Source organism: Paenibacillus sp. JL3B1040, assembly GCF_057063165.1.
On sequence record NZ_CM169317.1, the window covers coordinates 5,032,501 to 5,087,443 of the forward strand.

71 protein-coding genes and 1 other annotated feature (2 of these 72 running past the window's edge) are annotated in these 54,943 nt (G+C 52.6%); of the genes, 3 read left to right on the forward strand and 68 right to left on the reverse strand.

Annotated features, from left to right (window positions below; all coding sequences use genetic code 11):
- Window positions 1-8, forward strand: the final stretch of a protein-coding gene (pdaB, locus tag ACZF99_RS23085; RefSeq protein ID WP_483612916.1) for a polysaccharide deacetylase family sporulation protein PdaB. Its footprint begins 802 nt before the window's first position; the window shows 8 of its 810 coding nt (coding positions 803-810); its start codon lies off the left edge, out of view; its stop codon occupies window positions 6-8.
- Window positions 9-25: 17 nt separating this feature from the next.
- Here the strand turns inward: pdaB and ACZF99_RS23090 are convergent, their stop codons facing one another.
- Window positions 26-634: a KinB-signaling pathway activation protein gene (locus tag ACZF99_RS23090; protein WP_483607268.1), complete on the reverse strand. Its 609-nt coding sequence runs from the start codon at window positions 632-634 to the stop codon at window positions 26-28.
- A 138-nt stretch (window positions 635-772) separates the two neighbouring features.
- Between ACZF99_RS23090 and gerD the strand changes: the two genes are divergently transcribed.
- Complete coding sequence (gene gerD / locus ACZF99_RS23095) at window positions 773-1,576, forward strand: spore germination lipoprotein GerD (RefSeq protein WP_483607269.1); 804 nt, start codon at window positions 773-775, stop codon at window positions 1,574-1,576.
- Between the two features lie 45 nt (window positions 1,577-1,621).
- Here gerD and ACZF99_RS23100 read toward each other — a convergent pair whose 3' ends face one another.
- The 65 genes from ACZF99_RS23100 to ACZF99_RS23420 all read right to left on the reverse strand — a co-directional run bounded on the left by ACZF99_RS23100 (window position 1,622) and on the right by ACZF99_RS23420 (window position 53,246).
- On the reverse strand, window positions 1,622-2,737 hold the full coding sequence (locus ACZF99_RS23100; protein ID WP_483612918.1) for an Mrp/NBP35 family ATP-binding protein: 1,116 nt from the start codon (window positions 2,735-2,737) through the stop codon (window positions 1,622-1,624).
- Window positions 2,738-2,795: 58 nt separating this feature from the next.
- Window positions 2,796-3,566: an N-acetylmuramoyl-L-alanine amidase CwlD gene (gene cwlD, locus ACZF99_RS23105; RefSeq protein WP_483607270.1), complete on the reverse strand. Its 771-nt coding sequence runs from the start codon at window positions 3,564-3,566 to the stop codon at window positions 2,796-2,798.
- Between the two features lie 85 nt (window positions 3,567-3,651).
- Window positions 3,652-4,821: a sulfate adenylyltransferase gene (sat, locus tag ACZF99_RS23110; RefSeq protein ID WP_483607271.1), complete on the reverse strand. Its 1,170-nt coding sequence runs from the start codon at window positions 4,819-4,821 to the stop codon at window positions 3,652-3,654.
- A 42-nt stretch (window positions 4,822-4,863) separates the two neighbouring features.
- Window positions 4,864-5,556: a phosphoadenylyl-sulfate reductase gene (locus ACZF99_RS23115; protein ID WP_483607272.1), complete on the reverse strand. Its 693-nt coding sequence runs from the start codon at window positions 5,554-5,556 to the stop codon at window positions 4,864-4,866.
- Between the two features lie 297 nt (window positions 5,557-5,853).
- Complete coding sequence (gene rpsI / locus ACZF99_RS23120) at window positions 5,854-6,246, reverse strand: 30S ribosomal protein S9 (protein ID WP_068779130.1); 393 nt, start codon at window positions 6,244-6,246, stop codon at window positions 5,854-5,856.
- Between the two features lie 20 nt (window positions 6,247-6,266).
- Entirely contained in the window at window positions 6,267-6,704 is a 438-nt protein-coding gene (gene rplM / locus ACZF99_RS23125; protein WP_483607273.1) for a 50S ribosomal protein L13, read from the reverse strand.
- A gap of 245 nt (window positions 6,705-6,949) precedes the next feature.
- Window positions 6,950-7,729 (reverse strand): tRNA pseudouridine(38-40) synthase TruA, encoded by a 780-nt coding sequence (gene truA / locus ACZF99_RS23130; protein ID WP_483607274.1) that lies wholly within the window; start codon window positions 7,727-7,729, stop codon window positions 6,950-6,952.
- 116 nt (window positions 7,730-7,845) lie between these two features.
- Window positions 7,846-8,211 carry a 50S ribosomal protein L17 gene (gene rplQ / locus ACZF99_RS23135; RefSeq protein WP_059040338.1) on the reverse strand — a complete coding sequence of 122 codons (366 nt, stop codon included), beginning with the start codon at window positions 8,209-8,211 and terminating at the stop codon, window positions 7,846-7,848.
- Between the two features lie 37 nt (window positions 8,212-8,248).
- Entirely contained in the window at window positions 8,249-9,193 is a 945-nt protein-coding gene (locus ACZF99_RS23140; RefSeq protein WP_240269716.1) for a DNA-directed RNA polymerase subunit alpha, read from the reverse strand.
- Between the two features lie 132 nt (window positions 9,194-9,325).
- Entirely contained in the window at window positions 9,326-9,721 is a 396-nt protein-coding gene (gene rpsK / locus ACZF99_RS23145) for a 30S ribosomal protein S11 (RefSeq protein WP_018753969.1), read from the reverse strand.
- Between the two features lie 19 nt (window positions 9,722-9,740).
- On the reverse strand, window positions 9,741-10,109 hold the full coding sequence (gene rpsM / locus ACZF99_RS23150; protein ID WP_036712625.1) for a 30S ribosomal protein S13: 369 nt from the start codon (window positions 10,107-10,109) through the stop codon (window positions 9,741-9,743).
- Between the two features lie 21 nt (window positions 10,110-10,130).
- A complete protein-coding gene (gene rpmJ, locus ACZF99_RS23155; RefSeq protein ID WP_003333770.1) occupies window positions 10,131-10,244 on the reverse strand; it encodes a 50S ribosomal protein L36 in 114 nt (37 codons plus the stop codon).
- A 163-nt stretch (window positions 10,245-10,407) separates the two neighbouring features.
- Complete coding sequence (infA, locus tag ACZF99_RS23160; protein ID WP_059040336.1) at window positions 10,408-10,623, reverse strand: translation initiation factor IF-1; 216 nt, start codon at window positions 10,621-10,623, stop codon at window positions 10,408-10,410.
- A gap of 2 nt (window positions 10,624-10,625) precedes the next feature.
- Entirely contained in the window at window positions 10,626-10,940 is a 315-nt protein-coding gene (locus tag ACZF99_RS23165) for a hypothetical protein (RefSeq protein ID WP_483612920.1), read from the reverse strand.
- Between the two features lie 3 nt (window positions 10,941-10,943).
- Window positions 10,944-11,696 (reverse strand): type I methionyl aminopeptidase, encoded by a 753-nt coding sequence (gene map, locus ACZF99_RS23170; protein WP_483607275.1) that lies wholly within the window; start codon window positions 11,694-11,696, stop codon window positions 10,944-10,946.
- A 5-nt stretch (window positions 11,697-11,701) separates the two neighbouring features.
- Window positions 11,702-12,346: an adenylate kinase gene (locus tag ACZF99_RS23175; protein ID WP_059040333.1), complete on the reverse strand. Its 645-nt coding sequence runs from the start codon at window positions 12,344-12,346 to the stop codon at window positions 11,702-11,704.
- A gap of 97 nt (window positions 12,347-12,443) precedes the next feature.
- On the reverse strand, window positions 12,444-13,742 hold the full coding sequence (secY, locus tag ACZF99_RS23180) for a preprotein translocase subunit SecY (RefSeq protein ID WP_483607276.1): 1,299 nt from the start codon (window positions 13,740-13,742) through the stop codon (window positions 12,444-12,446).
- Window positions 13,742-14,182 (reverse strand): 50S ribosomal protein L15, encoded by a 441-nt coding sequence (rplO, locus tag ACZF99_RS23185; protein ID WP_240269712.1) that lies wholly within the window; start codon window positions 14,180-14,182, stop codon window positions 13,742-13,744. The genes secY and rplO overlap by 1 nt, the downstream gene beginning before the upstream one ends.
- 52 nt (window positions 14,183-14,234) lie before the next feature.
- On the reverse strand, window positions 14,235-14,420 hold the full coding sequence (gene rpmD / locus ACZF99_RS23190) for a 50S ribosomal protein L30 (RefSeq protein WP_009226656.1): 186 nt from the start codon (window positions 14,418-14,420) through the stop codon (window positions 14,235-14,237).
- A 12-nt stretch (window positions 14,421-14,432) separates the two neighbouring features.
- A complete protein-coding gene (rpsE, locus tag ACZF99_RS23195) occupies window positions 14,433-14,930 on the reverse strand; it encodes a 30S ribosomal protein S5 (RefSeq protein WP_009226655.1) in 498 nt (165 codons plus the stop codon).
- A gap of 28 nt (window positions 14,931-14,958) precedes the next feature.
- On the reverse strand, window positions 14,959-15,327 hold the full coding sequence (rplR, locus tag ACZF99_RS23200; protein ID WP_483607277.1) for a 50S ribosomal protein L18: 369 nt from the start codon (window positions 15,325-15,327) through the stop codon (window positions 14,959-14,961).
- Window positions 15,328-15,411: 84 nt separating this feature from the next.
- Window positions 15,412-15,954, reverse strand: coding sequence for a 50S ribosomal protein L6 (gene rplF, locus ACZF99_RS23205; protein WP_483607278.1), 543 nt, complete (start codon window positions 15,952-15,954; stop codon window positions 15,412-15,414).
- 30 nt (window positions 15,955-15,984) lie between these two features.
- Window positions 15,985-16,383: a 30S ribosomal protein S8 gene (gene rpsH / locus ACZF99_RS23210; RefSeq protein WP_036619532.1), complete on the reverse strand. Its 399-nt coding sequence runs from the start codon at window positions 16,381-16,383 to the stop codon at window positions 15,985-15,987.
- A gap of 31 nt (window positions 16,384-16,414) precedes the next feature.
- Window positions 16,415-16,600 carry a type Z 30S ribosomal protein S14 gene (locus ACZF99_RS23215; RefSeq protein ID WP_009226651.1) on the reverse strand — a complete coding sequence of 62 codons (186 nt, stop codon included), beginning with the start codon at window positions 16,598-16,600 and terminating at the stop codon, window positions 16,415-16,417.
- Between the two features lie 42 nt (window positions 16,601-16,642).
- Window positions 16,643-17,185, reverse strand: a complete 543-nt coding sequence (rplE, locus tag ACZF99_RS23220; RefSeq protein WP_059040327.1) for a 50S ribosomal protein L5 — start codon at window positions 17,183-17,185, stop codon at window positions 16,643-16,645.
- Between the two features lie 33 nt (window positions 17,186-17,218).
- Window positions 17,219-17,572 (reverse strand): 50S ribosomal protein L24, encoded by a 354-nt coding sequence (rplX, locus tag ACZF99_RS23225; protein WP_009226649.1) that lies wholly within the window; start codon window positions 17,570-17,572, stop codon window positions 17,219-17,221.
- 52 nt (window positions 17,573-17,624) lie between these two features.
- The gene (gene rplN / locus ACZF99_RS23230; RefSeq protein ID WP_009226648.1) at window positions 17,625-17,993 is read right to left on the reverse strand and encodes a 50S ribosomal protein L14; all 369 of its coding nucleotides are present in this window, start codon (window positions 17,991-17,993) and stop codon (window positions 17,625-17,627) included.
- 36 nt (window positions 17,994-18,029) lie between these two features.
- A complete protein-coding gene (rpsQ, locus tag ACZF99_RS23235) occupies window positions 18,030-18,293 on the reverse strand; it encodes a 30S ribosomal protein S17 (protein ID WP_036619522.1) in 264 nt (87 codons plus the stop codon).
- Window positions 18,294-18,345: 52 nt separating this feature from the next.
- On the reverse strand, window positions 18,346-18,546 hold the full coding sequence (gene rpmC, locus ACZF99_RS23240; RefSeq protein WP_018753986.1) for a 50S ribosomal protein L29: 201 nt from the start codon (window positions 18,544-18,546) through the stop codon (window positions 18,346-18,348).
- On the reverse strand, window positions 18,536-18,970 hold the full coding sequence (gene rplP, locus ACZF99_RS23245) for a 50S ribosomal protein L16 (protein WP_059040326.1): 435 nt from the start codon (window positions 18,968-18,970) through the stop codon (window positions 18,536-18,538). Before rplP ends, rpmC begins: the two co-directional genes overlap by 11 nt.
- A 2-nt stretch (window positions 18,971-18,972) precedes the next feature.
- Window positions 18,973-19,641, reverse strand: coding sequence for a 30S ribosomal protein S3 (gene rpsC, locus ACZF99_RS23250; protein WP_483607279.1), 669 nt, complete (start codon window positions 19,639-19,641; stop codon window positions 18,973-18,975).
- Window positions 19,642-19,654: 13 nt separating this feature from the next.
- On the reverse strand, window positions 19,655-19,987 hold the full coding sequence (rplV, locus tag ACZF99_RS23255) for a 50S ribosomal protein L22 (RefSeq protein ID WP_009226643.1): 333 nt from the start codon (window positions 19,985-19,987) through the stop codon (window positions 19,655-19,657).
- Between the two features lie 38 nt (window positions 19,988-20,025).
- Window positions 20,026-20,304 carry a 30S ribosomal protein S19 gene (gene rpsS, locus ACZF99_RS23260; RefSeq protein ID WP_059040324.1) on the reverse strand — a complete coding sequence of 93 codons (279 nt, stop codon included), beginning with the start codon at window positions 20,302-20,304 and terminating at the stop codon, window positions 20,026-20,028.
- A gap of 74 nt (window positions 20,305-20,378) precedes the next feature.
- The gene (rplB, locus tag ACZF99_RS23265; RefSeq protein WP_483607280.1) at window positions 20,379-21,209 is read right to left on the reverse strand and encodes a 50S ribosomal protein L2; all 831 of its coding nucleotides are present in this window, start codon (window positions 21,207-21,209) and stop codon (window positions 20,379-20,381) included.
- A gap of 28 nt (window positions 21,210-21,237) precedes the next feature.
- On the reverse strand, window positions 21,238-21,528 hold the full coding sequence (gene rplW, locus ACZF99_RS23270; RefSeq protein ID WP_036619513.1) for a 50S ribosomal protein L23: 291 nt from the start codon (window positions 21,526-21,528) through the stop codon (window positions 21,238-21,240).
- A complete protein-coding gene (gene rplD, locus ACZF99_RS23275) occupies window positions 21,528-22,151 on the reverse strand; it encodes a 50S ribosomal protein L4 (RefSeq protein WP_068783689.1) in 624 nt (207 codons plus the stop codon). Before rplD ends, rplW begins: the two co-directional genes overlap by 1 nt.
- A 28-nt stretch (window positions 22,152-22,179) precedes the next feature.
- A complete protein-coding gene (gene rplC / locus ACZF99_RS23280; RefSeq protein ID WP_483607281.1) occupies window positions 22,180-22,803 on the reverse strand; it encodes a 50S ribosomal protein L3 in 624 nt (207 codons plus the stop codon).
- A 45-nt stretch (window positions 22,804-22,848) separates the two neighbouring features.
- Window positions 22,849-23,157: a 30S ribosomal protein S10 gene (gene rpsJ, locus ACZF99_RS23285; RefSeq protein ID WP_009226637.1), complete on the reverse strand. Its 309-nt coding sequence runs from the start codon at window positions 23,155-23,157 to the stop codon at window positions 22,849-22,851.
- 488 nt (window positions 23,158-23,645) lie between these two features.
- Window positions 23,646-24,836, reverse strand: a complete 1,191-nt coding sequence (gene tuf, locus ACZF99_RS23290) for an elongation factor Tu (protein WP_483607282.1) — start codon at window positions 24,834-24,836, stop codon at window positions 23,646-23,648.
- A gap of 83 nt (window positions 24,837-24,919) precedes the next feature.
- On the reverse strand, window positions 24,920-26,998 hold the full coding sequence (gene fusA, locus ACZF99_RS23295) for an elongation factor G (RefSeq protein ID WP_483607283.1): 2,079 nt from the start codon (window positions 26,996-26,998) through the stop codon (window positions 24,920-24,922).
- Window positions 26,999-27,045: 47 nt separating this feature from the next.
- Window positions 27,046-27,516 carry a 30S ribosomal protein S7 gene (rpsG, locus tag ACZF99_RS23300; protein ID WP_046680956.1) on the reverse strand — a complete coding sequence of 157 codons (471 nt, stop codon included), beginning with the start codon at window positions 27,514-27,516 and terminating at the stop codon, window positions 27,046-27,048.
- 236 nt (window positions 27,517-27,752) lie between these two features.
- A complete protein-coding gene (rpsL, locus tag ACZF99_RS23305) occupies window positions 27,753-28,175 on the reverse strand; it encodes a 30S ribosomal protein S12 (protein ID WP_018753998.1) in 423 nt (140 codons plus the stop codon).
- 142 nt (window positions 28,176-28,317) lie between these two features.
- Window positions 28,318-28,569 (reverse strand): ribosomal L7Ae/L30e/S12e/Gadd45 family protein, encoded by a 252-nt coding sequence (locus ACZF99_RS23310; protein ID WP_240269703.1) that lies wholly within the window; start codon window positions 28,567-28,569, stop codon window positions 28,318-28,320.
- A gap of 155 nt (window positions 28,570-28,724) precedes the next feature.
- The gene (locus ACZF99_RS23315) at window positions 28,725-29,201 is read right to left on the reverse strand and encodes a hypothetical protein (RefSeq protein WP_483607284.1); all 477 of its coding nucleotides are present in this window, start codon (window positions 29,199-29,201) and stop codon (window positions 28,725-28,727) included.
- Window positions 29,202-29,227: 26 nt separating this feature from the next.
- Entirely contained in the window at window positions 29,228-30,091 is an 864-nt protein-coding gene (locus ACZF99_RS23320; protein WP_483607285.1) for an AraC family transcriptional regulator, read from the reverse strand.
- 397 nt (window positions 30,092-30,488) lie between these two features.
- Window positions 30,489-34,103 (reverse strand): DNA-directed RNA polymerase subunit beta', encoded by a 3,615-nt coding sequence (rpoC, locus tag ACZF99_RS23325; RefSeq protein WP_483607286.1) that lies wholly within the window; start codon window positions 34,101-34,103, stop codon window positions 30,489-30,491.
- A gap of 45 nt (window positions 34,104-34,148) precedes the next feature.
- On the reverse strand, window positions 34,149-37,694 hold the full coding sequence (rpoB, locus tag ACZF99_RS23330; protein ID WP_483607287.1) for a DNA-directed RNA polymerase subunit beta: 3,546 nt from the start codon (window positions 37,692-37,694) through the stop codon (window positions 34,149-34,151).
- 377 nt (window positions 37,695-38,071) lie between these two features.
- On the reverse strand, window positions 38,072-38,671 hold the full coding sequence (locus ACZF99_RS23335) for a class I SAM-dependent methyltransferase (RefSeq protein WP_483607288.1): 600 nt from the start codon (window positions 38,669-38,671) through the stop codon (window positions 38,072-38,074).
- Between the two features lie 145 nt (window positions 38,672-38,816).
- Window positions 38,817-39,182, reverse strand: a complete 366-nt coding sequence (gene rplL / locus ACZF99_RS23340; protein ID WP_483607289.1) for a 50S ribosomal protein L7/L12 — start codon at window positions 39,180-39,182, stop codon at window positions 38,817-38,819.
- Between the two features lie 67 nt (window positions 39,183-39,249).
- A complete protein-coding gene (rplJ, locus tag ACZF99_RS23345; RefSeq protein ID WP_483607290.1) occupies window positions 39,250-39,753 on the reverse strand; it encodes a 50S ribosomal protein L10 in 504 nt (167 codons plus the stop codon).
- Window positions 39,754-39,797: 44 nt separating this feature from the next.
- Window positions 39,798-39,950, reverse strand: a sequence feature (ribosomal protein L10 leader region).
- 81 nt (window positions 39,951-40,031) lie between these two features.
- On the reverse strand, window positions 40,032-40,724 hold the full coding sequence (gene rplA / locus ACZF99_RS23350; protein WP_483607291.1) for a 50S ribosomal protein L1: 693 nt from the start codon (window positions 40,722-40,724) through the stop codon (window positions 40,032-40,034).
- Window positions 40,725-40,779: 55 nt separating this feature from the next.
- A complete protein-coding gene (gene rplK / locus ACZF99_RS23355; protein ID WP_036646403.1) occupies window positions 40,780-41,205 on the reverse strand; it encodes a 50S ribosomal protein L11 in 426 nt (141 codons plus the stop codon).
- Between the two features lie 119 nt (window positions 41,206-41,324).
- Complete coding sequence (nusG, locus tag ACZF99_RS23360; RefSeq protein WP_059040310.1) at window positions 41,325-41,858, reverse strand: transcription termination/antitermination protein NusG; 534 nt, start codon at window positions 41,856-41,858, stop codon at window positions 41,325-41,327.
- Between the two features lie 23 nt (window positions 41,859-41,881).
- Complete coding sequence (gene secE, locus ACZF99_RS23365) at window positions 41,882-42,073, reverse strand: preprotein translocase subunit SecE (protein ID WP_009226623.1); 192 nt, start codon at window positions 42,071-42,073, stop codon at window positions 41,882-41,884.
- A 21-nt stretch (window positions 42,074-42,094) separates the two neighbouring features.
- Window positions 42,095-42,244, reverse strand: a complete 150-nt coding sequence (gene rpmG, locus ACZF99_RS23370) for a 50S ribosomal protein L33 (RefSeq protein WP_009226622.1) — start codon at window positions 42,242-42,244, stop codon at window positions 42,095-42,097.
- A 380-nt stretch (window positions 42,245-42,624) separates the two neighbouring features.
- Window positions 42,625-43,278, reverse strand: a complete 654-nt coding sequence (gene sigH, locus ACZF99_RS23375) for an RNA polymerase sporulation sigma factor SigH (protein ID WP_408635006.1) — start codon at window positions 43,276-43,278, stop codon at window positions 42,625-42,627.
- A gap of 158 nt (window positions 43,279-43,436) precedes the next feature.
- Entirely contained in the window at window positions 43,437-43,958 is a 522-nt protein-coding gene (locus ACZF99_RS23380; RefSeq protein WP_483607292.1) for an NYN domain-containing protein, read from the reverse strand.
- A 5-nt stretch (window positions 43,959-43,963) separates the two neighbouring features.
- Window positions 43,964-44,716 (reverse strand): 23S rRNA (guanosine(2251)-2'-O)-methyltransferase RlmB, encoded by a 753-nt coding sequence (gene rlmB / locus ACZF99_RS23385; RefSeq protein WP_483607293.1) that lies wholly within the window; start codon window positions 44,714-44,716, stop codon window positions 43,964-43,966.
- A gap of 30 nt (window positions 44,717-44,746) precedes the next feature.
- Complete coding sequence (locus tag ACZF99_RS23390; RefSeq protein ID WP_483612922.1) at window positions 44,747-45,124, reverse strand: Mini-ribonuclease 3; 378 nt, start codon at window positions 45,122-45,124, stop codon at window positions 44,747-44,749.
- Window positions 45,125-45,459: 335 nt separating this feature from the next.
- Entirely contained in the window at window positions 45,460-46,866 is a 1,407-nt protein-coding gene (cysS, locus tag ACZF99_RS23395; protein ID WP_483607294.1) for a cysteine--tRNA ligase, read from the reverse strand.
- Window positions 46,867-47,392: 526 nt separating this feature from the next.
- Window positions 47,393-48,052 (reverse strand): serine O-acetyltransferase, encoded by a 660-nt coding sequence (cysE, locus tag ACZF99_RS23400; protein WP_483607295.1) that lies wholly within the window; start codon window positions 48,050-48,052, stop codon window positions 47,393-47,395.
- 977 nt (window positions 48,053-49,029) lie between these two features.
- Window positions 49,030-50,490 (reverse strand): glutamate--tRNA ligase, encoded by a 1,461-nt coding sequence (gltX, locus tag ACZF99_RS23405; protein ID WP_483607296.1) that lies wholly within the window; start codon window positions 50,488-50,490, stop codon window positions 49,030-49,032.
- A 65-nt stretch (window positions 50,491-50,555) separates the two neighbouring features.
- A complete protein-coding gene (gene ispF / locus ACZF99_RS23410) occupies window positions 50,556-51,044 on the reverse strand; it encodes a 2-C-methyl-D-erythritol 2,4-cyclodiphosphate synthase (RefSeq protein ID WP_483607297.1) in 489 nt (162 codons plus the stop codon).
- 332 nt (window positions 51,045-51,376) lie between these two features.
- Window positions 51,377-52,081 (reverse strand): 2-C-methyl-D-erythritol 4-phosphate cytidylyltransferase, encoded by a 705-nt coding sequence (gene ispD / locus ACZF99_RS23415; protein ID WP_483607298.1) that lies wholly within the window; start codon window positions 52,079-52,081, stop codon window positions 51,377-51,379.
- A 76-nt stretch (window positions 52,082-52,157) separates the two neighbouring features.
- Window positions 52,158-53,246, reverse strand: a complete 1,089-nt coding sequence (locus ACZF99_RS23420) for a PIN/TRAM domain-containing protein (protein WP_483607299.1) — start codon at window positions 53,244-53,246, stop codon at window positions 52,158-52,160.
- Window positions 53,247-53,451: 205 nt separating this feature from the next.
- Between ACZF99_RS23420 and ACZF99_RS23425 the strand changes: the two genes are divergently transcribed.
- On the forward strand, window positions 53,452-53,847 hold the full coding sequence (locus ACZF99_RS23425; RefSeq protein WP_483607300.1) for a nucleoside triphosphate pyrophosphohydrolase family protein: 396 nt from the start codon (window positions 53,452-53,454) through the stop codon (window positions 53,845-53,847).
- Window positions 53,848-53,954: 107 nt separating this feature from the next.
- Here the strand turns inward: ACZF99_RS23425 and pssA are convergent, their stop codons facing one another.
- On the reverse strand, window positions 53,955-54,686 hold the full coding sequence (pssA, locus tag ACZF99_RS23430; RefSeq protein ID WP_483607301.1) for a CDP-diacylglycerol--serine O-phosphatidyltransferase: 732 nt from the start codon (window positions 54,684-54,686) through the stop codon (window positions 53,955-53,957).
- Window positions 54,687-54,736: 50 nt separating this feature from the next.
- Window positions 54,737-54,943, reverse strand: the final stretch of a protein-coding gene (disA, locus tag ACZF99_RS23435) for a DNA integrity scanning diadenylate cyclase DisA (RefSeq protein ID WP_483612924.1). 870 nt of this gene lie beyond the right edge of the window; 207 of the gene's 1,077 nt are visible here — the last part of the coding sequence; the start codon falls outside the window, past its right edge; the stop codon is at window positions 54,737-54,739.

Here is a 54,943-nt window from a genome sequence, read left to right on the forward strand (position 1 = left end):
GATGGTAATAGCAAAAAAGCCCAGTTTAGGCTGGGCTTTTTTGAGTTTCCGAATTCCCCGGTTTCAAAACTCGCTGTAAAATCAAAATTTGGTAAGCATTGCACGCGATTAAAGGCGCAACGATCCAGGCAGTGGCGGCATTGACGCCGATTTTCAATACGCCGACGGTTTCGACGATCGTTACGGCGATCATAAAAAACAGCGTAGGAATCCAGGCGGTGGCATTCGTCAGCTTCACCTTATAAAAGGCGGTGGCGACAGCCACAATAAGAAGGATAATTCCTAAAACGAGATCGGACACCCCGTTTTTCTCGCCGCCCACAAAAATTCGGAAAAACATCAGTTCAAGCAGCGCCAAGGCCGTTAAGACGAGCTGCACGTACTGCCAAGTTCTTTTGGAGAAGACGCCGTTCCCCATATAATTAATCATCAAATAAGCGAAGAAGCCCATTTGGGAATACACGCTGACCATAATCCCCACACCCAGCAAAATCCCGATATTCACCAAAATATCGGTAACGCCTTTGTATTGAAGCGTATCGGTCCATTGCAGCAGCAGCCCGACGATAAGCGATCCCGCTGCCCCTACGGCCAGGGTGGTTCCGAATAAGTAAAGCCATTTTTTTAAGTTCAAGCCCCTTACACCTCCACTAACGAAATATTTTACCAACGATCCCGGTAAAAAACCATTGTTTTTAAGCTTTTCGTTGGGATATTTCCGTTTTTAAGCCGCATACTAACTTCAGCAATGATGATAAGGAGGAAGGGAACCATGAAATGGCGGGGTACCCGTTGGATTTTATGCTTCTTATGCACACTTACTCTTCCGTTAGCCGCTTGCGGTGCTGAACAAAGCTCCTCCTCCTCTTCCCAGGGTGGGGGATATAAGGAAACGAAATCCATGGTCATAGATATTCTGAAGACCGATGATGGTAAAAAGGCGATATACGAAGCGCTAAGCACTCCTCCCAGCAGCAGCGAAGGCAGCGGCGGCGGCGGAAGTGAGGGCGGCGGTTCCGAATCCGGCTCCGAATCCGGTTCCGGGTCGGGCGGATCGGGAGGAAGCGGCGGCGGCGGTACGTTTGGGGTTAAAATGCTGCTCCCGTCCCAAACGTCCAACGAAGTGCGCATGGCGGTCAAAGAGACCATCACCTCACCGGAATACAAAAAGGAAATCGAGAAAATCATGACGGATCCGCAGTTTGCCGGCGACTTTGCCAAAGCGGTTAACTCCCAAAGCAAGGAGCTGCATATGCAGCTGATCAAGGATCCGACATATCAAAAATCGATCAGCGATATTTTGAAGTCGCCGGAAGTGATGAAGATGTTTCTCGATTTAACCAAAACGCCGGATTACCGCAAGCAGTCGATGACGGTGATGCAGGAAGCGATGCAAAGTCCGTTGTTCAAGATGGAAGTGCTTGAGCTGTTGAAAACCGTCGTCCAAGAACAACTGCAGCCGAAAGTGGAAAAAGAGCCGAAGCAGGACGAAGGCGGCGGTGGCGGCGAAGAAGGCGGGGAAGAAGGCGGCCAAAGCAAAGAAGGCGGCAGCGGTGGGAGCGGCGGCGGTTCTTAATTCATGTTGGGCACGCACCCAAAAAAAAGACTGGCCCGATCAGGGTCAGTCTTCTTCGCATTTATGGGCGATGCGTTGCGCCAGTTCATCATAAAGCCGGCCGACCGGAGATTCCGCTTTGTATATGGACGGGGAAAAATCCGGTTCCGAAGGATGGTTGTCCGGCGCTCCAAGCGGAATTTGCGCCAGCAATTCCGTGTGCAGGGACTCGGCCAATCGAGCGCCTCCGCCGCGGCCGAAGATATAATCCTTTTCGCCGCATTTGGAGCATTCGTAATAGGCCATATTCTCGACGACGCCCAGCACTTCATGCTCGGTGCGCAGCGCCATCGTGCCGGCCCGCGCCGCGACGAAAGCCGCAGTGGCATGCGGCGTGGTGACGATGATTTCCCGGCTTTGCGGGATCATCTGATGCACGTCAAGAGCGATATCCCCCGTGCCCGGCGGAAAATCGAGCAGCAAATAATCCAACTGACCCCAGCGAACATCGCTGAAAAATTGCCGGAGCATTTTCCCCAGCATCGGTCCGCGCCAAATGACGGGGTTGTTGTCCTGGATAAAAAAGCCCATCGACATCACTTTGACGCCAAACCGTTCGACGGGCAGAATTTCGCCGTCTTCAACGAGAGGCGCTTCCTCGATCCCCATCATGTCGGGGACGCTAAAGCCATAGATGTCGGCGTCAATCAGGCCAACCTTCTTGCCTTGACGCGCCAGAGCCGCCGCCAAATTGACTGTGACGGTCGATTTGCCGACCCCGCCCTTGCCGCTGGCCACGGCGATAAAATGAACGCCGGCCGCCGGATCCAAAATCGGCAGCCGTTCCAGCCCCGCTCCATGGCCCTTCAGCTCTTCCCGTTCGTTTTGCGTCGGGTCAGGTTTACGGCCGGCCGAACTGAACGCCGCCTCGCGTTCCTGTTCCGAAGCTTCGCGAAACCGGAGATGGACATCCTCCACGCCCGCTTCGGCCAGGCGGAAGCGGATCTCCCGCTCCGCCTCGGCTTGCGCCCCGCTGCCTTTCTCAAACCCGACAACCGTTAACGATACGCGGTCTTCCTTAATCATCACGTCGCGGATCCACTGCAATTCCACCAGGCTGAGTCCTGTGGTCGGCTCCGCAACAGGACGCAATGCCGCCTGAAGCTGCTCCTTCGTTATCACTGACAGCACCTCGACTTCATCAGATAGTTAGCTGGTTCATATGATATTTATTATAACATTACCTGATATCGTCTGCCGGGGTTTGTGCTTTTTCGCCGGAATAATAACGCAGTATCCCTTGGTAAATCGAGGCCGCCACTTTCCGCTGGTACGACTCGCTGCCGAGCAGTTCCGCTTCCCCCGGATTGGACAGGAAACCGACCTCCACCAGGACGGAAGGAATGCGGACCGCCTCCAGCAAATACACCTTCTTATCCGAACGGTTCGCGACCCGATCGGTATTCTCCAGATTCCTTCTTAGCTCTTCCTGCACGAGGGCAGCCAGATTCGCGCTATCCTCATGATTCGGGTAATAAAAGGTTTGCGCGCCCCGCCAGCGCGGCGAAGGGATACTGTTCATGTGAATGCTCACGAGCAGATCGGCCTGCCGCTCTTCGATAAAACGGACGCGAGTTTTCAAATCCTCCGTCTTCCGCTTGCTGTAGCCCTTCGTGTCCGCTTCCGCCAGGTCCTTATCCTCCTCGCGGGTCATGACAACAACCGCGCCGGCCTGCTGCAGATAATCGCGCAGGTATAAGGAGACGGCGAGATTGATATCCTTCTCGATCAGCCCCTGCTTGCTGCTCGCTCCGCCATCGGGCCCGCCGTGACCCGCATCCAGCGCGATAACCTGCCCCGCGAGCGGAAGGCTCCAATAATTCCAAGCTTTCTGCGACGGCACTTGGTACAGGACCATCCCGAGGAGGATGGCGGCAAGGCCGACGCCGATCAGCGCTATTTTGATGTGGTTCAGGGAAATCCATAACGTCACCTTATCTCGATCGTGCATAAAAAAGCCACCTTTCTCCCTTCATGACATTACTCATGATATGGGACAAGGTGGACAAATATGACTCCTTATACCTGATGCGCGGTTAGTTATGGACCTGCTGCTTCATCCCTTCGATCAGGACCTCGGCAACCTCCGGTCGGGTAAACTCCGGCGGCGGGCACACCCCATCGCGCAGCAATCCGCGGACCTTCGTGCCGGATAAAGTCAAATGATCCTCCTTCGGATGCGGGCAGGTCTTGCTGGATGCCATATTCCCGCATTTGGTGCAGAAGAAGCTGTGCTCAAAGAACAGCGGCGAAATCCCCAGCTCCTCGGGAGTGAAATTCGAGAAAATTTCCTGTGCCTCGTACGTGCCGTAGTAATCGCCGACGCCCGCATGATCGCGGCCGACGATGAAATGGGTACATCCGTAATTTTTCCGTACCATCGCATGGAAAATCGCTTCCCGTGGACCGGCATACCGCATGGCTGCCGGAAAAACGCCCAGAAACGTGCGGTTTGCGGGATAGTAGTGGTCCAGCAGGGTCAAATAGCTCTTCATCCGTACATCCGCCGGCACATCGTCCGATTTGGTTTCGCCGACCAGCGGATTCAGGAACAAGGCATCGACGATCTCCAACGCGCTTTTCTGGATATATTCGTGTGCCCGGTGAACCGGATTGCGGGTCTGAAAACCAACGACCGTCTTCCACCCCTTCTCGGCAAAAATACGCCGTGTCTCCGAAGGATCGAAATAAAATTCCTTAAAGCGCGCTGGCTCGGGGCGATTCAACACCTGAACCGCGCCTCCTACGTAGTAGGGCGAACGCTCCAGCAGCTTTTTGACCCCGGGATGCTCGGGATCATCCGTTTTGAACACCTTCCGAGCTTCCTCCGCCTGATCGACGGTATAGACGCTGCCAATCTCCAACAGGCCGTATAGGACGCCGTCTTGTTTGCCAACCAACGCAACTTGCTCGCCGAACTCCAGGCTTTCCGCCTGCTCGCGGGGGACCGAGAGGGTAATCGGGATGCTCCAGACCGTGCCGTCCGCCAGCCGCATCCGCTCGACAACCGACCGGTAATCGTCTTCGTTCATAAATCCGGTTAACGGCGAAAAAGCGCCTACCCCTATCAGATCGAGGTCGGAAATCGTCCAGTTATTGATGAGAATCGCCGGAAGTCCCTTTGCCGTCTCCAGAAGTCTTTCCCGTTGTTCACCCGTAACCAAGCGGTTGATCAGGCTCCCGCCATGCGGTAATATTGTCGTCACCCGTATCTCCTCCACTTTTAAAATCTTCGGATTACCCGTGCCTTATTTATGAAGCCCGCATTCCGTCTTGTCCGAACCGGACCAGCGTCCCGCGCGAGGGTCTTCGCCGGGCATGACCGGACGGGTGCAATGCTCGCAGCCGATGCTGGGATAATTGCGATCATGCAAAGGATTGTAAATGAGATGCTGCTCGCGAATATAATTCCATACGTCGTCGGATGTCCAATTCGCGATCGGGTTGAACTTGACCAAGCCGAATTTGGCATCGTATTCGATCTTTTTGGCATTCGCCCGAGTCGGCGCCTGGTCACGGCGGATCCCCGTAATCCAGGCTTCATAGCGACCCAACACCCGCGTGAGCGGTTCGACCTTGCGTACGTTGCAGCAGGCGTTGGGATCCGACTTCCACAGTTCATCGCCATACTGCTCCGCCTGTTCTTCCGGCGTCAGTTTGGGCGATATCCGGACAAATTCCAGCCCGTATTTGGCCGCAATCGCGTCTCGTGTCTCATAGGTTTCTTGAAAATGAAAATCCGTGTCCAAGTAAAAAATGTCGGTGGATGGGCTGACTTGCTGCAACATATCGACCAGAACGACATCTTCGGCACCAAAGCTGCAGGCAAAGGTGATATTCGGAAACGTATCAACCGCCCAGGCGATGATCTCCTGGGGCGTGGACGTTTCGAATTCCTCGGCTTTAGCCGCAATCAACTGCTCTTTTTCCAGTAAGTTCACTTTCCTCGGACCTCCCGCATTAGGTGAAATAGGGAATTTTATTATTCCAACTAATCTGATTAGAATTATATTTTTAAGTATATGTCATTCGCTTTAGAAGTCAATACCAAAAAAACCAAAACGAAAAAAAGACCTGGCCCTCCATAGAGAAGCCAGGTCGCTTCGCGAGGCGTCATTGGGTTAACCTCTTATAAACGCCTTGCTGTAATTCTTGTCATTGGTGCGCAAATCGCCGTTTTCGCGTTCAAAAAAAGCCCTTCCCGCAGAGCGGAAAAGGGCTTTCGTTGAAAGTAAAGATTAACGTTTCGAGAACTGAGGAGCACGGCGAGCTGCTTTGAGGCCGTATTTCTTCCGTTCTTTCATCCGTGGGTCGCGAGTCAAGAAGCCTGCTTTCTTCAGTGCAGGGCGGAATTCCGGATCCGCTTTGAGCAGAGCGCGGGAAATCCCGTGACGGATTGCGCCGGCTTGACCGGAAATGCCGCCGCCATGAGCGATGACGATGACGTCGTAGCTGCCGAGCGTTTCCGTCAAAGTCAACGGTTGTTTTACGATCAGCTTGAGCGTTTCCAGACCAAAATATTCGTTGATGTCGCGTTTATTGATGACAATGCGTCCTTCACCCGGTACAAGGCGAACACGAGCTACCGAATGTTTACGACGACCTGTCCCATAGTATTGTACTTGTGCCATGAAACTGTCCTCCCTTTTAATTATCCGCGAAGTTCGTAAACTTCAGGTTTTTGTGCCGCATGTGGATGCTCCGTGCCAGCATAAGCTTTCAATCTCAGCTTCATTTTCTCGCCTTGGCGAGTCTTAGGCAGCATGCCGTGAACGGCGGACTCGATTACACGTTCAGGTTTCGTTCTCAGCAGATCCTTGGCAACGGTCACTTTCAAACCGCCCGGATGCAGGGAATGACGATAGTATTTTTTGTTGTCCATCTTTTTGCCGGTCAGAGCGATTTTCTCCGCATTGATGACGATAACAAAGTCACCGCAGTCAACGTGTGGAGTGAATTGGGGTTTGTGTTTCCCGCGGATAAGAGCAGCGGCTTCGCTAGCCAAGCGGCCCAGCGTTTTGCCTTCGGCATCGATGATGTGCCATTTGCGCTCTACTTCGCCTGGCTTCGCCATATAAGTGGTACGCATGTAAAGATCCTCCTTCTAGTTCGTCCGAAATGGTTCATCCTGCTGAAAACGATCTTGCTCTTCGGGTCGCCTGACCTTTTCAGCAGATTTATCTTCGATCGTTTCATTCCTGGTTAGCAAATCTCAAATGCTTGTTAAGTCGGCTTTCTTGACTGGGGGCCGTGGGATAGCCATCAAGAAAACACAACTTTTATTTTACAGGAAGCACATTTAATACGCAAGCCTTTTTTCAGAGTTTATGCCCCTTATTCCATCATCTCGTCGTATTCCACGCTCCACAGCATTAACCCTTTGCTCTCCGCCGTTGGGCCTGCCGCTTTGCGGTCCTTCGCCTCCAAAATCGCCTTCATCGATTCCGGCGTGCGTTTGCCTTCGCCGATCTCAAGCAACGTCCCGACGATGATTCTGACCATATGCTGCAGGAAGCCGTTGCCGGTAACATAGAAATGGAGAATCCCCCGCCCCGTTGTGCCGGGAAGGCTCGCTGATGAATCGACAACGATTCGGGCATCATAAAGGGTGCGCACATGACTTGCCTTCGTGGAGTGACGGGAGGCGAACGAGGTGTAATCGTGCGTACCGAGCAAATACGGCAGACTTTCCTGCATCGCTTCGACGTTCAATTTCCCGGGGTGATGAAACTGGTAATTCCGTTGGAACACATCCGGGATGCGGTTGGCATTGATGGTGTAGCGATAGGTCTTGCGTTTGGCGGAACGCCGGGAGTGAAACGTCAGAGGGACCTCCTGGGCCGTCAGCACGCGGATATCGGAAGGGAGCCGTCCGTTCAGCGCCAAACACCAGCGTTCCACGGGGATTAGCGAAGCGGTGTGGAAATGGAAAGGCTGCTGTCTGGCGTGCACGCCCGCATCGGTACGGCCGGAGCCATGAATTTTGATTTGTTCTCCCGTCAACTGGCGGATGGCTTCCTCGATATGATCCTGAACCGTGTTTCCTCCCGGCTGAGTCTGAAAGCCGAAATAGTTCGTTCCGTCATAACTGACGGTCATCAACAAGTTGCGCATCGGTCCCTTCCTCTCTCATTGCATGGCCTTATCCAATAAAAAAACTCTCCGAAAGCTTAGCCATAAGGCGAGCCGACAGAGAGTTTTACACGCTAGACAGGGAGAGTTCTCCCGAGTTATGCGCGGTCTACCAGTTCCAGATAAACCATAGGAGCAGCGTCGCCGCGGCGAGGTCCCAGCTTCAGGATACGAGTGTATCCGCCTGGACGGCTGGAATAACGTGTTGCCAGTTCGTTGAACAGCTTCTGGATTGCATCTTGCTCGCCGTCGATCGATTCGCGGCGAACGTAAGCTGCCACTTGACGACGGGCGTGCAGGTCACCGCGTTTTGCCTTGGTGATCAGCTTCTCGGCGATCGAGCGAACTTCTTTCGCTTTCGCTTCCGTCGTTTGGATGCGTTCGTATAAGAACAGGTCGGTAACCAGGTCACGGAACAAAGCTTTACGCGCACTGGAATCGCGGCCCAACTTTTGGTATGCCATGAGTTTTCCCTCCTTCGCTAGAACGATTCAAGTGAACTTATTCTTCCGTGCGCAATCCCAAACCGAGCTCTTCGAGTTTCTCTTGAACTTCCTCCAAAGATTTGCGGCCCAGGTTACGAACCTTCATCATATCTTCTTCGGTTTTCGTCGTCAGCTCTTGTACCGTGTTGATGCCGGCACGTTTGAGGCAGTTATAGGAACGAACGGAGAGATCAAGCTCTTCAATCGTCATTTCAAGCACTTTTTCTTTCTTGTCTTCTTCCTTTTCGACCATGATTTCCGCGTCTTTCGCTTCGTCCGTAAGTCCTACGAACAAGAAGAGATGCTCGGTCAAAATCTTGGCGCCGAGGCTCACCGCTTCTTCAGGTCTGATGCTGCCATCGGTCCACACTTCAAGCGTAAGCTTGTCGTAGTTGGTCACTTGGCCAACCCGGGTGTTCTCCACCACGTAGTTGACGCGAGTAATCGGGGTATAGATCGAATCGACGGGAATGACACCGATCGGTTGATCATCTCGTTTATTTCGATCTGCCTGAACGTAACCACGACCGCGGCCTGCGTAGATGCGCATATGGAGTCTCGAACCCGGTTCAAGCGTAGCAATATGCAAGTCCGGATTCAAAATTTCCACATCGCTGTCCGCACGGATATCCCCTGCCGTAACAACTCCTTCGCCTTCCGCATCGATTTCGAGGATTTTCTCCTCATCCGAATGGATTTTCAGCGAGAGAGCTTTCAGGTTCAGGATAATCTCCGTGACGTCTTCCATAACGCCCGGTACGGTCGCGAATTCATGCAGAACTCCATCGATTTGGACCGAGGTTACCGCAGCACCCGGCAGAGAAGAGAGCAAAATCCGGCGAAGCGAGTTGCCCAGAGTGGTGCCATATCCACGCTCAAGTGGTTCTACTACAAATTTCCCATAGGTGCCTTCATCGTTAACTTCTACGGTCTCGATTTTTGGCTTTTCGATTTCTATCACGAAAGTACCCCTCCTTCAAAACGTCGTTCCTTTGAATCTGCCTGATTTGCTGAAGTTTGAAACGTAGTATGCCTAAACAACCATTGTTCCCAATTGACGCTGTTGTTATACCACGGTTTCAGCTCGGCTTCATTAAACGCGGCGGCGTTTTGGAGGACGGCAGCCGTTATGAGGAATCGGAGTCACGTCTTTGATCATGTTGACTTCAAGGCCTGCCGCTTGCAAGGAGCGGATAGCGGCCTCACGGCCAGCACCAGGGCCTTTAACCATAACCTCAACGCTCTTCATGCCATGTTCCATCGCAGCTTTGGCGGCAGATTCGGCAGCCATTTGCGCGGCAAACGGAGTCGACTTACGGGATCCTTTGAATCCAAGGCCGCCGGAGCTGGCCCAGGAAATCGCGTTACCGTGCGGATCCGTAATGGTTACAATCGTATTATTGAAGGTGGAGCGGATATGAGCCACGCCAGATTCAATATTTTTCCGGTCACGACGTTTGGTACGTACGACTTTTTTTGGTTTAGCCATTGTCTGTTATCCCTCCTTCTTATTTCTTCTTGTTCGCTACCGTACGACGAGGCCCCTTACGAGTACGGGCATTCGTTTTCGTACGTTGTCCGCGAACCGGCAAGCCGCGACGATGACGCACTCCGCGGTAACAGCCAATCTCGATCAAACGTTTAATATTTAAGGAAATTTCACGACGCAGGTCGCCTTCCACCTTGACCGTTTTGTCGATCGTTTCGCGTAGTTTGCTAACCTCATCTTCCGTCAAATCACGAACACGAGTGTCCGGATTGATGCCTGTTGTGCTCAGGATTTTCTGGGAAGTCGTTTTACCGATTCCGAAAATGTAAGTTAAGGCGATCTCAACGCGTTTATCACGTGGCAAATCCACACCAGCAATACGTGCCATTTTACGCTACACCCCCTTCAATTAACCTTGTTTTTGTTTGTGTTTCGGATTTTCGCAAATCACCATGACATTGCCCTTGCGACGAATGACTTTGCATTTTTCGCAAATCGGCTTTACAGAAGGTCTTACCTTCATGCTGATTACCTCCTAAAAGTTTTACAGAAGTAAAACTGGGATCGAAAGCATACGTTTGTTTTTGCGAAGCAAACCCCAAATCGCAGGCATTCTAATCATAAACTACTCTCTGAAACAACTCAACCTGAATATTGTACCACAACTTTACCTTAATGGGTATAGTCTATTTGCGGTAAGTGATCCGGCCTTTCGTCAAGTCATACGGCGAAAGCTGTACGACCACTTTGTCCCCCGTCAAAATGCGGATAAAGTGCATCCGCAGCTTACCGGAAACGTGAGCGAGAATTTGATGTCCATTCTCCAGCTCCACTTTGAATGTAGCATTCGGCAATGGTTCGATGACCACGCCTTCGACTTCAATGACATCTTCTTTAGCCACAGTCAGTCTCCTTTCTCTTCAGCCATAGAATCGGCGGAATTCCGATAAACAAGAATCGCATGCCGCAGTTTCCCGTTTGTCACCCTTCCGCTTTCCTGCAAACTATGAACTACCTCGCTGCTAACGATGGGCAGTAGCTCAAGATGCTGGGCATTTTTACGCTTGGGTCCATCAAACTTGCGTTTGTTTCCGTCCGCGATCCAGACGAATCTGTCGTCCAGAATCCCGACAATCACATAAATCGCCCCAGCATCTCTGCCTTTGAGAACTTTCACCAACTGACCAACCTGCGGCTCCGAGCGCTCTTTCACGTTCATCACCTACGCATTCAGCTTCGTGAAAATTTCCATCCCGTCCGGCGTTACGGCTACCGTATGCTCAAAATGAGCGCACAGCGAGCCATCCACCGTGACGACTGTCCAGTTGTCTTCCAGCGTTTTAACATATCGCTTCCCCATGTTCACCATCGGTTCGATCGCCAGAACCATCCCGGGCTTCAGCCGGGGTCCCCGGTCAGGCAACCCATAATTCGGAATTTGCGGCTCTTCGTGCAGGCTCGCGCCAATGCCGTGACCGACATATTCCCGAACGACGGAAAATCCGGCAGCTTCGATAAATTGCTGAATCGCATGCGAGATCGTGAACAATCGAACATCCGGCTTCACGAGCGCAAGGCCCGCATACAGGGATCCTTCGGTGACTTCCAAGAGCTTCTTGGCTTCGTCCGAAATTTCGCCTACCGGATAAGTCCACGCCGAGTCCCCATGGAAACCACGATACTCCGCGCCGATATCCAAAGTAATGATATCGCCTTCGTTCAATTTGCGTTTGCCGGGAAATCCGTGTACCAATTCTTCGTTGACCGAAGCGCAAATGCTGTAAGGAAAACCGTTGTAACCTTTAAAGGACGGCACGGCGCCCTGACTGCGAATGTATTTATCGGCGAGTTGATCGAGTTCTCCCGTCGTAATTCCAGGCTCAATCGATTGCGCCATGAGCCTGTGCGTTTCCGCTACGATCCGCCCAGCTTCTCGCATAAAGCCTAGTTCCGTTTCGGATTTACAAATGATCATTCCACCTAACCTCGCAGTAGTGACACGATTTCTTTCGAAACCGCATCGATTTCCTGTTCACCATCTACCTGACGCAACAGGCCTTTATCTTCGTAGAACTTCAGAAGCGGTGCGGTTTTGTTGATATATTCGTCCAACCGAGTGCCCACGCTCTCCTCGTTATCGTCCGAGCGTTGGTACAACTCGCCGCCGCATTTATCACAAACACCTTCCTGCCCCGGAGGATTAAAGATCACATGATAAGTGGCGCCGCAGGATTTGCAAATCCGGCGTCCGGTCAGCCGCGCCAGCAGCTTGTTCCGGTCCACTTTCAGGTTGATGACGTGGTCCAGCTTGCGACCCAGACCTTCAAGCAGCTCTTCCAGCGATTCCGCTTGCGAAAGGGTTCTTGGAAAACCATCCAATAAGAAACCTTTTTCGCAATCGGGCTGCTGCAAGCGTTCGCGAACGATCCCCACTGTCACATCATCAGGCACGAGCAGTCCCTGATCCATATATTCCTTCGCTTTCATCCCCACAGGTGTTCCCTGTTTGATTGCCAGGCGAAATGCGTCGCCGGTAGAGATATGAGGAATACCGAATTCGTTAACGATTGTCTCGGCTTGTGTTCCTTTTCCTGCTCCGGGAGGCCCCATGAATAGTAGGTTCATGTTTCTCACTCCCTCCAAGACTTCTCTACAACAAGAAATAGCGCAGTTAGGCGCCAGGCAAGGGCGTTTGCACGTCCCTGTTCCTGGTACCTACCGACTATTTATTGATGAAACCTTTATAGTGACGTTTGATCAATTGGCCTTCAATGGTCTTCATCGTATCCAGCGCAACGCCGATGACGATCAGAATCGAAGTACCGCCGATCAGGACCGTACTTGGCAGTCCTGCCAATGCCCCCAAGCCCATAGGAAGAATGGAGATGGCCGCCAAGAAAATAGCGCCGGTCATCGTCAAACGGGTCAAGACCCGGGTAAGATAGGTTTCCGTTGTTTTCCCCGGACGGATCCCCGGAATGTAACCGCCGTTTTTCTTCATGTTCTCCGCCATCTGCTGCGGGTTCATCTGTACGAACGTATAGAAGAACGTGAAGCCGATGATCATGACCACATAAAGCACCATCCCGAGCGGACGGTTGGTGGACAGGTTACTGCTGATCCATTGCGCCCAAGTGTGCGTCGACCAGAAGCTGGCGATGACCACCGGGAATTGCAGCAGGGAAACGGCGAAAATGACCGGAATGACGCCGGCAGCATTGATTTTGAGCGGAATATGGGTGTTCTGCCCGCCATACATTTTGTTGCCGACCACGCGTTTTGCGTATTGTACCGGAATTTTACGAATCGCTTGTTGGACGTAAATGACGCCGATGACGATCAACACGCAAACGAGGAGAATCGCAATGGATTTCACCACGTTGATAAACGCTTGACCCTCAACAATAAACTCGGATTGAGCTATCGTCACGATATGCGATGGGATTGTCGCGACAATCCCGGCGAAGATGATCAGCGAAATCCCGTTGCCGATCCCTCTTTCGGTAATCTGCTCACCAAGCCACATCAGGAACGATGTACCGGCGGTCAATACGATCGCAATGAGAAGATAGTCGCCAAACGTTGCGTTCGGCACCATTTCCGTACCGTACAACCGATTGAAACCGATCGATGTAGCAAACGCCTGAATCACGGCCAAAATGACGGTTCCGTAACGCGTCACCTGCGCCATTTTCTTCTTGCCGTGTTCCCCTTGCTTGGCCCATTCCGCGAACTTCGGAATGACGTCCATGGACAAGAGCTGCACGATAATGGAAGCCGTGATATAAGGCATGATCCCGAGGGCGAAAATCGAGAAATTCTTCAGGGCGCCGCCCGAGAAGGTGTTCAAGAACCCTAACAAGTCGCTTCCTGCCGTGTTTGTCGCCTCGAAAACGTCTTTATTAACGCCCGGAACCGGAACGAAAGAACCGATCCGGTAAATCAGGAAGATAAACAACGTGAACAAAATGCGGTTGCGAAGGTCTTGAACATGCCATATGTTCTTAATGGTTTTAAACATTAGATCACCTCGGTTTTACCGCCGGCAGCCTCGATTTTCTCTACCGCAGATTGGGAGAACTTATTCGCTTTAACTGTCAGCTTGACAGTAACTTCACCGTTGCCGAGAATCTTGATGCCGCTTTTCGCGTCTTTCACGATTCCTTGTTCAAACAACAGTTCAGGAGTCACTTCCGTATCCGCCGCAAAGCTGTTCAAATCTTCGATGTTCACAATCGCATACTCTTTCCGCGTCGGATTGATAAACCCGCGTTTTGGCAAGCGACGATACAGCGGGTTTTGACCGCCTTCGAAGCCCGGACGCACACCACCGCCGGAACGAGCGTTTTGACCTTTGTGACCGCGAGTCGACGTTTTGCCCATGCCGCTACCTGTACCGCGGCCGACACGCTTGCGTTCTTGGCGGGAGCCAGGAGCTGGGGAAAGCTCATGTAACTTCATCGTTCGTTGCACCTCCTTATTTATTGTTGGCACTTAATCTTTATCGAAATGATTAGCCTTCGATTTCTTTAACCGATACCAAGTGGCTCACTTGATTAACCATGCCGCGAATGGCCGGGTTATCGTTGTGAACGACGGATTGGTTGATCTTGCGAAGACCCAATGTTTTCACGGTAGTACGTTGATTCTCCGGACGACCGATCAAACTACGCACGAGGGTAATTTGCAGTTTAGCCATGAGATTCCCTCCTTAACCGAGAAGTTCTTCGACGGTTTTACCGCGCAATTTCGCAACATCCTCAGCGCGTTTCAGACGGGACAAGCCCTCCAAAGTCGCGTTGACCATGTTGATGGAATTCGAAGAACCCAAAGATTTAGTCAAAATGTCGCCTACCCCAGCCAGTTCGAGAACCGCACGAACCGGACCGCCGGCGATAACCCCGGTACCTTCGGATGCCGGTTTCAACAGAACGCGGCCAGCTCCGAAATGCCCGATTACTTGGTGAGGGATCGTAGTGCCCACAAGCGGAACATGCACAAGGTTTTTCTTCGCATCTTCGATGCCTTTGCGGATCGCGTCAGGCACTTCGCCTGCTTTACCGATCCCGGCGCCAACCCAGCCTTTGCCGTCGCCGACAACCACGAGCGCGCTGAAGCTAAAACGACGTCCGCCTTTAACTACTTTAGCTACGCGGTTAATGTTTACAACTCTTTCTGTCAGTTCTAAAGTGTTCGGATCTACACGCAAGTCGTTAACCTCCTTTTAGTGATTATTTTTAGAATTCCAGGCCTGCTTCGCGGGCTGCGTCAGCCAGCGCCTGAATCCGTCCATGGTACAAGTATCCTCCGCGGTCAAACACAATGTTCTTGACCCCTTTTTCTTGAGCGCGCTTCGCGATCAATTCGCCCACTTTGCGAGCGGATTCCACGTTGCCGCCGTTGCCGATCGAACCGCTCAGTTCTTTATCGACGGTCGATGCGCTGGCCAGCGTTACGCCTGCCACGTCGTCGATCAGTTGAGCGTAGATATGTTTGGAAGAACGGTATACGTTCAGTCTAGGACGAGCTGCCGTTCCTTGAACTTTTTTACGTACACGCAGATGTCTTTTCAGACGCGCTTTGTTCTTATCACCTTTTGTAATCATGACTTCCATTTCACTCCCTTCGGTTTACCGCTATCGGACATTTCGTTTCAAGACGCCAGAAGGACCGGCACGTGAAGAAGAAGCTTATTTCTTCTTACCGGCTTTACCTTCCTTACGAATGATGCGTTCGCCTTCATACTTGATCCCTTTGCCTTTGTACGGCTCAGGTTCGCGAACGGAACGGATTTTAGCGGCGTATTCGCCTACGCGCTCTTTGTTGATCCCTTTCACGATGATCTTCGTATTCGAAGGCACTTCAAACTCGATGCCCGCTTCCGGAACGATCTCCACCGGGTGGGAATAACCTACGTTCAGAACCAGCTTGTTGCCGGACAAGCTTGCGCGGTAACCGACACCAACCAATTCGAGCGATTTGGAGAAACCTTCCGTTACCCCGCTGACCATGTTGCTCACAACGGAGCGGGTCGTGCCATGCAGGGAACGATGCGCTTTATTGTCGGAAGGACGTTCAACGGTGATCACGTTGCCTTCAACCGATACCTTGATGTCCTTGTGAAGCTCACGAGTCAAAGTGCCTTTCGGCCCTTTTACCGTAATGACGCTATTGTTAAGTGTGACATCCACACCACTTGGTACTGTAATTGGTTTGCGACCAATACGAGACATTTATTGCACCTCCTTGTTATAAGACGTTAATTACCAAACGTAGCAGACAACTTCGCCGCCGGCTTTGGACTGGCGAGCTTCCTTGTCGGTCATGACACCTTTGGAAGTGGAGATAATCGCGATACCCAAGCCGCCGAGGACACGAGGAATTTCATTGCTTTTCGTGTACACGCGAAGGCCTGGTTTACTGATTCTCTTAAGCCCAGAGATGACGCGTTCGTTGTTCGGGCCGTATTTCAGGAAAATACGGATGATCCCTTGTTTGTTGTCGTCGATATATTCAGCGTCACGGATGAAACCTTCACGCTTCAGGATCTCGGCGATTTGTTTCTTGATCGTGGACGCAGGCAGTTCAACCGTCTCGTGGCGCACCGTATTGGCGTTACGAATACGAGTAAGCATATCTGCAATTGGATCTGACATAGTCATACGTGTAAACCTCCTTCCCGTTGTTGATTAATTACCAGCTTGCTTTTTTCACGCCAGGAATCTGGCCTTTATAAGCTAATTCACGGAAGCAAATTCTGCAAATTTTGTACTTTTGCAATACCGAATGTGGGCGACCACAACGTTCACAACGGGTATAAGCCCGCACTTTGAATTTAGGTGTACGTTGTTGTTTAACTTTCATCGAAGTTTTAGCCACTTAGCCTGACACCTCCTAAATAGTTTCGGAGAAAATGGACCTTTACTTAGCAAACGGCATGCCGAGCTGCGTCAAGAGCTCGCGGGACTCTTCGTCGGTTTTCGCCGTCGTGACGATGACGATATCCATACCGCGCACTTTATCCACTTGATCGTATTCGATCTCCGGGAAAATCAGCTGCTCTTTCAGGCCCAGCGTATAGTTGCCGCGACCGTCGAATGCTTTCGTCGATACGCCGTGGAAGTCACGGACACGCGGAAGCGTTACGTTAAACAGTTTGTCGAGGAAATGATACATGCGTTCACCGCGAAGCGTTACCTTCACGCCGATCGGCATGTTCTCGCGCAGTTTGAAACCGGCGATCGATTTCTTCGCGCGGGTGATCACCGGCTTTTGACCCGCGATCAGTTGCATATCGTTTACTGCGGAATCAAGCACTTTAGAGTTCGCTACAGCGTCGCCAACACCCATGTTGATAACGACTTTCTCGATCTTCGGCACTTGCATTACCGTTGTATAGTTGAATTTTTGAACCAAAGCAGGTGTTACTTCGTTCAAAAAGCGTTCTTTCAATCTTGCTGCCATGAATCATGGACCTCCTTTCTTAACGTTACTGGATTAGTCGATTACTTCTCCGGATCTCTTCGCTACGCGAACTTTCTTGCCGTTGTCCAATACTTTGTAACCGATACGGGTTACTTTTCCGCTCTTCGGATCAACGTGCATGACGTTCGAAACGTGAATCGGAGCTTCTTTCTCGATGATGCCGCCTTGTGGGTTCAGTTGATTTGGTTTTTGATGTTTCTTAACCATGTTCACGCCTTCCACAAGCACGCGGTTTTCGCGAGGATAAGCGGCGATGACGCGGCCTTTTTTGCCTTTGTCTTTGCCGGAAATCACGATCACCGTGTCGTCCTTTTTGACGTGCAGCTTATTGTTATGAGATTCAAGAATCTTCTTCAGTCTAGGCACTTGGTTTACACCTCCTGTTAAATCGGGCTCCCCATTGAGTTACGGGGTGTTCTTAGATAACTTCCGGAGCCAAGGAAACGATCTTCATAAAGTCTTTGTCGCGAAGTTCGCGTGCAACCGGTCCGAAGATACGCGTTCCGCGCGGGCTCTTATCTTCTTTAACAACAACCGCTGCGTTCTCGTCGAATGCAATGTAGGAACCGTCTTTCCGACGAACCGAACGTTTCGTACGAACGACAACCGCTCTGACTACATCCCCTTTTTTGACAACGCCGCCTGGTGTTGCTTGTTTGACGGAACAAACGATCAGATCTCCGATTTGTGCCGTACGACGACCCGTACCACCCAAAACGCGGATACACATCAGTTCCTTCGCGCCGGAGTTGTCGGCAACCTGCAAACGTGTAAATGGTTGAATCATGGATATTTCCTCCTTTCGGTCTAAGCTACCGTGCTATTAAATGATAACCGCTTCTTCAACGACTTCAACGAGTCTCCAGCGTTTGTCTTTGGACAGCGGGCGAGTTTCGGCGATTTTGACGGTATCTCCGATTTTCGCGGTGTTGTTCTCGTCATGCGCTTTGAATTTTTTCGTGTATTTAATGCGCTTGTGGTACAAATCATGCTTCTTGTAGGTTTCTACAGCAACAACGATCGTTTTGTCCATCTTGTCGCTGACGACTTTACCAATTTGCACTTTACGGCTGTTACGTTCGCTCATGGTTAGCCTCCTTCCTGGACTTAGGCGCTTCGCTTCTTGCGCTTAGCGCTTCTTAACTGATAATCCCAAGTTCTCTTTCACGGATAACGGTTTTAGCACGAGCTATTTCCTTACGCACATCGCGGATCCGAGTCGGGTTATCGAGTTGGCCGGTAGCCAACTGAAAACGGAGGTTAAAGAGTTCCTCTTTAAAACCTGCGATTTTTTGTTCGATTTCTGCAGTGGTTAAGTTGCGAAGTTCATTAGCTTTCATTTGCTTCACCACCCAATTCTTCACGTTTCACAAACTTCGTTTTGATCGGCAGTTTGTGGGCGGCAAGACGCATAGCTTCGCGTGCGATTTCCTCCGATACCCCGGCAAGCTCAAACATGATTTTGCCCGGTTTCACAACTGCGACCCATTTCTCTACGTTACCTTTACCGCTACCCATCCGGACTTCAAGAGGCTTTTGAGTAATCGGCTTGTCAGGGAAAATCTTAATCCATACTTTACCGCCCCGTTTGATATAACGAGTCATCGCGATACGCGCTGCTTCGATTTGACGGTTCGTGATCCAAGTCGGCTCCAGAGCTTGCAGGCCGTATTCGCCGAAGTTCAGTTCGGTGCCGCCTTTCGCTTGGCCTCTCATATTCCCGCGTTGTTGCTTGCGGTGTTTTACGCGTTTTGGTACCAACATGATTAGTTGCCTCCTTCCTGAGCAGCTTGTTGTTTCTTAGCCGTAGGAAGAACCTCTCCACGATAGATCCATACTTTTACGCCGATGCGGCCATAAGTCGTATGCGCTTCTGCCGTACCGTAATCGATGTCGGCGCGGAGCGTATGAAGTGGAACAGTTCCTTCACTGTAGCCTTCCGTACGAGCAATTTCAGCACCGCCGAGACGACCGCTGACTGCCGTTTTGATCCCTTTAGCTCCCGAACGCATCGTTCTTTGAATCGCTTGTTTCAGCGCACGACGGAAAGAAACGCGACGTTCCAATTGTTGTGCGATGCTTTCAGCAACCAAAATTGCGTCAAGATCGGGGTGTTTGATTTCCGAAATGTTGATGTGAACTTTTTTGCCGCCTGCGATTTTCGTAATTTCACCGCGCAGGTTTTCCACTTCCGAACCGCCTTTACCGATAACCATGCCCGGCTTGGCTGTGTGGATCGTGACGTTCACACGATTCGCCGCTCTCTCGATCTCAATCCGAGATACCGCGGAGTCTTTCAGTTTATTTTTCAGGTATTCACGAATTTTTACGTCTTCCAGCAAAAGATCACCAAAATCTTTGCCTGCGTACCATTTGGATTCCCAATCACGGATAATCCCTACTCGTAATCCGACCGGATTTACCTTTTGGCCCACACGTTTTCCCTCCTTATTTTTCGGATACCACCAATGTAATGTGGCTGGTGCGTTTGTTGATCCGGCTAGCGCGTCCCATTGCCCGCGGACGGAAACGTTTCATCGTCGGGCCTTGGTTGACGTAGGCTTGCGTAATCACCAATTTATTTACATCCATAGAATAGTTATGTTCGGCATTGGCAATCGCCGAGTTCAACAGCTTCTCCACGATCGGGGAAGCCGCCTTTGGCGTATGGCGGAGAATCGCGATCGCGTCGCCGACTTGCTTACCGCGGATCAGGTCAACCACGAGTTGAGCTTTGCGGGGAGCAATACGAATCGATCTTGCATGTGCTTTAGCTTCCATGTAGTATTACCTCCTCTCAAACGAAGAACTTATCTTAATTAACGTCTCGTTTTCTTATCGTCATCCGTATGACCTTTGTAGGTCCGGGTTGGAGCAAATTCGCCCAGTTTATGTCCGACCATATCCTCGGTTACGTACACCGGTACGTGCTTGCGGCCGTCATAGACACCAAACGTATGACCAATGAATTGCGGATAGATCGTGGAGCGACGGGACCAGGTTTTGATCACGACCTTCTTGTTCGAAGCGCTCGCTTCCTCCACTTTCTTAAGCAGGTAACCGTCGATAAAAGGTCCCTTTTTCAGACTGCGACTCATTCATTTATCCTCCCTTCGCAATGCGCTGCAAGTTACGTTTCGTTCATGCCGCGAAGTGATCCGCATAATGCGGATTACTTCGTACGACGGCGAACGATATATTTATCAGAAGCTTTGCCTTTTTTACGCGTTTTGTAACCCAGGGTCGGTTTGCCCCAAGGAGACAACGGAGATTTACGGCCGATCGGAGCGCGACCTTCACCACCACCATGAGGGTGATCGTTCGGGTTCATGACGACACCGCGTACTTCCGGACGTTGTCCGAGCCAGCGGCTGCGTCCCGCTTTACCGATTTTGACGAGCTCATGGTCACCGTTACCTACGGAACCGATCGTCGCGCGGCAAACCTTCAGGACTTTACGAACTTCGCCGGAAGACAGGCGGATCGTTACGTATTTGTCCTCTTTACCGAGCAATTGAGCTTCCGTACCGGCAGCACGAACGAGTTGTCCGCCTTTGCCCGGCTTCAGCTCGATGTTGTGGATCACGGTACCTACCGGAATGTTCTCCAGCGGCATCGCGTTGCCGATTTTGATATCGGAACCCACGCCGGATTCGATCACGTCGCCCACTTTCAAGCCCTTCGGAGCGATGATGTAGCGTTTTTCGCCATCGGCATAATGGATCAAAGCGATGTTCGAAGTCCGGTTCGGATCGTATTCGATCGTAGCAACGCGGCCTGGAATTCCATCTTTGTTCCGTTTGAAGTCGATGATGCGGTATTTACGTTTATGTCCGCCGCCGTGGTGACGAACAGTGATTTTACCTTGGTTGTTGCGGCCGGCCGTTTTGCTCAGCGGCGCAAGCAAAGATTTCTCCGGCTGATCCGTCGTAATTTCTTCGAAGGTCGATACGCTCATGGCGCGTCTTGCCGGGGATGTCGGTTTGTACTTTTTGATTGGCACGAGATTTCCCTCCTTACTTTAAACGATTTTATACCGATTCAAAGAACTGAAGCGGCTTGCTGTCCGCAGTCAATGTAACAAAAGCTTTCTTCCATTCGGGAGTGTATCCGGAGTAGCGTCCGTAACGTTTCAGCTTCCCGGGAACACGCAGGGTGTTGACGTTCTTTACCTTCACACCGAAGATCGATTCTACAGCTTGCTTGATTTCGGTTTTGTTGGCGCGAATATCAACCTCGAAAACGTATTTCAGGTCGTTCATATATTCGGTCGAACGTTCCGTAATCACCGGGCGTTTGATAATATCGCGAGGATCTTTCATTACGCGAGCACCTCCTCTACCTTCTGAACTGCTTCTTTCGTAATGATCAGTTTGTCGTGCGTCAGCACGTCAAGAACATTAATGCCGTCTGCCGCTACGAACTTCACGCCTGGGATGTTGCGCGCGGAAAGCGCCAAGTTGTCGTCATAGCTAGGAGCTACGACCAAAGCTTTGCGTTCCACTTTCAGATTGTTCAAGATCGCCGCGAATTCCTTCGTTTTCGGAGCGTTCATCGCAAGAGCATCCAATACGATGATGTCCTGATCGATCACTTTCGACGAAAGCGCCGATTTGATCGCCAAACGACGAACTTTCTTCGGCAGTTTGTAGGAATAGCTGCGCGGAGTCGGTCCGAATACCGTGCCGCCGCCTTTCCATTGAGGAGCGCGGATCGAACCTTGACGCGCACGGCCCGTACCTTTTTGTTTCCAAGGCTTGCGGCCGCCGCCGCGAACTTCGGAGCGTCCTTTGACTTTATGCGTACCGAAACGCAGGGAAGCGCGCTGCATGACTACAGCTTCATGAAGGACATGCGTGTTCGGCTCAATTCCGAATACGGCATCGTTCAATTCCACTTCGCCCACTTGGCTACCGCTAATATTGAAAAGTGCTACTTTTGGCATTTGTTGTTCCTCCTTTCTTGAGGGCTAATTATTTCTTAATGGTTTGTTTGATTTTGACGAAGCTGTTTTTAGGACCCGGAATCGAGCCTTTAACCAGCAGTACGTTGCGTTCCGCATCAACGCGGATAACTTCAAGGTTTTGGATCGTTACGGTTTCGCTGCCCATATGTCCTGGAAGGCGTTTGCCTTTCGGAACGCGGTTCGCTTGGATGGAACCCATCGAACCCGGTCTGCGATGGTAACGGGAACCGTGAGCCATCGGGCCGCGGCTTTGTCCCCAGCGTTTAATCACGCCTTGGAACCCTTTACCTTTCGAAATACCCGTTACGTCAACAAATTCGCCTTCAGCAAAAATATCGACTTTGACCTCTTGGCCAACCTCGTATCCTGCCAAATCAACACCGCGAATTTCGCGAACGTAGCGCTTAGGCGTTGCGCCTGCTTTCTTCGCATGCCCAACTTCCGGTTTGTTTGCTCTCGCTTCCTTCTTATCGGCATAGCCGATTTGGATCGCTTCATAGCCGTCATTCTCCAGGTCTTTCTTCTGCAGAACCACGTTAGAGCTTGCCTCAATAACCGTTACGGGAATCACGTTCCCTTCCGGAGTAAACACTTGAGTCATTCCAAGTTTTTTTCCTAAGATACCTTTCATGTTGACACCTCTTTTCCTTTCCTAGTTACCTTACAATAGTAGGTATTACAATTTGATTTCGATATCTACACCGGACGGCAGGTCCAAGCGCATCAAGGCATCCACAGTTTGTGGAGTCGGGTTCACAATGTCGATCAGACGTTTGTGCGTCCGTTGTTCGAATTGCTCCCGGGAATCCTTGTACTTGTGTACCGCACGGAGAATAGTAATCACTTGTTTCTCGGTTGGCAACGGAATCGGCCCGGATACGCCAGCACCCGAACGTTTTGCCGTTTCAACGATTTTCTCTGCGGATTGATCAAGAATTCTGTGGTCGTAAGCTTTCAAACGAATACGAATTTTTTGCTTTGCCATTTTAGTCCCTCCTTCTATCGCCCAATTTAGTATCGGACATACTCCGTGAAAATTTTCTGACCGCCCTCCCATGGCAAAGGGGCCGGGTGTGTCAGTAACCTCTCACATCATCGCAACGTCACAGAACAACATTCACTATTATATAGAAAAGGTAGGCGGAATGCAAGCATAAAATCTAAAGGTTCCGCTTGCCATCCCGCCTGCCGCGGACGGCACAAAAAAAGCGTGCTCCCTCTTCTATGGATCAGATCCCGGAGAATATAGGTCTCGCCTTGATGTCCCATACGCTCCCTTTGCACGATTATCCCTTTCATTCAGGGGAAGCCTAGGCCCGAAATGAGGCGAGCTCTCCTCCAGTTTTCAGGCAATCTGATTCAAGGGGATAATCCTGCAAAGTATCCGGCCGGTGTGTCGATCTTCGTTTAAATAGAAAGGAGCTGCTCTCCGAAACCGGAGGGCAGCTCCTTTCTTAAGGCTGCAAAGCCTTCTTATTTGTTGATGGTAACAACGGCACCGGATCCAACAGTACGGCCGCCTTCGCGGATGGAGAAGCGAGTTCCTTCTTCGATCGCGATCGGGGAGATCAGTTGAACGGTAACTTCGATGTTGTCGCCAGGCATAACCATTTCAGTACCTTCTGGCAGGTTGATGATGCCAGTTACGTCCGTTGTACGGAAGTAGAACTGAGGACGGTAGCCGGAGAAGAACGGCTTATGGCGTCCGCCTTCTTCTTTGGTCAATACGTATACTTGAGCGGTAAACTCGGTATGCGGATTAACGGAAGCCGGTTTAGCCAATACTTGACCGCGTTCGATTTCTTTACGGTCAACGCCGCGGAGCAATGCGCCGATGTTGTCGCCCGCTTGAGCGGAATCGAGCAATTTACGGAACATTTCAACGCCGGTAACGACGGATTTCTTCGTTTCTTCAACGATACCCACGATTTCGATTTCGTCGCCGACTTTAACCGTACCGCGTTCAACACGGCCGGTAGCAACCGTACCGCGGCCCGTGATCGAGAATACGTCCTCGACAGGCATCAGGAACGGTTTGTCAACCGGACGCTCTGGAAGCGGGATGTACTCGTCGATGATTTCGAACATTTCAACGATTTTCTTAGCCCATTCGCCATCAGGGTTTTGCAGAGCTTCACGAGCGGAACCGCGGATGATTGGAGTGTCGTCGCCCGGGAACTCATATTCGTTCAGCAGGTCGCGAACTTCCATTTCAACCAGTTCAAGCAACTCTTCGTCTTCAACCATGTCGCATTTGTTCAGGAATACGACGATGTAAGGAACGCCTACGTTACGGGACAACAGGATGTGCTCGCGAGTTTGCGGCATTGGGCCGTCAGCTGCGGATACAACCAGGATTGCGCCGTCCATTTGAGCCGCGCCGGTGATCATGTTTTTAACATAGTCGGCGTGCCCTGGGCAGTCAACGTGTGCGTAGTGGCGGTTGTTGGTTTCATACTCAACGTGAGCCGTCGAGATCGTGATCCCGCGTTCGCGTTCTTCCGGAGCTTTGTCGATTTGGTCGAATGCTACGGCTGCGCCGCCGTATGTTTTGGACAATACAGTCGTGATGGCTGCAGTCAGAGTTGTTTTACCATGGTCGACGTGACCAATCGTACCGATATTAACGTGCGGTTTTGTACGTTCGTATTTAGCCTTTGCCATTTTAAACAGTTCCTCCTTAAAATATGGATTGTTATGTGTGACCGTTCGGAAGAACGGATCCTCCGACCGGTAAATACATTAGATTATTCTCCGCCTTTATGCTTGGACACGATTTCCTCAGCAATGGTCTTCGGAACTTCTTCGTAGTGAGAAAGTTCCATCGAGAACACGCCGCGTCCTTGCGTACCGGAACGAAGCGTTGTCGAGTAACCGAACATTTCGGAGAGAGGCACTTTCGCACGGATAATTTGCGCCCCACCGCGGGAATCCATACCTTCGATACGGCCACGGCGAGAATTCAGCATACCCATAACGTCACCCATGTACTCCTCAGGCACCGTTACTTCAACTTTCATGATCGGCTCGAGCAGAACCGGTTGACACTTCTCTTTGGCCGCTTTCAGGGCCATCGAGCCGGCGATCTTAAACGCCATTTCACTGGAGTCGACGTCATGGTAAGAACCGTCGACGATCGTCGCCTTCACGTCAACGACCGGGAAGCCGGCAAGAACACCGTTCTGCATCGCTTCTTCGATCCCTTGTTGTGCAGGGGCGATATATTCTCTCGGTACGGCACCGCCGACGATTTTGCTGTCGAATTGGTTGCCCGTTCCCGGCTCCAGCGGTTCGAATTCAACCCAAACGTGACCGTATTGACCACGGCCGCCGGATTGGCGAACGAACTTACCTTCAACGCGAGCAGGTGCTCTGAACGTTTCGCGATAAGCAACCTGAGGTTTACCAACGTTCGTCTCCACTTTGAATTCGCGGCGCATCCGATCGATGATGATATCGAGGTGAAGCTCACCCATACCCGCAAGGATCGTTTGTCCCGTTTCTTCGTCCGTATGAGCGCGAAGCGTCGGATCTTCTTCCGTCAGTTTGCCGAGAGCAACGCCCATTTTGTCCTGGTCGGCTTTCGTCTTAGGTTCAACGGCGATTTCGATAACCGGATCAGGGAAGTTCATCGATTCGAGAATAACCGGAGACTTCTCATCACACAGTGTATCACCCGTGCCGGTATCTTTCAAACCTACAGCGGCAGCGATGTCACCAGCGTAGACTTCGCTGATTTCCTGACGGCTGTTGGCGTGCATTTGAAGAATACGGCCGATCCGTTCGCGTTTGCCTTTCGTTGCATTCAGCACGTAGGAACCGGATTGCAAAATACCGGAGTATACGCGGAAGAACGTCAGCTTACCAACGTAAGGGTCAGTCATGATCTTAAATGCAAGCGCCGCGAACGGCTCTTCGTCGGAAGAGTGACGTTCCACTTCCGTACCGTCCTCCAAGTGACCTTGGATACTTGGTACGTCAACCGGAGCTGGCAAGTAGTCGATAACGGCGTCCAGCATGAGCTGAACCCCTTTGTTACGGTAGGAAGAACCGCAGATGACAGGGAAGATTTTTACTTCGCAAACGCCTTTGCGAAGCGCCGCTTTCAGTTCCTCAACGCTGATTTCCTCACCTTCGAGGTATTTCATCGTTAATTCTTCATCCAGCTCGGCAACCTTCTCTACCAACTCCGCACGAAGTTCTTCAACTTGTGCAGTGAATTCTGCAGGGATTTCTACCTCATCGATTTGTTGTCCCAGATCGTCTCTGTACATATACGCTTTTTGAGCGATGATGTCGATAATCCCGACAAAATCGTTTTCCGCACCGATCGGCAATTGGATCGCAACGGCATTCGCTTGCAGACGCTCGCGCATATCTTTGACAACGTTCAGGTAATCGGCACCGATGATATCCATTTTGTTGACATAAGCGATCCGAGGAACGCCATAGCGGTCAGCTTGTCTCCAAACGGTTTCAGACTGCGGCTCAACGCCTTCTTTAGCACTGAACACGCCTACAGCCCCGTCCAATACACGCAGGGAACGTTCGACTTCAACGGTGAAGTCGACGTGTCCCGGGGTATCGATGATATTTACGCGGTGACCTTTCCATTGAGCGGTCGTCGCAGCGGACGTAATCGTGATTCCGCGCTCTTGTTCTTGTTCCATCCAGTCCATCGTCGCAGCACCCTCGTGAACTTCCCCGATTTTGTGCGTACGGCCCGTGTAGAACAAGATCCGTTCCGTCGTGGTTGTCTTACCGGCGTCAATATGCGCCATGATCCCGATATTACGTGTATTTTTCAAGGAGAACTCTCTTGCCATGAATCTGTCTCCCTTCAAAATATAAATTTTGAAATACGGGCGTTATCCTACCAACGGTAGTGCGCGAACGCTTTGTTCGCTTCCGCCATTTTGTGCGTATCTTCGCGTTTCTTTACGGAAGCGCCTGTGTTGTTGGATGCGTCGATGATCTCGGCAGCCAAACGCTCTTCCATCGTTTTCTCACCGCGGTTGCGGGAGTAGTTTACGAGCCAACGTAATCCCAAGGATGTACGTCTCTCTGGTTTAACCTCGATCGGAACCTGGTAGTTTGCACCGCCGACACGGCGAGCTTTAACTTCCAGTACAGGCATGATATTCTTGATCGCCGCTTCAAACACTTCCATAGGGTCGTTCCCCGTGCGCTCTTGAATGATGTTGAACGCATTGTACAGAATGCTTTGAGCAACGCCGCGTTTACCGTCAAGCATGATGCGGTTGATCAAGCGAGTAACCAATTTGCTGTTATACACTGGATCTGGCAACACGTCTCTTTTCGTAACTGGACCTTTGCGTGGCATAGTTTGTTATCCCCCTTTCAGCAATAATTCAAACCTTTAGTAGTAGTAGTTCAAAAACCATCTTTTGATCACGATGTACATCATGATGCAGTTTCGACTTCGAATCTTGAATTCAGCCGAGCCTTCCGTTGCTCACGTAGATCTATCTACGCTCCGCTACTCAGTCCCTAGCTTCATCCAACCTTCTCGGTGCTGAAAAGCCGGTTTTTGAACTTCCATTTAAACTCCAAGCGATCTTAAGACTTCTTCGCTTTCGGACGTTTCGCGCCGTATTTGGAACGAGCTTGCATCCGGTTGTTAACCCCAGCGGTGTCCAAAGCTCCGCGTACGATATGGTAACGTACACCCGGAAGGTCTTTGACCCGGCCGCCACGAATCAGCACAACGCTGTGCTCTTGCAGGTTGTGACCGATCCCTGGAATGTAAGCCGTCACCTCTACACGGTTCGTCAAACGAACACGGGCATATTTACGAAGTGCGGAGTTCGGTTTCTTCGGAGTCATTGTACCTACACGAGTGCAGACGCCGCGTTTTTGCGGGGAGCTCAGATCCGTAGCCTCGCGTTTCAGAGCGTTGAACCCTCTTTGCAGCGCTGGCGATTTGGATTTGTACACCTTATCTTGGCGTCCCTTACGTACTAATTGGTTAATTGTTGGCATGTTGTTGCCACCCCCTTCCTCAGAATTCAAATCTTTTTACAAACCTCTTGATTAAGCCCACAGACCCAGGCGGTTCATAAAAGAACAAAGGAAATGTTTTTGCCAAGGAGTTCCCCTCATTAGCAAAAACATTTTCGATCAACTATGACTTTACGATCGCAGCCATCGCCGCTCCCACTTCAATCCCGCAAGCCTTGCCGAGATTGGCCATCGTATCCACATAAGTGACCTTGACGGCATGTTGGTTGCATAAGGCGACGATCCTTGACGTAAGACGCGGATCTGCATTCTCAGCAACATAAACTTCCTCGGCCCGTCCAAGTTCGACCATTCGCATGGTTTGTTTGGTGCCGATCTTCACCGGTGCGTCCCGTAGTCCTTTATCATTAGACATTCGCATTGTCCTCCAAAGCACAGGGTGTACACGAACTCACGCACTTTGATATATTATCACTCCGGATAGGCGATGTCAAGCAGATTATTGAGAGCTGATTATTGACAGCTGATTATTGAAAAGGAATCTTCATTCATATCTTATTAGAATAGCTCTCATTTCTCTCTAAATCTGGATTTTTCATAATTAAAAGGAATGCTTGTCCCAACGACCACATCTTCGATCTTATCGATAATCAGCCAATCGTCCATATTGCCTTGATGGTCAAAGGCGTGAGGCGGATCGATTCTCTGCACGTCTTCGAATTCTACAAGGCATAAACACTTTTTGCGCCATCGCTCTTTTTGCTTCTCGGTTAAGTTTAACTTGCTTTGATTGTCGCTTAACGTTTTTACAATTTCATCTTCTGTCAGCTTTACATAGTTTTGAACGGTTTTTACCGTGGCAAGTGCAGTAATAAGTGCTGATCCCTTCTCCATAAAATAAATGGTTTCCCCTTCATGCACTCGGCTATGCGGAATTTTACGGCCAGCCGCACCTCTTACAATCATTGTTTTTGTTCCGGACAGAATTTTATCCAGTACACGCTCACCCAATTTTCCCGCATTATCACAGTACACCAAATGTACCATACTTTTTCACTCCTCACTTCCATAACCTATTGCATTTTCTTCACGACTGGAAGCCATATTTCGGATCGGTAATCCGCAGCTTGTTGATCCCCGTTGGTGTATACCTCAACATCCGGGGCATCGGCATATTCATAGCCGGAGGTGGGAAGCCACTCGGTAATAATCCGTCTTTGCAAATCCTGCATAGTATGAGGCAGCGGTCCAACACACTCAAAGATCGCCCAAATCCCTGCCGGAACGATCGTCTCACACATGCCCTCCTGTGCAGGTAAATTGGTAGCTGCAGCAATGTAATAGTCCATTTTTTCTCCGTTCATACAAGTACTGACGCCCAGGATACTGAAAGGAGGCTGATTCATCATTTTCACGAGCCTCATAAGACTTCCATCCTGCGTTACCTGTTGCCAGAGTTGAGGGATCTTAGCAAAATTCTCCTCCAGGTTTACATCCATGCTTTCTTTTACGCCTACGATACGAAATGCCTCTTTCTTCTCAATCCTGTATTTCATTTCCGTCTCTCCCTTAATTGAAACTGAGATGCGAATCCTTGGAAATGCCTTGAGCGGCGCGCCCTCGGTACGTGCAGCGGAGGGGGCAATGCCATGCAGAGTCTGAAATGCCCGATTAAAGGAGGTCGGAGAGTCGTAGCCATATTTCAGCGCCAGATCAATAATCTTGATGTTGCTAGTCTGCAAATCAAAGGCGGCGGCTGTCATCCTTCTCCTGCGAATATATTCGGATAAGGGAATGCCTGCTATGTAAGAGAACATTCGTTGAAAATGAAATGATGAGCAACAGGCAATTTGCGCTATTTTCTCAAAACCGATCTCCCCATCCAAATTGTCTTCGATATAATCGAGTGCTTGATTCAAACGTCCAATCCAATCCATTCTTTTCGCTCCCATTTTCAATTTTAGTGTTCGCTCTTTCGTACTGCCTCGCATTCTCTGTTCGAAAATGCGAGTTCAACCGTAGATCTCCATCCAATGCCACGACGGCATCCTTCGGCTTGCTCACAAATAAGCTTTCCAGTCCCATAAAAGCTCGGCGTCCCAGCTGTTGTACCTTCTTCGCCTCTTGGAGGTGCATCAGCCTGACTGAAATTTCTTGCCCCGTGTTCGTAGGCATATACCATCCTTCACTTCAAAATATGGATATGAACTATAGTTAACTTATATAGCCATCACCCGGCCTGTCTATTAGCTTATTCTCGAACAGCTTCGAAAATGAAAAAAGCCGCAAAAGCTTCGACGTTTTGTCAAAGCTCTGCGGCATTCAGTTTGTTACCTACTCAACGGACACAGGTTCCAGGTTCTCTTCATTTGTCTCCTGATCCTCCGGCTCTTCGAATTGAATGTTGCGGTAGCGATTCATGCCGGTACCGGCAGGAATCAGCTTACCGATGATGACATTCTCTTTCAAGCCGAGCAGCTTATCGACTTTGCCTTTGATGGCGGCGTCGGTAAGCACCCGCGTCGTTTCCTGGAAGGAAGCGGCGGACAGGAAGGAGTCGGTTTCCAGCGACGCTTTCGTAATCCCGAGCAGAACCGGTTTGGCAACCGCCGGCTCTTTACCGGACAAGATCGCGTCCTTGTTGGCGACTTCGTATTCATGCAGGTCGACGAAAGAGCCCGGCAGGAGCGGCGTATCGCCGGCATCCACGATCCGAATCTTGCGCAGCATCTGGCGGATCATGACCTCAACGTGCTTGTCGTTGATTTCTACGCCTTGGTTCCGATATACGCGTTGCACTTCCTGCAGAATATAGTTCTGCACGCCGCGAATCCCTTTGATGCGCAAAATTTCTTTCGGGTCGATCGAACCGTCGGTCAGCTCGTCGCCGGCTTCGATCTCGTCACCTTCGCTGACGCGCAGGCGCGAACCGTAAGTGACGGAATAAACCTTCGTTTCCGCTTCGCCTTGGACCTCGATTTCGCGACGGTCCTTGGCTTCGCGAATTTCCTTGATTACGCCGTCGATCTCACTGATCGTCGCTTGGCCCTTCGGATTCCGGGCTTCGAACAGCTCTTGAATCCGCGGAAGACCTTGGGTAATATCGTCACCCGCAACGCCCCCGGTATGGAACGTACGCATGGTGAGCTGGGTTCCCGGTTCGCCGATCGATTGGGCCGCGATGATGCCGACGGCTTCCCCGATCTCCACATGCTTCCCGGTCGCCAGGTTGCGTCCGTAGCACTTCTTGCACACGCCATGACGAGCGCGGCAACTGAGCACGGAACGGATTTGCAGCTTGGTGATGCCCGCGTCCACGATTTCATGCGCTTTATCGGAGTCGATCAATTCATTGCGATGAATGATGATCTCGCCCGTTTGCGGATGCTTGATCGTTTCGAACGAGTAACGCCCTTCGATCCGGTCGTACAGATCCTCGATAACCTCTTTGCCATCCTGGATCACGCTGACGGTAAAGCCTTTGTCCGTACCGCAATCTTCCTCGCGGACGATGACGTCCTGGGCCACGTCGACAAGCCGGCGCGTCAGGTAACCGGAGTCGGCGGTCCGCAGTGCGGTATCGGCCAGACCTTTCCGCGCGCCGTGCGTCGACAGGAAGTACTCAAGGACGGTCAGGCCTTCGCGGAAGTTCGATTTGATCGGCAGCTCGATGATCCGGCCCGCCGGGTTGGCCATCAGGCCCCGCATACCGCCCAACTGGGTGATCTGCGATTTGTTACCGCGCGCCTTGGAGTCAACCATGAGCATGATGGAATTGTAGCGGTCCATCGATTTCATAAGCACGTCGGTAATTTGGTCCTTACATTTGGACCAGATATCGATAACGCGGTCATAACGTTCTTCGTTCGTAATCAAACCGCGCCGGTATTGATTGGTGACGACGCGCACCTTCTCGTCGGAATCGTGCAGGATGTCCTGCTTCTCTTTCGGCACGATAACGTCCGCTACCGCGATACTTACGCCCGCGCGAGTCGAGTACGTAAAGCCGGTTTGCTTGATTCTGTCCAAAATGACGGAGGTTTCCGTCGTATGGTAGATTTCGAAGCAGCGGCCGATAATTTCGCCAAGGTATTCCTTGCCCACACCGCCTGCTTGCGGTGCGGCCATAATGCGTTCCACAATGTTCGCGCCCTTCTCATGAATGAAGTAATGATCCGGGGTGCCTTGGAACAGGTTGACGCGCGTTGGTTCATTAATATACGGGAAGCTGGCCGGGAAAATCTCATTGAAAATGATTTTACCTACGGTCGTGACCAGCAAAGCGTTCTGCTGCGCTTCCGTAAAGCTGGTTTTGCCCAGCGCTTTCGCCGGAATGGCGACCCGCGCATGCAACGAGGCCGTTCCGCGTTGATAAGCCGATACCGCTTCGTTGACCGAAGACAGAATCATGCCGGAACCTTTGGCTTCCTTGTTATCCATGGTCAGATAGTAGGAGCCGAGGACCATGTCCTGCGAAGGCGTAACGACCGGCTTGCCGTCTTTCGGGTTCAAAATGTTGCCGGAGGCCAGCATCAGGATGCGGGCTTCCGCCTGAGCTTCCGCGGACAACGGCACGTGAACGGCCATTTGGTCACCGTCGAAGTCGGCGTTGTACGCCGTACATACGAGCGGATGCAGACGGATGGCGCGGCCTTCCACCAGGATCGGCTCGAACGCCTGAATCCCAAGACGGTGAAGCGTAGGTGCACGGTTCAACAATACCGGGTGCTCCTTAATGACTTCCTCTAGCACGTCCCAGACTTCCGGGCTGACGCGTTCGACTTTGCGTTTTGCACTCTTGATGTTGTGCGCCAGGCCTTTGTTAACCAGCTCTTTCATCACGAAAGGCTTGAACAGCTCCAGCGCCATTTCCTTCGGCAGGCCGCATTGGTACATTTTCAGGTACGGACCTACGACGATAACGGAACGACCGGAGTAGTCAACCCGTTTCCCCAGCAGGTTTTGCCGGAACCGCCCTTGTTTCCCTTTGAGCATATGGCTCAAGGACTTCAAAGGACGGTTGCCCGGGCCCGTAACCGGACGACCGCGGCGGCCGTTGTCGATCAGGGCGTCAACGGCTTCCTGCAACATGCGTTTCTCGTTTTGCACAATGATATCCGGCGCGCCCAGATCAAGCAGACGTTTCAACCGGTTGTTCCGGTTGATGACGCGGCGGTACAAATCGTTCAAGTCGGACGTCGCAAAGCGGCCGCCATCGAGCTGAACCATCGGACGCAGCTCCGGCGGAATGACCGGGAGCACGTCGAGGATCATCCACTCCGGCTCGTTGCCGGAGCTTTTGAACGCTTCGATGACCTCCAAACGTTTGATCGCGCGGTTGCGGCGTTGGCCTTGGGCCGTGCGCAATTCTTCCTTCAGGAAATCAAGCTCTTTGTCGATGTCGAGATCCTGGAGCAGCTTCTTCACCGCTTCCGCACCCATGCCGGCCTGGAACCCGTAACCGTATTTCTCGCGGTAGCTGCGGTACTCCTTCTCGGACAATAGCTGCTTTTTCTCCAGCGGCGTTTCGCCTGGATCCGTTACGACATAAGATGCAAAATAAATGATCTCTTCCAGGGAACGCGGAGACATGTCGAGCGCAAGGCCCATCCGGCTCGGGATCCCTTTGAAGTACCAAATGTGGGATACCGGCGCTGCCAGCTCGATATGCCCCATCCGTTCGCGGCGCACTTTAGCGCGAGTGACCTCAACGCCGCAGCGGTCGCAGACGACGCCTTTGTAGCGAACGCGTTTATATTTACCGCAATGGCATTCCCAGTCTTTGGTCGGGCCGAAAATCTTTTCGCAGAACAACCCTTCCTTCTCCGGTTTCAGCGTGCGGTAGTTGATCGTTTCCGGTTTCTTTACTTCTCCGCGGGACCAAGAACGAATTTTATCTGGGGAAGCAAGCCCAATTTTCATAAACTCGAAGTTGTTGACGTCCAACAAGGAGCATCCCTCCTTAACCAAGTCCTGATTTGACTGTATAACGCTCTATTCTGCGCCGACTTCCGCGCCTTCCAGATTGAGACTGAGCTTGTCGCCCGAGGCATCGTCCTCGTCGTCGATCTCTTTCATCTCGATCTCTTCTTCGTTTTCGGTCAGGATCTTGACGTCCATCCCCAAGCTTTGCAGCTCCTTGATCAAGACCTTAAACGATTCAGGCACGCCCGGTTCAGGCACGTTTTCTCCCTTGACGATGGATTCGTAGGTTTTCACCCGGCCGACCACGTCGTCCGATTTGACGGTAAGAATCTCTTGCAGCGTATAGGCGGCGCCGTAAGCTTCCAGCGCCCACACTTCCATCTCCCCGAACCGCTGGCCGCCGAACTGAGCTTTACCGCCCAGCGGCTGCTGCGTAACAAGCGAGTAAGGACCCGTCGAACGGGCATGGATTTTATCGTCAACCATGTGTGCGAGTTTGATCATATGCATGACCCCGACGGTAACTTCGCGTTCAAACGGTTCGCCCGTCCGGCCGTCGTAAAGAACCGTTTTGCCGTTACGCTGCATGCCGGCTTCTTCCATCGTGTCGAACACGTCTTCTTCGTTGGCGCCGTCGAATACCGGCGTTGCCACGTGAATGCCCATTTGCAATGCGGCCATCCCCAGATGGATTTCCAGCACCTGCCCGATATTCATCCGCGAAGGTACGCCCAGCGGATTCAGGACAACCTGTACCGGCGTTCCGTCCGGCATGAACGGCATATCTTCCTCCGGCAAAATGCGAGCCACGACCCCTTTGTTACCATGGCGTCCGGCCATTTTGTCGCCTTCGGAGATTTTCCGTTTTTGCGCAATATATACGCGAACGAGCTGGTTTACGCCCGGCGGCAATTCGTCGCCGTTATCGCGGGTAAACACCTTCACGTCAACAACGATCCCGTCGGTACCGTGCGGTACGCGCAGGGAGGTGTCGCGGACTTCGCGGGCTTTCTCCCCGAAGATGGCGTGCAGCAGGCGTTCTTCGGCCGTCAATTCGGTTACGCCCTTCGGCGTGACTTTGCCGACCAGGATATCGCCGGCGGCGATCTCCGCACCGACGCGGATAATGCCGCGTTCATCCAAGTTGCGCAGCGCTTCTTCGCCGACGTTCGGGATATCGCGGGTAATTTCTTCCGGTCCCAACTTCGTGTCGCGGGCTTCGGATTCGTATTCCTCGATGTGGATCGAAGTATATACGTCTTCCTTCACCAGCTTCTCGCTCAGCAGGATCGCATCCTCGTAGTTGTAACCTTCCCAAGTCATGAAGGCGACGACCACGTTGCGGCCCAGTGCCAATTCGCCCATTTCCGTCGAAGGACCGTCGGCCAGGATGTCGCCTTTCTTAACGACGTCGCCCCGCTTCACGATCGGACGTTGGTTAATGCAGGTTCCTTGGTTAGAACGCATAAATTTGTGCAATTTATATTTAACCAGGTCGCCTTTGACTTCCTTGCCGTCCACAACCTCAACGCGGCGGAGCCAAATTTGGTTCGCTTCCGACCGTTCGATGATCCCGTCATATTTCGAAACGATGCAGACACCGGAGTCCTTGGCCGCTTTATGCTCCATGCCGGTACCGACGAGCGGCGCCTTCGGAATGAGCAGCGGAACGGCCTGACGCTGCATGTTCGAGCCCATGAGCGCACGGTTCGAGTCATCGTTCTCCAAGAACGGAATCAGCGCCGTCGCGACGGATACGACCTGCTTCGGCGAAATATCCATGTAGTCCACCCGGTTGCTCGGCATGGTCAGGATGTTATCCGACTGCTTGTTGTAACGAACGATAACCGATTCGTCTTCGAACTTATTCTCTTCCGTCAGCTTCGCGTTCGCCTGCGCGATGATATAGTTGTCTTCTTCATCGGCCGTCAGATAAGCGACTTGATCGGTCACCGTCCCCGTCTTCGGATCAACCCAGCGATACGGCGCTTCGATGAAGCCGTACTCGTTGATCCGCGCAAACGTCGACAAGGAGTTGATCAAACCGATGTTCGGACCTTCCGGCGTTTCGATCGGACACATCCGTCCGTAGTGGGACGGGTGAACGTCACGCACTTCCATGCCGGCGCGTTCCCGAGTCAGACCGCCCGGACCCAGTGCGGACAAACGACGTTTGTGCGTCAGTTCGGCCAGCGGGTTGGTCTGATCCATGAACTGGGACAACTGCGAACTGCCGAAGAACTCTTTGATCGACGCGATCACCGGACGGATATTGATCAGCGCCTGCGGCGTGATCACATTGGCGTCCTGGATCGACATTCTTTCGCGCACGACGCGTTCCATCCGGGACAAGCCGATGCGGAATTGGTTCTGCAGCAGCTCACCGACCGAACGCAGACGACGGTTGCCGAGATGGTCGATATCGTCCGTGCTGCCGATGCCGTGCAGCAAATTGATAAAATAGCTGATCGAAGAAATAATATCAGCAGGGGTGATATGCTTCACCGATTTATCGATGTTGCGGTTCGCGATCACTTTGACCACTTTGCCGTCTTCGATCGGCGAGAACACGTCGATGGTTTGCAGCGGCACGTCATCCGCGTCAAGCACGCCGCCGGCAACATGGTAGTTCTTGAAGCCAACGTTGCTCTCGAGGTGAGGCAAAATCTCGTCCAACAGACGGCGGTCTACCATTTGGCCGGCTTCGGCGATAATTTCGCCCGTGCTCGTGTCGATCAGCGTCTCGGCGAGACGTTGATTGAACAAGCGATTCTTGATGTGCAGCTTCTTATTGATTTTGTAACGGCCGACATTGGCCAGGTCGTAACGTTTGGGATCGAAGAAGCGGGCTACGAGCAGGCTCTTCGCATTCTCCAGGGTGGGCGGCTCGCCCGGACGCAGACGTTCGTAGATTTCGATCAGCGCTTTCTCCGTCGAATCCGTATTGTCTTTGTCGAGCGTATTGCGAATATACTCGTCGTTGCCGAGCAGATCCAAAATTTCCGCGTCCGACCCGAAGCCGAGCGCGCGCAACAGCACGGTCACCGGAATTTTGCGGGTACGGTCGATCCGCACGTAAATAATATCCTTCGCATCCGTCTCCAACTCGAGCCAAGCGCCGCGGTTCGGAATTACGGTTGCGGTATACATTTTCTTACCGTTCTTATCCACTTTCGTACTGAAATAGACGCTAGGAGAGCGAACCAACTGGCTGACAATAACCCGTTCCGCACCGTTAATAATGAACGTACCGGTTTCGGTCATCAGCGGGAAATCTCCCATGAATACTTCCTGCTCTTTGACTTCGCCGGTTTCCTTATTAATAAGCCGGACTTTGACCCGAAGCGGCGCCGCATAGGTAACGTCGCGTTCCTTCGCGTCATCCACCGTATACTTCGGTTCGCCCAGGCTGTAATCGATAAACTCCAACACCAGATTTCCGGTGAAATCCTGAATCGGCGAGATATCCTGGAACATTTCCCGAAGGCCTTCTTCCAAGAACCACTCATAGGATTTCTGTTGGATTTCGATCAGGTTCGGTACTTCGAGTATCTCGCTAATTCGCGCATAACTACGCCGAGTGCGTCGACCATATTGAACAAGATGTCCTGCCAACTTAAACTCACCCCTCATGTCTACTCACTTTAAAAATACATTGCGAACCCGTGTTTGTGCCCTTATAATAGGACCATACGGATTCATCCACAAATAAAGAAAAGCCCTTATCGAATGCTTTCGAAAAAAGAGCACCATTTATCCGTGTCTGTTTCTGCTCTGATGTCCCCGTATTTATTAGTTTATCCAAAATGTGCATATTATACGTAAAACGACACATTTTTATGCATTGTTTTCGCAAAACTATTGACATTTCACTAAACTAAAGCCACCGAGGGCATCTTAATGCTGACATTTTATAATAATAACATATCGGTTTTGTCAAGTCAACCTTAGGTTTGTTTGGCCTGAATTTATAACAATCCGCGAAATTCCGCTTAGCCTTTGACCGCTTTATAGATGCGATACCCCTTATCCTTTGTCACTTCCTGCACCCGGAAAAATAGCGACTCCAACTTTTCCTTGGCCGATGGCGCGCCTTGTTTCTTCTGAATAACCACCCAAAGCGAACCGCCCGTACGCAGACGTTCATAAGCGCCTTCGAAGATGGCATGAACCGTGGCTTTGCCGGCGCGAATCGGCGGATTGGTCAACACGACGTCAAACCTCCGATCCCCAACGGCCGCGAACAAGTCGCTTTCCATAATGGTTACGTTGTTCACGTCGTTGGCCGCTGCATTTTCTTTGGCCAATGCCACGGCACGAGAGTTGACGTCGATCATCATGACATGCCCCCGGCTGGCCAGCTTGGCCGCCGCAAGCCCGATCGGCCCGTACCCGCAGCCCACATCAAGCACTTCGGCATCCTCCGGAATGTCCATTGCTTCGATTAAAGTCCGACTCCCGAAATCAACGCCCCCTTTGGCAAATACGCCTGCGTCGCTGACGAAGCGGAAGGCTTGTCCCCGCAGCATAGCGTCCCAGGTTTTTCGATCGTGCGCCGCAGCGGGTTGGCTTGTGTAGTAGTGATCCGACATGTTTCTTTGTTTCCCTCCATCACGTCTAGTGTTCCACCCATTTCCTTGCCCCTTATTATATCCATTCCCGCAGGAGGATGTAAGGGGGATAGGCAACAAACCCCTTGAATCAAGTTCAAGGGGTTTGTTATAGGGGAAGTAGCGATTACTTCACTTCTACAGTTGCGCCTGCTTCTTCCAATTTTGCTTTTACGCCGTCCGCTTCTTCTTTGCCCACTTTTTCTTTCAGTGGTTTTGGTGCGTTGTCAACCAGGTCTTTGGCTTCTTTCAAGCCGAGGCCCGTGATTTCGCGAACCACTTTGATCACGTTGATTTTGGATGCGCCAGCGTTGGTCAAGATAACGTCGAATTCCGTTTGCTCTTCAGCCGCTGCACCGCCGCCGCCGCCGCCAGCTACAACAACCGGAGCTGCTGCAGTTACGCCGAATTCTTCTTCGATTGCTTTAACGAGATCGTTCAGTTCCAGAACGGTCATACCTTTGATCGCTTCCAAGATGGTTTCTTTACTCATGGTAGAACCTCCATTATATAATAGTTTATTTTTTGCGAATCAGATGACTTGTTTCCGCAAGACTAACTTATGCGCTTGCTTCTTCTTTCTCGGCAACGGCTTTGACAGCCAGTGCGAAGTTGCGCACCGGTGCTTGAAGCACGCTGAGGAGCATCGAAAGGAGACCTTCGCGGGACGGAAGATCCGCCAGCGCTTTGATCTGGTCGACGCCGACAACCCGGCCTTCAACCACGCCACCTTTCACTTTCAGGGCATCGTTCTTCTTGGCGAATTCGCTCAAGATTTTGGCTGGAGCCACTGCATCTTCCGCGCTGAACGCGATGGCCGTAGGTCCGGTCAACACTTCATCCAGCTCGGTCAATTCCGCAGCAGCCGTAGCGCGGCGAACGAGCGTATTCTTCAGCACTTGGAATTCCACGCCAGCTTCACGAAGCTGTTTGCGGAGTTCGGTAACTTGAGCAACATTAAGTCCGCGGTAGTCCGCAACGACGGTCGTTGCGCTTTCGCGCAATTTCGACGTTACCACATCAACGGCTTCTTGTTTTGCTTGAATGACTTTTGCGTTTGCCAAACTGCACACCTCCTATTAGATTCATGAGCCTAAAGCCACTTACGCAAGGCATTGAAAAAAGCCTTCGCAGATTCACGAAGGCTTGACGGATCATCTGTACGCAGCAAAGCTGCGTGCATTGACGTTCTATCACAACACCTCGGTAGGAAATTAAGCCTTGCGGCACCTACTGTCTACGGTAAGCATATTCTTATTTAAGTCTCGTATAATACAACTGTTACAGTATACCAAAGGGAAAACTTTCGTGTCAATCCCCGGTCCGCAAAAAGCGGAAGGCATTATCTGTAAGCGGCCGTATTCACGCGAGCGCTTGGGCCCATGGTCGAAGAAATCGCGATATTCTTCAAGTAAACACCTTTGGCAGCGGCCGGTTTAGCCCGGTTCAATGCGTCGATGAGAGCTTTGAGGTTCTCATTCAATTGTTCGGAAGTAAACGATACTTTACCGATCGGCGCATGGATTTGGCCCGCTTTGTCCAGACGGTACTCGATTTTACCGGCTTTGATTTCTTGAACGGCTTTAGCTACGTCAAACGTAACCGTGCCCGCTTTCGGGTTAGGCATCAGGCCTTTACCGCCGAGCAGACGGCCGAGTTTACCAACTTCGCTCATCATGTCCGGTGTAGCTACGCAGACATCGAACTCGAACCAGCCTTGTTGGATTTTGTTGATCATGTCTTGATCGCCGACGAAGTCCGCTCCGGCCGCTTCCGCTTCCTTCGCTTTCTCGCCTTTGGCGAATACCAATACGCGTTGGGTTTTGCCCGTGCCATGCGGCAGGACAACGACGCCACGAACGGCTTGGTCTTGTTTACGAGGGTCTACGCCCAAACGAACTGCAGCTTCAACGGTTTCGTCGAATTTCGCAGTCGCCGCCTTCTTCACCAGTTCAACGGCTTCGGAAGGCTCATATGTCGCTTCGCTGTCAATCAGCTTAGCGGCTTCCAGGTATTTCTTACCGTGTTTAGCCATGAATTCGTCCTCCTATGTGGTATTAGCGGAAATTCCTCCCACTTACGTTCCAAGATTAGTCTTGGATCGCGATGCCCATGCTGCGAGCGGTACCTTCGACCATGCGCATAGCCGCTTCAACGGATGCTGCGTTCAGGTCAGGCATTTTTTGCTCCGCGATTTGACGAACGGTGTCGCGCTTCACGGTAGCCACTTTCTTCTTGTTCGGTTCGCCGGAACCTTTCTCGATCTTCGCTGCGACGCGAAGCAGAACGGCCGCCGGAGGAGTTTTGGTGATGAATGTAAAAGAACGGTCTTCAAACACCGAAATTTCAACCGGAATGATCAAACCTGCTTGATCGGCGGTACGTGCATTGAATTCCTTACAGAATGCCATGATGTTGACACCCGCTTGACCCAGCGCCGGACCTACCGGAGGTGCAGGGTTCGCTTTACCCGCAGGAATTTGCAGTTTTACCACCTTGATAACTTTTTTCGCCATGTAAAACACCTCCTTGCCCTAATAGTGGTAGACGGAACCCTTCGGCTCCTCCCACTTTGAAACCCTAAGAAACCTTATAGAGGCAGTCCAAAAAGCCATCCGACTTTAAGAACACCCACTTATATTTTCTCCACCTGAGTGTAATCCAACTCAAGCGGGGTTTCTCGCCCAAACATGTTGACGTGAACCTTAACCTTGCTCTTGTCGGTCAGAATCTCCTCAACCGAGCCCACAAAATTGGCAAACGGACCAACCTTGATACGCACGGATTCTTTGAGCTCGAATTCGATGACCGGCTTCGGTTCCTCCATGCCCATATGCGCCAGAATCTGGTCCACTTCTTCAGGGAGCAGCGGCGTAGGCTTGGAACCGGAACCCGTAGAGCCGACAAACCCGGTGACTCCCGGCGTGTTGCGGACAACATACCAAGAATCGTCGGTTTGGATCATTTCCACCAAGACGTAACCGGGGTAAACTTTACGCATGACAGTCTTCTTCTTACCGTCTTTGTTCACCACTTCTTCTTCCATCGGAACAAGAACGCGGAATATCTTGTCTTCCATGCCCATGGACTCGACGCGTTTTTCCAAATTGGCTTTGACTTTGTTCTCATACCCGGAATAGGTATGAACGACGTACCATCTTTTTTCCATATCAAGCCACCTAGGGACCCTTCTTAAATTATCGCTTCGATCACAGCAGAGATGCCGATGTCCAGAACCCAAAAATAAATCGCGACAACGGTAATTGTACCGAGCACAATCAGCGTATAATTAGTCAGCTCTTTACGATTAGGCCAGCGAACCTTTTTAAGCTCAGCCCAGCTCTCAGAGAAAAAAGAAAACAACGACTTGAAACTACGTTTCATGCGCGACTACACCTCCAAAGACTATCTGGTTTCGCGATGAGGAACTTGCTCGTTACAGAACTTGCAATATTTCTTCATCTCCATGCGGTCGGGGTGGTTACGCTTGTTTTTCGTTGTCGTGTAGTTTCTTTGTTTGCAATTCGTACAAGCCAACGTAATTATTACCCGCATGATGTGCACCTCCCGAAGACATTCTAGAATGAGCTGTCTCTATATTGACCTAAAATCAAATGTTCGCCGTCTAAAAAAGGGAAACACAAAATTAGGCCTACCTAAAACACTTTATCATATGGCACTACCCGTGTCAACGAGACATCCCGCTAAGCTCTTCGATTAATTATAGTATAACTCACGAATTTGGAAGATAAACCCTCGGAGGAGAAATCAATAGGAGAAACGCCGCAAAGAAGCGGATGAGAAGAAGCGGGCCGCGGATGGGCGGATCCGCGCAGAACCGGCCGGGTCCGGCCGTCGGAAAGCCGCTGCGATCAAGAAATCTTAAAAAAGGGCTTCCTGCAATCAGGCAACCCTTAAATCTACTAAGAATAAGTTCAAATGCTGCCGTCGCGCACTTCCAGGTAACGCTCCAGCTTGCGCTTTACCCGCTGCAGGGCGTTGTCGATCGATTTGACATGGCGGTCCAGATCCACCGCGATTTCCTGATAGGATCTTCCGTCCAAATACAACATAAGCACCTTGCGCTCCAGATCGCTTAGGATTTCGGACATCTTATCCTCTAGGCCGGTAAACTCTTCCTGATTGATAATCAATTCTTCCGGATCGCTTACCTGAGAGCCGCAAATGACGTCGAGCAGCGTCCGATCCGATTCCTCGTCGTAGATCGGCTTGTCCAAGGAAACGTACGAATTCAGCGGAATATGCTTCTGCCGCGTCGCCGTCTTGATGGCGGTAATAATCTGACGCGTGATGCACAACTCCGCGAACGCTTTGAAAGATGCCAGCTTATCCCCCCGAAAGTCCCGGATCGATTTGTAGAGTCCGATCATGCCTTCCTGGATGATGTCCTCGCGATCGGCGCCGATAAGAAAATAAGACCTGGCCTTGGCGCGCACGAAGCTCCGGTACTTGTTAATCAAGTACTCCAACGCTTCGCTGTCGCCATCCCGAACCGCCTCGACAATGTCTTCGTCACTTTGGATCTCATAGTCAAACCTTACCCATGTTTCGAGTTTGACACTCACCACAAATCCCTCCGGCCGCAACGCACGGTTCCCCGTCACTCAGTCAAGTAATACGAACAGTATATATGAAGGTGCATATTAGCGTCAACCGCAAAAGTACCAAAAGATGTAAAGTCGAACTTTGTCAAGGGCATTTGGTAGCAGAACTGGAGAATGCCCTTTCATTCCCTGCGCCATCGTTCGAACAGCTGACGCTGCTCCGGACTCAGCTTGGCATCCAACGTATTGCGGTTGGACTTGGCGCTGCGCTCGGCGATTTTAGCCTGGATGTCCTTCTCGCTTTGCTCCACCTGGATCAAGAGTTCGCGGGCCGACACCCGCAAGGCTCCTTGCCCAAAGATCACATGCTGCTCCACCATATCGCTCGTGGCGACATAGATCTGCCGGCGCCGGTGGCTGAGCTCGCCGACCAGTCGTTCAATACATTCGTCCGCCGTCTCCTTCTCCTTGGTAAACACCATTTCCACCTTGTTCTGGGAATAGGCCTTCCCCAACCCCGGAACCCGGTAAGCGTCAAAGACGACGATGACTCTTCTCCCGGAAAAAGCTTGATAATCGGCGAGCCGCTCAAGCAGCCTGTCCCGTGCGGATTGCAGATCCGATTTGGACAATTCCGCCAGCTCCGGCCACCCGCCGATCATGTTATACCCGTCAACCAATAGCACATCGCGCCAATCGCGCATGGCCTTTATCCTTCAGCGCGTCGTCTGCGCAGCACTTCGTACATGATGACCCCGGCGGCGACCGAGGCGTTCAGGGAATTGAGCCGGCCGTTCATCGGGAGCTTCACCAGGACGTCGCAGGTTTCCCGAACCAGACGTCCCATGCCTTTGTTCTCATTGCCGATCACGATAGCGACCGGTCCGGTCAACACGTTGCCGCTGCGATACATCTCTTCGGCTGCACCCACGTCCGTACCGACGATCCATACGCCCGCTTCCTTCAGTTGCTCCATCGTCTGCACCAGGTTGGTCACCCGGGCAACGGGGACGTATTCCACGGCCCCGGCCGAGGTTTTGGAGACGGTGGCTGTCACCGCCGCCGAGCGGCGCTTGGGTATGATGACGCCATGTACCCCCGTGCATTCGGCCGTCCGGAGTATCGAACCGAGATTATGCGGATCCTCGATCTCGTCCAGGATCAGCAGAAACGGCGTTTCCCCGCGTTCCTGCGCGCGGGCCAGCAAATCTTCCACCTCGGCGTAAGCGTACGGAGCGACTTGGGCAACGACGCCCTGGTGCTGCAAACCTGGCGCCATTTGGTCCAGCTTGCGCTTGTCCACGAACTGCACGATGATGCCGTGTTTTTTGGCTTCAGCCACGATGGGCTGGGTTAAATGCTTCTGGGCGCCTTCGGCGACCCATATTTTATTGATCGTGCGGCCGGCATGCAGCGCTTCGAGCAGCGAATGCTTGCCGCCGATCCACTCTTGTTCCTCCATCGAAATCCTCCTATGCATGGTGACGCGTGATCATCCGCGGTCCCGCTTATCCTCCAAATGGGCAAACCCCTGGGCGATCAACCAACGGAGGCGGTCATGCGCTCCGGTGTAATACAGGTACCCGACCAAGCCTTCAAAAGCGGTGGCAAGGCGGTAATCCAGCACGTTGGCGTTCTTCGGCACCGTGCCGGACTTGGCGTTGCGCCCTTGGCGGACGACGTCCTTCTCTTCTTCGGTGAGCAACGGCTCGATCAGCTCCAGCAGCCGCGCCTGCGCCTTGGCCGAGACGTACTTCGTCGACTGGCCGTGCAGGTGGTGGGGCCGCAAATTCGGGCGGGCCATCACATGCTGGCGGACGGCGACCTCGTAGACGGCGTCGCCGATGTAGGCGAGGGCGAGCGGCGGCAGCAGCCGGGCGGGCTTGGCGGGCGGGTCCGGGAACCAGAGCGCGGCGGGGGGTGCGCCGAGCTCGGGGGCCGCAGGGCCGCACGCAGGGCCGGGGGCGCGTTCAGGCGCAGCGTCTGTGCCTGGCGCGGCTTCCCCGCCGGGAGCCGGCTGCCCCGGTTGCGGCTGCTCCGGCCCGCGATGCGCCCCGGCCACGCCGCCTGGTCCGGCACGTAGCCCGGCGTTCAGCCCGGCGTCTTGACCGGCGCTTAGCCCGGCGCCCAGCATGGCACTTCGCTTGGTCCCTAGTCCTGCGCCCAGCACAGCATCTCGCTCGGCACCCGGTTCAAGCGGCCCGCTCATTTGCGCCGCCATCTCATGCCCTGCGGCGTGTCTTCGAGCACGATGCCCCGGGCGTCCAGCAGATCGCGGATTTCGTCCGCGCGCGCCCAGTTCTTGGCCTTCCGGGCTTCGGCCCGCTCCGCGATCAGCGCTTCGATCTCTTCGCCGGGCAGTTCGGTCTCCGGCGGCAAGGCGATGCGCAGCACGCCGTTCATCTCCTCGAACAGCCGCAGCGCCGCTTCAAGATTTCCGCGGCCGGCTACCGGCTGCTGCAGCAGCGTATTGACCTCGCTCACCCATTCGAATACCGCCGTAATCGCGTCCGGGGTATTGAAGTCATCCTGCATTTTCGCATGAAACAAGGTGCGGATCGTCTCCAGCTTCTCTGCCCACTCTGTCGTAACCCGCGCTTCACCGCCTTGCGGGGCCGCACTCATCCGGTGACGAAGATTGTTTGCCGCATTGCTGATCCGTTCCACGCTGCGTTCCGCCTGTTGCATCGTTTCTTCCGAGAAGTTCAACGGATTGCGATAATGGGTCGACAGCATGAAGTAGCGGATCGCTTCCCGTTTATAGTGTGCGCGCAAATCCTTGACAAGAACGCCATTGCCCAGGGATTTGGACATCTTTTCCCCGTTGATATTGATATATCCGTTATGCATCCAGTAATTGGCCAACGGCTTGCCGGTGGCGGCTTCGGACTGCGCTACTTCGCATTCGTGGTGAGGGAACTGCAGATCCTGGCCCCCGCCGTGGATATCCAGCGTGTCGCCCAGCAGCTGCCGGGACATCGCCGAGCATTCGATATGCCAGCCGGGGCGGCCTTCGCCCCAAGGGCTGCTCCAACGGATTTCACCGGGCTTGGCCGCTTTCCAGAGCACGAAATCCTCCGGATTTTCCTTGCGGTCGTCCACGTCGATGCGGATGCCGAACTGCAGCTCGCCGATATTTTGCCCGGACAGCTTGCCGTATTCCGGAAATTTGTTCGTGCGGAAGAACACGTCCCCGCCGCTTTCGTAAGCAAATCCCTTTTGCTCCAGATCGCGGATGAAGTCGATGATGATCTCCATGTTCTCCGTAACCCGCGGATTTGCCGTGGCGCGCGGAATTCCGAGGCCGTCCAGATCTTCGTAATAGGCTTTAATGAACATCTCGGCCACTTCGGGCACGGTCAAGTTCATTTCTTCCGCTTTGCGGATCAGCTTATCGTCCACGTCCGTAAAATTGACGACGTAGTTCACATCGTATTGTTGATTCTCCAGGTAACTGCGCACCACGTCAAAAAAGATCATCGGCCGCGCATTCCCAATATGAATATAACCGTAAACGGTAGGTCCGCAAACATACATGTTCACTTTTCCCGGCGTCAGGCTGACGAATTCTTCCTTCGCCCGGGTTAATGTGTTATAAATCTGCAATCCCATACTGCACTTTCCTTCCTTGTTAAGGTAGTTTTCAAATCGGCCTCCCATCACGAGGTGTCTCAAGGAGCGGGACCGGCACCGGCATCGAATCTTGAATTCAGTCGGTCGAACCATATGCTTCCGAAGTTGGTTTCCTGCGGAAACATTTGAGCTGCTCACGTAGGCCTATCTACGCTCCGCTACTCGCTCTCTCAGTAATGTCGGCCTCTAGCAACGGACCTCAGAGACGTTATTCGCTCATTTCCCGAGTATTCCCCCGTTTAACGGACTCAGATAACTTTATTTAGCTCCAGTCCCCGCCAACTCGACCAATTTCGGGCAAATAACGTCATCTCTGTCCGTTAAAGTTGAGGCGAGACCTGTTCCAACGCATTAACGCCTCTGAAGTCCGTTACACTCGGGAATCACGTTCCCTCACAGGAACTCGATCTATGATGTGCCAATTCATCCGGCCTATCTAGCCACTGGATCACACTCTCGCAAGGGCCATGCGCCGAATTCAGCCGTAGCCTCCTCTAGCCTCTGCTCACAGTTCGTTTGGTTCCTTCTCGCGCAGCCGCTCTCTGAGCTCGAGGACCTCGCCGCGCAGCTGTTCGATCTCGCGCTGCATCTCGCGCATCGTGTCGACCACCGGGTCGGGAAGTTGATGGCTGAGGCGGTCCAGGCGTTTTCCGTCCTGGCGAACCACTTTGCCCGGTATGCCGACCACCGTGCTGCCGGCAGGCACCTCCTTCAGGACAACCGAGTTCGCTCCGATATTCGCCTGGTCCCCGATTTTGAACGAACCGAGCACCTTTGCCCCCGACCCGATAACGACATTGTTGCCGACGGTCGGGTGCCGCTTGCCTTTTTCCTTCCCGCTGCCGCCCAACGTGACTCCCTGATAGATCACCACGTCGTCCCCAATTTCGCAGGTTTCGCCAATCACGACGCCCATGCCGTGGTCGATGAACAACCGGTTGCCGATCCGCGCGCCGGGATGGATTTCGATGCCGGTGAAAAACCGGCTGATCTGCGAAATCGTGCGTGCAGCCGTATACCAGCGGCGGCGATAGAAAAAGTGTGCGATCCGATGGCTCCAAATCGCGTGCAGACCGGAATAGGTAAAGATCACCTCGAACCAGCTTCGGGCCGCCGGGTCGTTGTCGAACACCGCCTGGATATCGGATCGGATTCTCTTGAACATAGTTTTCCCCCACCTTCTATTCCTATCGCAAACGGATAGACCTATGTAAAAAGGCGCCCCTGCAGCTTTCGCTGCAGAGACGCCTGGCGACGCGGTTCCACTCTGCTTTGGATGAGTTTGCCTCCGGGTCCGGTGGATGCAACATGCAGATCCAACCGAGCCTCGGCATCAGGCCGACTCCTCCCTCTTCAAGCCCTTAACGCGGACGATACGGCGAAAGCTACAGCGCCTCTTTACAAAGCGCGTTCGCCTCCGCGGCTCCCGGGTGCATTTCCGCCAGCGCGTATCCGGATAACTTCCAGCCTGGTTTCTTCTCTGCGCGGTCCGCACCGAAGGGTCCCGGTTATCCTCTCTGGTTGATACGGCTGATCGCGTACTTCTCCCGATCTATGCCGATGGTATCAAGGCGGCCGTCAGCCGCCATTCTTGCAATTGTAGGATGTACCTGCCTTTATATTACCTAATGGACGGCCTACTGACAATGGCAGCCCCAAAAAATTTACGCACTCTCTAACGCTTGCAACAGACGCTAAAGGAGTAAAAACGGCGCGTTCCCAGCGCTAACGCTTGCCTGAAACCTTATTTCAGGATTTCAGCAAGAAAACGGGGGAAGTTGGTCTCCATAAGCATTCTGGCAAGCGTTAAAAAAGAAATCCGCTTCTTTTCGCCGAAATAAGCATCGTGGCAAGCGTTAGCGTATGAACGAACCCGCGGATAAGCGGGTTACGCGGATACACCAATGCATGGATACGTGGACACGCGGGATACGCCAACGCGTAGTTAAGTGAACACGTGGACACGCTAGAGACGCCATCCGTGATACGCGAATACGAGACTCGTGGATACGCGGGGCCAAGCGAATGCGCGGACACCCAAAAAACCGTTCATCCCGATCTGCCGGACCAGATTATACGACCGGCGCTCCATGCCGAACCGGTTCATCAGGTCGATCAGCCGCGCATACGCCGCCCGCTATCCTACAAAGCGGCGATGCGCACCTTCAACCGGTCGACGACTTTGTCCCGGCCAAGCAGATAAAGGGTCTGGTTCAGGTCCCGTCCATGCATTTGGCCGGTCAACGCCACGCGGATCGGCATGAATAGGCCTTTGCCTTTGCTGCCGGTCTCCTTCTGCACCTCTTTGATCGCGGCACCGATGTTCTCCACGCTGAATTCGCCCATTCCTTCGACTTTACTCAAAAACGCGGCAAGCACGCCGGGTACCTGCGGCTCCGCCAACACGGCGGCACCTTCCTCGTCCAGCGACAGCTCGCTGCGGAAGAACATTTCCGACAGCTCCACGATATCCGAAGCCGCGGTCATTTGCTCCTGGTACAACGCAACAAGGGCTTCCGCCCACGCCTGCTGCTCCGGCGACAGCTCGGCCGGAAGCTTCCCGGCCCGCTGCAGATGCGGGATGGCCAGCAAGGCGATCCGCTGCGAATCGGCGTTTTTGATGTAGTGGTTGTTGAGATGCGCCAGCTTGTTCGTATCGAACACCGCCGGACTGCGCGACAAGCGGTTCGCGTCGAAGATCGAGATCAGCTCGTCCTTGCTGAAAAACTCCTCTTCCCCTTCCGGCGACCAGCCGAGTAAGGCGATAAAGTTAAACATCGCTTCCGGCAAATAACCGAGCTGGTCGTACTGCTCGATAAATTGAATCACCGATTCGTCGCGTTTGCTCAGCTTTTTGTGGTTCTCCCCAACGATCAGCGTCATATGGCCGAACACCGGCGGCTCCCAGCCGAACGCATCGTAAATCATAAGCTGGCGCGGCGTGTTGGACACGTGGTCCTCCCCGCGCAGCACGTGCGTGATGTTCATCAGATGATCGTCCAAGACGACCGCGAAGTTGTAGGTCGGGATGCCGTCTTTTTTCACGATCACAAAATCACCGCTGACGTCGGACTCAAACGAAATCGTCCCTTTGACCAGGTCGTCAAACGTAAACGTGCGGCCTTCCGGTACGCGGAAACGAATGCTGTATTGCCGGCCCTCCGCGTCATACGCAGCCAACTGCTCCGGCGTCAAGTGACGGCATTTCCCGGAATAGCGCGGTGTTTCGCCGCGGGCCATTTGCTCTTCGCGCTCCTTCTCCAGCTCCTCTTCCGTACAGTAGCAGCGATAAGCCAGACCCCGATCCAGCAAGTCCTGCACCAGCGGACGATACAAATCAAGACGCTCCGTTTGTCGGTACGGCCCGTAGTTCCCGCCGACGTCCACGCTTTCGTCCCAGTCTATGCCCAACCACTTGAGGTAGGTCAGCTGGTTCTCCTCACCGCCGGCCACGTTGCGCTTCACGTCCGTATCCTCGATGCGGACAATGAATTTTCCTCCGTGATGTCTGGCAAACAAATAATTGAACAACGCCGTTCTGGCGTTCCCGATATGTAAATGACCCGTCGGACTCGGCGCATAGCGCACGCGAACTTCAGCCATTCCAATCCCCTCCCTAGTTTTAAGACGATGCCGTCAAAACCGCCTTTTGAACTACCTCTACAAGCTTATGATGATAGCACATTCTGGACCAGACAGACAACGCATTGTGCCGCAATGCCTTCGCCGCGCCCGGTAAACCCGAGCTGCTCGGTGGTCGTGGCCTTCACGTTGACGCGCTCCGGTTCCGCCCCAAGCGTACGGGCAATAACGTCCACCATTTGCGGAATGTACGGGGCCATCTTCGGCTTTTGCGCGATGATCGTCGCGTCCAGATTGCCGAGACGGTAGCCTTTGTCAACCGCCATGTCCCATACCCGTTCCAGCAGAACGACGCTGTCCGCATCTTTGAACGCCGGATCGGTATCGGGAAAATGGCGCCCGATGTCCCCGAGACCCAGCGCACCCAAAATCGCGTCGCTGATCGTATGCAGCAGCACGTCGGCGTCGGAGTGTCCCAGCAAGCCTTTCTCGTAAGGAATATGCACCCCGCCGATAATGCACGGTCTGCCCTCCACGAGCTGATGCACGTCGAAGCCCTGTCCTACTCTAAACATCCTCTCCATCCTCTCCCAGTCATCTTTTAATCACGAAGTAGCTCGAGGTAGCCTATTCGACATCGAATCTTGAATTCAGTCAGTCGCTCCGTTGCTCACGTAGGCTTACCTACGCTCCGCTACTCCCTCCCTCCTTCATCCAACCTTCTCGGTGCTTAAAACCTGACTCCCTTTAGAATCACGAAGTAGCTCGAGGTAGCCTATTCGACATCGAATCTTGAATTCAGTCAGTCGCTCCGTTGCTCACGTAGGCTTACCTACGCTCCGCTACTCCCTCCCTCCTTCATCCAACCTTCTCGGTGCTTAGACCTGACTTCTTTTCATCACGAAGCTCACCTATTCCGCTTCTTCCCCCGGATAAACGCCGCATAATCCAAATCCTCGGGCGTCGTGATTTTGATATTGTCGTACGACCCTTCCACCAGCTTGACGGGGATGCCCAGCCGTTCGACCAGCATCGCGTCGTCGGTGCCGACGACCCCTGCCTCCGCCGCCCGTTCATGGGCCGCCAGCAGATCGTCGCGCCGAAAAGCCTGCGGCGTCTGGATCGCCCACAAGCTGCTCCGGTCCAGGGTTGCCGCAACCCAGCCCTGCCCGTCCGCCTGCTTGACCGTATCCTTCACCGGTACGGCTAGCACGGCCGCGCCATGGGTTTTAACGGCTTCACAGCAAGCCGTAATCTGCTCTCTCGTGACAAAAGGGCGGACGCCATCATGCACCAATACCCAAGGCGTGCCGAGATGCAGCAGTCCTTGGCGTACCGAGTGCTGACGCTCAGCCCCGCCCGGAATAACCTGTATTTGCCCGGCCATGCCGTATTCGGCAATCCATGACCGGCACCGGTCCACATCCTGTTCCCCGGTGACAAGCACGATTCGCGTGATCGACGGATGACGGTGAAACGCCTCCAACGTATGGATGAAGATCGGCTTGCCGTCCAGCATGAGATACTGCTTGCTTTCCGTCGTTCCCATGCGCGTGCCGCGGCCTGCCGCCACTACGATCACACCCGTATCGCCGCTTGCTTCCAACCCCATCATATTCTGCCTCACCTTTGCCCGGAATTCATCCGCGCCGCGGCCAGCGCAGCGCAGTTAATCCCATCATACCGAATTACTGGGCTTTTTCCAACAGTTTTGGCTTGGCAAAAATCATTCGTCCCGCCGAGGTCTGCAGCACGCTGGTCACCAGCACCTCCGTAATGGTGCCGATGTAATCGCGCCCGCCTTCCACGACGATCATCGTTCCGTCATCCAAGTAAGCGACCCCTTGTCCATGTTCCTTGCCGTCTTTGATGACCTGGACCATAATTTCTTCGCCAGGCAGCACAACCGGTTTGACCGCGTTGGCCAAATCGTTGATGTTCAGCACGGACACGCCCTGCAGCTCGCACACCTTGTTGAGGTTGAAGTCGTTGGTCACGACTTTGCCCTGCAGGACCTTGGCCAGCTTGACCAGCTTGCTGTCAACCTCGGAGATTTCCTCGAAATCCCCTTCGTAGATCATGACCTTTACGTCCAGCTCTTTCTGAATTTTGTTCAAAATATCCAGTCCCCGCCGCCCGCGATTGCGCTTGAGCAGATCCGAAGAATCGGCGATATGCTGAAGCTCCTCCAGCACGAATTCCGGAATGACGATCGTTCCCTCAATAAAGCCGGTTTTGCAAATGTCGGCGATCCGGCCGTCGATGATCACGCTGGTGTCCAAAATTTTGTGTTCCTCCGCCCAACGTTCCTCTTCCGGGAGGGAAGCCCCCCATTTGCCGGATTTCCATAGCGCGGACAGCTCTTCCTTCTTGGCCAGCCCGACGTACAGCCCGATGTAACCGAACAGCGCCGATACCGTGAATTGCGCCATGCTCTCCAGCGTGCCGAGCCAGGACAGCAGGGGATAGACCGTTAAAGAAAGAAGTAGTCCCGCGGTCAAACCGGCCGCACCGGCAGCCATTTCATTCATCGGGATTCGCGTTAAAGCGGCGATCCACGTTTTCACTCTGGAAGAAACGACGTCTGCAGCCAAGGAGAACAGGAACAAGAACAGTAGCGCGCCGGCCGCGGCCCAGATCAAATTCGCCGCAATCGGGTTCATTGCGCGAAACCAGTCGCTGGCGGCACCCGGCAACACGCCGGACAACCCGCCGGTTGTATAACCGAACCAAGCCCCGCATAAACCGGCCAGAATCATCAAGTATTTTTTCAGCACGTCTCTCTTCACCTCCTAGATAAGTATCTTCTTTAGCCAGTATGAACCAATTTCAAGGCGCATAATCCGTGAACGATAACTTTTTTTACCAGAAAATAAACATTTAAAATCCATACACGCCCCTTGGCTATGGGATTTCAGGTTGATCTTGGAGGAAAAGGTGGAATATAATGAATTCAATTCATAATATTGAGGTGGATGGAAAATGAGCGCACCAAGCCTTCAGTCTTTTCAAGAACAAGTTTCTGAATTGTTGCTCCGTCACCGCAGCTTGCTGGACGTCATGTCGAAGCTGGGACAAACCAACGCCGCTGCCGTCCGTTCCGTGACCAAATCCGTAACCGAATGCGGTTGCATCGAGCTGCACGCCACCAAACAAGATTTCGAGCCGGGCATGGATTTGCAACAAGCCAAAGAAACGATCGCCAAGCACGTGCATGGCGAGCTGTGCGAAAATTGCCGGGATGCGATTACGAACGAGCTTGGACGTAACCTTTTCTATATGTCCGCCCTATGCAATTTATTGGGGATCAACATGGAGGAGATCGTGGAGCGCGAATCGCAGAAATGCGCCACGCTGGGGTTATTCAACTTATCGTAAACGTACTGGTCCTGATGAATGAGGATAGGGCCAATCAAAAAGGCATCGATCCTTTCCCGCCTGGGGAGATCCATGCCTTTTTCGTATAGTTTGGGGTAAATCCGTGCTCAGCGCTTCGAACGATACATTTCCTGTGCATCGGTGTCGTCGTCCCGGGATTTGCGGCGGAGCAGCCGGTGGATATTCTGTCTTATTCCGTATGCCGCATATAGGACCAAGGGGATAAAAATTAGCTTCACCATCTGGTCCGGGAACACGACGGCGATGATCACCGCGAAAATCACGACAAGCGGCGTGTAAGCGATCGCTTTTTTCGGCAGGCCGATTTTCTTGAAGTTCGGGTATCTCACCGTGCTGATCATCAAATACGAGAGCAGTATCATGGACACGACGAAATAAGGGGCCGTGATTTCCCCGTTAAAAAGCGACAGCGTCGCCACAACCCCGCCTGCGGCCGGAATCGGCAATCCGATGAAATATCCCGGAACGCCCTTCTGCACATTAAAACGGGCAAGCCGCAGCGCCCCGCACATTGGAAAAATAATCGTGACGGCCCAAGCGATGCCGGGGGGAATGCTGTGAAAAGAAATCAAATACATGATCAGTGCCGGGGCAATACCAAACGAAATTAGATCCGATAAGGAATCGAGCTCTTTCCCAAACTCGCTCTGCGCGTTCAATGCGCGGGCGACCCGTCCGTCCAAACCGTCGAGCAGCATAGCGACAATTACCATGATGGCAGCCAGACTAAAACGGCCTTCCAGAGCCAGCATGATGGCCAGCATTCCGAGAACCATGTTTCCTAACGTAAACAGGTTCGGAATCGATTTCGTAATCATCTCTTCACCTCGAGTAGATATTCCTCAACCATTCATTGATGATAGGTGATTTAGATTTGTCTGTCAATGAATACCTGTTCCTGAAGACGTTTGAGCCCTTCTTTGATGGCGCGGGCGCGGACCTCGCCGATGCCGTCGACCTCATCCAGCTCCTCGATGCTGGCCATCATCACGTTCGGCAAGCAGCCGAAGCGCTCGACCAGATTATGAATGATCACATTCGGCAAGCGGGGAATTTTGTTCAGCACGCGATACCC

Excerpts from the sequence above, each read along its gene's own strand:
- secE (WP_009226623.1), bottom strand. The coding sequence starts at position 42,073 with ATGAAACGTAGTTTCAAGTCGTTGTTTTCTTTTTTCTCTGAGAGCTGG.
- ACZF99_RS23380 (WP_483607292.1), bottom strand. The coding sequence starts at position 43,958 with ATGCGCGATTGGCGCGATGTGCTATTGGTTGACGGGTATAACATGATC.
- rplC (WP_483607281.1), bottom strand. The coding sequence starts at position 22,803 with ATGAAAGGTATCTTAGGAAAAAAACTTGGAATGACTCAAGTGTTTACT.
- cysS (WP_483607294.1), bottom strand. The coding sequence starts at position 46,866 with ATGGGATTGCAGATTTATAACACATTAACCCGGGCGAAGGAAGAATTC.
- rplD (WP_068783689.1), bottom strand. The coding sequence starts at position 22,151 with ATGCCAAAAGTAGCACTTTTCAATATTAGCGGTAGCCAAGTGGGCGAA.
- rpmJ (WP_003333770.1), bottom strand. The coding sequence starts at position 10,244 with ATGAAGGTAAGACCTTCTGTAAAGCCGATTTGCGAAAAATGCAAAGTC.
- rpsG (WP_046680956.1), bottom strand. The coding sequence starts at position 27,516 with ATGCCACGCAAAGGTCCAGTTACGAAAAGAGACGTGTTGCCAGATCCA.
- ACZF99_RS23175 (WP_059040333.1), bottom strand. The coding sequence starts at position 12,346 with ATGAACCTACTATTCATGGGGCCTCCCGGAGCAGGAAAAGGAACACAA.
- ACZF99_RS23335 (WP_483607288.1), bottom strand. The coding sequence starts at position 38,671 with ATGTCGGATCACTACTACACAAGCCAACCCGCTGCGGCGCACGATCGA.
- rpsI (WP_068779130.1), bottom strand. The coding sequence starts at position 6,246 with ATGGCACAAGTACAATACTATGGGACAGGTCGTCGTAAACATTCGGTA.
- rpsJ (WP_009226637.1), bottom strand. The coding sequence starts at position 23,157 with ATGGCAAAGCAAAAAATTCGTATTCGTTTGAAAGCTTACGACCACAGA.
- ACZF99_RS23320 (WP_483607285.1), bottom strand. The coding sequence starts at position 30,091 with ATGGATTGGATTGGACGTTTGAATCAAGCACTCGATTATATCGAAGAC.
- rpmD (WP_009226656.1), bottom strand. The coding sequence starts at position 14,420 with ATGGCTAAACTGCAAATTACCCTCGTGCGTAGTTTGATCGGTCGTCCG.
- ispF (WP_483607297.1), bottom strand. The coding sequence starts at position 51,044 with ATGTTTAGAGTAGGACAGGGCTTCGACGTGCATCAGCTCGTGGAGGGC.
- rpmG (WP_009226622.1), bottom strand. The coding sequence starts at position 42,244 with ATGCGGGTAATAATTACGTTGGCTTGTACGAATTGCAAACAAAGAAAC.
- rplV (WP_009226643.1), bottom strand. The coding sequence starts at position 19,987 with ATGGAAGCTAAAGCACATGCAAGATCGATTCGTATTGCTCCCCGCAAA.
- rpsS (WP_059040324.1), bottom strand. The coding sequence starts at position 20,304 with ATGAGTCGCAGTCTGAAAAAGGGACCTTTTATCGACGGTTACCTGCTT.
- nusG (WP_059040310.1), bottom strand. The coding sequence starts at position 41,858 with ATGGAAAAAAGATGGTACGTCGTTCATACCTATTCCGGGTATGAGAAC.
- ACZF99_RS23165 (WP_483612920.1), bottom strand. The coding sequence starts at position 10,940 with ATGAACGTGAAAGAGCGCTCGGAGCCGCAGGTTGGTCAGTTGGTGAAA.
- secY (WP_483607276.1), bottom strand. The coding sequence starts at position 13,742 with ATGTTTAAAACCATTAAGAACATATGGCATGTTCAAGACCTTCGCAAC.
- ispD (WP_483607298.1), bottom strand. The coding sequence starts at position 52,081 with ATGGGGTTGGAAGCAAGCGGCGATACGGGTGTGATCGTAGTGGCGGCA.
- rpsK (WP_018753969.1), bottom strand. The coding sequence starts at position 9,721 with ATGGCTAAACCAAAAAAAGTCGTACGTACCAAACGTCGTGACCGGAAA.
- rpsL (WP_018753998.1), bottom strand. The coding sequence starts at position 28,175 with ATGCCAACAATTAACCAATTAGTACGTAAGGGACGCCAAGATAAGGTG.
- rplK (WP_036646403.1), bottom strand. The coding sequence starts at position 41,205 with ATGGCGAAAAAAGTTATCAAGGTGGTAAAACTGCAAATTCCTGCGGGT.
- rplN (WP_009226648.1), bottom strand. The coding sequence starts at position 17,993 with ATGATTCAACCATTTACACGTTTGCAGGTTGCCGACAACTCCGGCGCG.
- rpsH (WP_036619532.1), bottom strand. The coding sequence starts at position 16,383 with ATGACTATGTCAGATCCAATTGCAGATATGCTTACTCGTATTCGTAAC.
- cwlD (WP_483607270.1), bottom strand. The coding sequence starts at position 3,566 with ATGCACGATCGAGATAAGGTGACGTTATGGATTTCCCTGAACCACATC.
- fusA (WP_483607283.1), bottom strand. The coding sequence starts at position 26,998 with ATGGCAAGAGAGTTCTCCTTGAAAAATACACGTAATATCGGGATCATG.
- ACZF99_RS23310 (WP_240269703.1), bottom strand. The coding sequence starts at position 28,569 with ATGTCTAATGATAAAGGACTACGGGACGCACCGGTGAAGATCGGCACC.
- map (WP_483607275.1), bottom strand. The coding sequence starts at position 11,696 with ATGATCATTTGTAAATCCGAAACGGAACTAGGCTTTATGCGAGAAGCT.
- tuf (WP_483607282.1), bottom strand. The coding sequence starts at position 24,836 with ATGGCAAAGGCTAAATACGAACGTACAAAACCGCACGTTAATATCGGT.
- ACZF99_RS23315 (WP_483607284.1), bottom strand. The coding sequence starts at position 29,201 with ATGGTACATTTGGTGTACTGTGATAATGCGGGAAAATTGGGTGAGCGT.
- rplA (WP_483607291.1), bottom strand. The coding sequence starts at position 40,724 with ATGGCTAAACACGGTAAGAAATACCTGGAAGCCGCTAAGCTGATTGAC.
- truA (WP_483607274.1), bottom strand. The coding sequence starts at position 7,729 with ATGCGCAACTTGTTGATGACCGTCAGTTATGACGGAACGAACTATTTC.
- rpmC (WP_018753986.1), bottom strand. The coding sequence starts at position 18,546 with ATGAAAGCTAATGAACTTCGCAACTTAACCACTGCAGAAATCGAACAA.
- pssA (WP_483607301.1), bottom strand. The coding sequence starts at position 54,686 with ATGATTACGAAATCGATTCCGAACCTGTTTACGTTAGGAAACATGGTT.
- rpsQ (WP_036619522.1), bottom strand. The coding sequence starts at position 18,293 with ATGAGCGAACGTAACAGCCGTAAAGTGCAAATTGGTAAAGTCGTCAGC.
- rplR (WP_483607277.1), bottom strand. The coding sequence starts at position 15,327 with ATGATTACAAAAGGTGATAAGAACAAAGCGCGTCTGAAAAGACATCTG.
- rplP (WP_059040326.1), bottom strand. The coding sequence starts at position 18,970 with ATGTTGGTACCAAAACGCGTAAAACACCGCAAGCAACAACGCGGGAAT.
- rplM (WP_483607273.1), bottom strand. The coding sequence starts at position 6,704 with ATGCGTACCACTTATATGGCGAAGCCAGGCGAAGTAGAGCGCAAATGG.
- cysE (WP_483607295.1), bottom strand. The coding sequence starts at position 48,052 with ATGTTCAAGAGAATCCGATCCGATATCCAGGCGGTGTTCGACAACGAC.
- rplO (WP_240269712.1), bottom strand. The coding sequence starts at position 14,182 with ATGAAGTTACATGAGCTTTCCCCAGCTCCTGGCTCCCGCCAAGAACGC.
- rplF (WP_483607278.1), bottom strand. The coding sequence starts at position 15,954 with ATGTCTCGTATTGGTCGCAAACCAATTACAGTACCAAGTGGTGTGGAT.
- rlmB (WP_483607293.1), bottom strand. The coding sequence starts at position 44,716 with ATGGAGGAACAAGAGTGGATCGGCGGCAAGCATTCGCTGCTCGAAGCG.
- rplW (WP_036619513.1), bottom strand. The coding sequence starts at position 21,528 with ATGAAAGATCCTCGCGATATTATCAAACGCCCGGTGATTACGGAACGT.
- rplL (WP_483607289.1), bottom strand. The coding sequence starts at position 39,182 with ATGAGTAAAGAAACCATCTTGGAAGCGATCAAAGGTATGACCGTTCTG.
- ACZF99_RS23425 (WP_483607300.1), top strand. The coding sequence starts at position 53,452 with ATGAGCGCACCAAGCCTTCAGTCTTTTCAAGAACAAGTTTCTGAATTG.
- rplE (WP_059040327.1), bottom strand. The coding sequence starts at position 17,185 with ATGGCAGCAAGATTGAAAGAACGCTTTTTGAACGAAGTAACACCTGCT.
- rpsM (WP_036712625.1), bottom strand. The coding sequence starts at position 10,109 with ATGGCACGTATTGCTGGTGTGGATTTGCCACGTGATAAACGCGTTGAG.
- rplQ (WP_059040338.1), bottom strand. The coding sequence starts at position 8,211 with ATGGCATACCAAAAGTTGGGCCGCGATTCCAGTGCGCGTAAAGCTTTG.
- gltX (WP_483607296.1), bottom strand. The coding sequence starts at position 50,490 with ATGGCTGAAGTTCGCGTGCGCTATGCGCCGAGTCCGACGGGTCATTTA.
- gerD (WP_483607269.1), top strand. The coding sequence starts at position 773 with ATGAAATGGCGGGGTACCCGTTGGATTTTATGCTTCTTATGCACACTT.